Annotated in this window: 47 protein-coding genes, 1 tRNA gene and 2 pseudogenes; 16 read left to right on the plus strand and 34 right to left on the minus strand. The window is 69.2% G+C overall.

The genetic code is table 11. The features are described 5' to 3' along the window. The 5 genes from VJN29_RS18530 to VJN29_RS18550 all read left to right on the plus strand — a co-directional run. Window positions 1-293, plus strand: a 293-nt coding sequence (locus VJN29_RS18530) for a hypothetical protein (protein WP_324145120.1), incomplete at its 5' end; no start/stop codon positions are given. 150 nt (window positions 294-443) lie between these two features. Further along, window positions 444-1,775 carry an FAD-binding oxidoreductase gene (locus tag VJN29_RS18535; protein WP_324145121.1) on the plus strand — a complete coding sequence of 444 codons (1,332 nt, stop codon included), beginning with the start codon at window positions 444-446 and terminating at the stop codon, window positions 1,773-1,775. Window positions 1,776-2,127: 352 nt separating this feature from the next. After that, window positions 2,128-2,793 (plus strand): O-methyltransferase, encoded by a 666-nt coding sequence (locus VJN29_RS18540; RefSeq protein WP_324145122.1) that lies wholly within the window; start codon window positions 2,128-2,130, stop codon window positions 2,791-2,793. 33 nt (window positions 2,794-2,826) lie between these two features. Then, window positions 2,827-3,270, plus strand: coding sequence for an alternative ribosome rescue aminoacyl-tRNA hydrolase ArfB (arfB, locus tag VJN29_RS18545; RefSeq protein WP_324145123.1), 444 nt, complete (start codon window positions 2,827-2,829; stop codon window positions 3,268-3,270). A 100-nt stretch (window positions 3,271-3,370) separates the two neighbouring features. Beyond that, window positions 3,371-4,072, plus strand: a complete 702-nt coding sequence (locus VJN29_RS18550) for a sirohydrochlorin chelatase (protein WP_324145124.1) — start codon at window positions 3,371-3,373, stop codon at window positions 4,070-4,072. Window positions 4,073-4,147: 75 nt separating this feature from the next. On the opposite strand, the gene VJN29_RS18555 is transcribed toward VJN29_RS18550, so the two are convergent. After that, window positions 4,148-6,316, minus strand: coding sequence for a hypothetical protein (locus VJN29_RS18555; RefSeq protein ID WP_324145125.1), 2,169 nt, complete (start codon window positions 6,314-6,316; stop codon window positions 4,148-4,150). A 357-nt stretch (window positions 6,317-6,673) separates the two neighbouring features. Here VJN29_RS18555 and VJN29_RS18560 point away from each other — a divergent pair, with 357 nt between their 5' ends. Continuing rightward, on the plus strand, window positions 6,674-7,444 hold the full coding sequence (locus VJN29_RS18560) for a cyclase family protein (RefSeq protein WP_324145126.1): 771 nt from the start codon (window positions 6,674-6,676) through the stop codon (window positions 7,442-7,444). Window positions 7,445-7,447: 3 nt separating this feature from the next. Beyond that, on the plus strand, window positions 7,448-9,115 hold the full coding sequence (locus VJN29_RS18565) for a thiamine pyrophosphate-binding protein (RefSeq protein WP_324145127.1): 1,668 nt from the start codon (window positions 7,448-7,450) through the stop codon (window positions 9,113-9,115). Between the two features lie 18 nt (window positions 9,116-9,133). Here the strand turns inward: VJN29_RS18565 and crcB (VJN29_RS18570) are convergent, their stop codons facing one another. Both crcB (VJN29_RS18570) and crcB (VJN29_RS18575) read right to left on the minus strand, forming a co-directional pair. After that, window positions 9,134-9,505 carry a fluoride efflux transporter CrcB gene (gene crcB / locus VJN29_RS18570; protein WP_324145128.1) on the minus strand — a complete coding sequence of 124 codons (372 nt, stop codon included), beginning with the start codon at window positions 9,503-9,505 and terminating at the stop codon, window positions 9,134-9,136. Beyond that, the gene (crcB, locus tag VJN29_RS18575; protein ID WP_324145129.1) at window positions 9,502-10,005 is read right to left on the minus strand and encodes a fluoride efflux transporter CrcB; all 504 of its coding nucleotides are present in this window, start codon (window positions 10,003-10,005) and stop codon (window positions 9,502-9,504) included. The genes crcB (VJN29_RS18570) and crcB (VJN29_RS18575) overlap by 4 nt, the downstream gene beginning before the upstream one ends. A gap of 63 nt (window positions 10,006-10,068) precedes the next feature. Between crcB (VJN29_RS18575) and VJN29_RS18580 the strand changes: the two genes are divergently transcribed. Next, window positions 10,069-10,734 carry an IMPACT family protein gene (locus VJN29_RS18580; protein ID WP_324145130.1) on the plus strand — a complete coding sequence of 222 codons (666 nt, stop codon included), beginning with the start codon at window positions 10,069-10,071 and terminating at the stop codon, window positions 10,732-10,734. A gap of 120 nt (window positions 10,735-10,854) precedes the next feature. Beyond that, a complete protein-coding gene (locus tag VJN29_RS18585; protein WP_324145131.1) occupies window positions 10,855-11,421 on the plus strand; it encodes an HhH-GPD-type base excision DNA repair protein in 567 nt (188 codons plus the stop codon). Between the two features lie 13 nt (window positions 11,422-11,434). Here VJN29_RS18585 and VJN29_RS18590 read toward each other — a convergent pair whose 3' ends face one another. The 4 genes from VJN29_RS18590 to VJN29_RS18605 form a co-directional block, all read right to left on the minus strand. Continuing rightward, the gene (locus VJN29_RS18590; RefSeq protein WP_324145132.1) at window positions 11,435-11,782 is read right to left on the minus strand and encodes a DoxX family protein; all 348 of its coding nucleotides are present in this window, start codon (window positions 11,780-11,782) and stop codon (window positions 11,435-11,437) included. An 89-nt stretch (window positions 11,783-11,871) separates the two neighbouring features. Further along, the gene (locus VJN29_RS18595; RefSeq protein ID WP_324145133.1) at window positions 11,872-12,663 is read right to left on the minus strand and encodes a 2-oxo acid dehydrogenase subunit E2; all 792 of its coding nucleotides are present in this window, start codon (window positions 12,661-12,663) and stop codon (window positions 11,872-11,874) included. Continuing rightward, window positions 12,660-14,213 (minus strand): carboxylesterase/lipase family protein, encoded by a 1,554-nt coding sequence (locus tag VJN29_RS18600; RefSeq protein ID WP_324145134.1) that lies wholly within the window; start codon window positions 14,211-14,213, stop codon window positions 12,660-12,662. Before VJN29_RS18600 ends, VJN29_RS18595 begins: the two co-directional genes overlap by 4 nt. A 118-nt stretch (window positions 14,214-14,331) precedes the next feature. Beyond that, window positions 14,332-15,702, minus strand: a complete 1,371-nt coding sequence (locus VJN29_RS18605; protein ID WP_324145135.1) for a cystathionine beta-synthase — start codon at window positions 15,700-15,702, stop codon at window positions 14,332-14,334. 179 nt (window positions 15,703-15,881) lie between these two features. Between VJN29_RS18605 and VJN29_RS18610 the strand changes: the two genes are divergently transcribed. Next, window positions 15,882-16,961 carry an SGNH/GDSL hydrolase family protein gene (locus tag VJN29_RS18610; protein WP_324145136.1) on the plus strand — a complete coding sequence of 360 codons (1,080 nt, stop codon included), beginning with the start codon at window positions 15,882-15,884 and terminating at the stop codon, window positions 16,959-16,961. A gap of 389 nt (window positions 16,962-17,350) precedes the next feature. Here the strand turns inward: VJN29_RS18610 and VJN29_RS18615 are convergent, their stop codons facing one another. Next, the gene (locus VJN29_RS18615) at window positions 17,351-18,094 is read right to left on the minus strand and encodes a hypothetical protein (RefSeq protein ID WP_324145137.1); all 744 of its coding nucleotides are present in this window, start codon (window positions 18,092-18,094) and stop codon (window positions 17,351-17,353) included. 225 nt (window positions 18,095-18,319) lie between these two features. On the opposite strand from VJN29_RS18615, the gene VJN29_RS18620 reads away from it, so the two are divergent. Next, window positions 18,320-19,543 (plus strand): acetyl-CoA C-acetyltransferase, encoded by a 1,224-nt coding sequence (locus tag VJN29_RS18620; RefSeq protein ID WP_324145138.1) that lies wholly within the window; start codon window positions 18,320-18,322, stop codon window positions 19,541-19,543. An 81-nt stretch (window positions 19,544-19,624) separates the two neighbouring features. Here VJN29_RS18620 and VJN29_RS18625 read toward each other — a convergent pair whose 3' ends face one another. Continuing rightward, on the minus strand, window positions 19,625-19,924 hold the full coding sequence (locus tag VJN29_RS18625; RefSeq protein ID WP_324145139.1) for a hypothetical protein: 300 nt from the start codon (window positions 19,922-19,924) through the stop codon (window positions 19,625-19,627). A 13-nt stretch (window positions 19,925-19,937) separates the two neighbouring features. After that, window positions 19,938-20,819, minus strand: coding sequence for a Bax inhibitor-1/YccA family protein (locus tag VJN29_RS18630; RefSeq protein WP_324145140.1), 882 nt, complete (start codon window positions 20,817-20,819; stop codon window positions 19,938-19,940). A gap of 161 nt (window positions 20,820-20,980) precedes the next feature. Here VJN29_RS18630 and VJN29_RS18635 point away from each other — a divergent pair. Continuing rightward, window positions 20,981-21,054, plus strand: a tRNA-Leu gene (locus tag VJN29_RS18635). Window positions 21,055-21,137: 83 nt separating this feature from the next. On the opposite strand, the gene VJN29_RS18640 is transcribed toward VJN29_RS18635, so the two are convergent. The 4 genes from VJN29_RS18640 to eno form a co-directional block, all read right to left on the minus strand. Next, window positions 21,138-22,103 carry a Ppx/GppA phosphatase family protein gene (locus VJN29_RS18640; RefSeq protein WP_324145141.1) on the minus strand — a complete coding sequence of 322 codons (966 nt, stop codon included), beginning with the start codon at window positions 22,101-22,103 and terminating at the stop codon, window positions 21,138-21,140. Continuing rightward, window positions 22,096-22,668: a DUF501 domain-containing protein gene (locus VJN29_RS18645; RefSeq protein WP_324145142.1), complete on the minus strand. Its 573-nt coding sequence runs from the start codon at window positions 22,666-22,668 to the stop codon at window positions 22,096-22,098. Before VJN29_RS18645 ends, VJN29_RS18640 begins: the two co-directional genes overlap by 8 nt. Beyond that, complete coding sequence (locus tag VJN29_RS18650; RefSeq protein ID WP_324145143.1) at window positions 22,665-23,057, minus strand: FtsB family cell division protein; 393 nt, start codon at window positions 23,055-23,057, stop codon at window positions 22,665-22,667. Before VJN29_RS18650 ends, VJN29_RS18645 begins: the two co-directional genes overlap by 4 nt. 244 nt (window positions 23,058-23,301) lie before the next feature. Further along, on the minus strand, window positions 23,302-24,597 hold the full coding sequence (gene eno, locus VJN29_RS18655; protein ID WP_324145144.1) for a phosphopyruvate hydratase: 1,296 nt from the start codon (window positions 24,595-24,597) through the stop codon (window positions 23,302-23,304). Window positions 24,598-24,807: 210 nt separating this feature from the next. Here eno and VJN29_RS18660 point away from each other — a divergent pair, with 210 nt between their 5' ends. Then, window positions 24,808-26,301 (plus strand): sugar transferase, encoded by a 1,494-nt coding sequence (locus tag VJN29_RS18660; protein ID WP_324145145.1) that lies wholly within the window; start codon window positions 24,808-24,810, stop codon window positions 26,299-26,301. 83 nt (window positions 26,302-26,384) lie between these two features. On the opposite strand, the gene VJN29_RS18665 is transcribed toward VJN29_RS18660, so the two are convergent. Genes VJN29_RS18665 through mfd form a run of 3 tightly spaced genes read right to left on the minus strand, consistent with a single transcriptional unit; the run spans window position 26,385 to window position 31,581 of the window. After that, on the minus strand, window positions 26,385-27,398 hold the full coding sequence (locus VJN29_RS18665) for a MazG family protein (protein WP_324145146.1): 1,014 nt from the start codon (window positions 27,396-27,398) through the stop codon (window positions 26,385-26,387). Then, complete coding sequence (locus VJN29_RS18670; RefSeq protein ID WP_324145147.1) at window positions 27,391-27,930, minus strand: hypothetical protein; 540 nt, start codon at window positions 27,928-27,930, stop codon at window positions 27,391-27,393. The genes VJN29_RS18665 and VJN29_RS18670 overlap by 8 nt, the downstream gene beginning before the upstream one ends. Window positions 27,931-27,963: 33 nt before the next feature. Further along, window positions 27,964-31,581, minus strand: coding sequence for a transcription-repair coupling factor (gene mfd / locus VJN29_RS18675; protein WP_324145148.1), 3,618 nt, complete (start codon window positions 31,579-31,581; stop codon window positions 27,964-27,966). Between the two features lie 456 nt (window positions 31,582-32,037). Between mfd and VJN29_RS20390 the strand changes: the two are divergent. Beyond that, window positions 32,038-32,412, plus strand: a pseudogene (locus VJN29_RS20390) (phosphatase PAP2 family protein); the annotation flags it as partial. Between the two features lie 120 nt (window positions 32,413-32,532). Here VJN29_RS20390 and VJN29_RS18680 read toward each other — a convergent pair. From VJN29_RS18680 to VJN29_RS18695, 5 genes and pseudogenes are all read right to left on the minus strand, one after another. Beyond that, on the minus strand, window positions 32,533-33,528 hold the full coding sequence (locus VJN29_RS18680; RefSeq protein ID WP_324145149.1) for a methyltransferase C-terminal domain-containing protein: 996 nt from the start codon (window positions 33,526-33,528) through the stop codon (window positions 32,533-32,535). Between the two features lie 3 nt (window positions 33,529-33,531). Then, window positions 33,532-33,717 (minus strand): annotated as a pseudogene (locus VJN29_RS20395) (hypothetical protein); the annotation flags it as partial. 46 nt (window positions 33,718-33,763) lie between these two features. Then, complete coding sequence (locus VJN29_RS18685; RefSeq protein ID WP_324145150.1) at window positions 33,764-34,594, minus strand: sugar phosphate nucleotidyltransferase; 831 nt, start codon at window positions 34,592-34,594, stop codon at window positions 33,764-33,766. Window positions 34,595-34,620: 26 nt separating this feature from the next. After that, window positions 34,621-35,850 (minus strand): class I SAM-dependent methyltransferase, encoded by a 1,230-nt coding sequence (locus tag VJN29_RS18690; protein ID WP_324145151.1) that lies wholly within the window; start codon window positions 35,848-35,850, stop codon window positions 34,621-34,623. Next, window positions 35,847-36,884, minus strand: coding sequence for an SDR family oxidoreductase (locus VJN29_RS18695; RefSeq protein ID WP_324145152.1), 1,038 nt, complete (start codon window positions 36,882-36,884; stop codon window positions 35,847-35,849). The genes VJN29_RS18690 and VJN29_RS18695 overlap by 4 nt, the downstream gene beginning before the upstream one ends. A gap of 307 nt (window positions 36,885-37,191) precedes the next feature. Here VJN29_RS18695 and VJN29_RS18700 point away from each other — a divergent pair, with 307 nt between their 5' ends. Beyond that, window positions 37,192-38,439 (plus strand): hypothetical protein, encoded by a 1,248-nt coding sequence (locus VJN29_RS18700; RefSeq protein ID WP_324145153.1) that lies wholly within the window; start codon window positions 37,192-37,194, stop codon window positions 38,437-38,439. 13 nt (window positions 38,440-38,452) lie between these two features. On the opposite strand, the gene VJN29_RS18705 is transcribed toward VJN29_RS18700, so the two are convergent. From VJN29_RS18705 to VJN29_RS18745, 9 genes are all read right to left on the minus strand, one after another. Next, window positions 38,453-40,408: a right-handed parallel beta-helix repeat-containing protein gene (locus tag VJN29_RS18705; RefSeq protein ID WP_324145154.1), complete on the minus strand. Its 1,956-nt coding sequence runs from the start codon at window positions 40,406-40,408 to the stop codon at window positions 38,453-38,455. Between the two features lie 55 nt (window positions 40,409-40,463). After that, window positions 40,464-41,582 (minus strand): glycosyltransferase, encoded by a 1,119-nt coding sequence (locus VJN29_RS18710; protein ID WP_324145155.1) that lies wholly within the window; start codon window positions 41,580-41,582, stop codon window positions 40,464-40,466. Window positions 41,583-41,587: 5 nt separating this feature from the next. Continuing rightward, on the minus strand, window positions 41,588-42,577 hold the full coding sequence (locus VJN29_RS18715) for a hypothetical protein (RefSeq protein ID WP_324145156.1): 990 nt from the start codon (window positions 42,575-42,577) through the stop codon (window positions 41,588-41,590). Beyond that, window positions 42,574-43,278, minus strand: coding sequence for a nucleotidyltransferase family protein (locus VJN29_RS18720; protein ID WP_324145157.1), 705 nt, complete (start codon window positions 43,276-43,278; stop codon window positions 42,574-42,576). Before VJN29_RS18720 ends, VJN29_RS18715 begins: the two co-directional genes overlap by 4 nt. Then, complete coding sequence (locus tag VJN29_RS18725; protein WP_324145158.1) at window positions 43,275-44,375, minus strand: NAD-dependent epimerase/dehydratase family protein; 1,101 nt, start codon at window positions 44,373-44,375, stop codon at window positions 43,275-43,277. Before VJN29_RS18725 ends, VJN29_RS18720 begins: the two co-directional genes overlap by 4 nt. A gap of 8 nt (window positions 44,376-44,383) precedes the next feature. Further along, complete coding sequence (locus VJN29_RS18730) at window positions 44,384-45,532, minus strand: glycosyltransferase family 1 protein (RefSeq protein ID WP_324145159.1); 1,149 nt, start codon at window positions 45,530-45,532, stop codon at window positions 44,384-44,386. A gap of 4 nt (window positions 45,533-45,536) precedes the next feature. Further along, window positions 45,537-46,730: an HAD-IIIA family hydrolase gene (locus tag VJN29_RS18735; RefSeq protein ID WP_324145160.1), complete on the minus strand. Its 1,194-nt coding sequence runs from the start codon at window positions 46,728-46,730 to the stop codon at window positions 45,537-45,539. Window positions 46,731-46,990: 260 nt separating this feature from the next. Continuing rightward, complete coding sequence (locus tag VJN29_RS18740) at window positions 46,991-48,253, minus strand: polysaccharide pyruvyl transferase family protein (protein WP_324145161.1); 1,263 nt, start codon at window positions 48,251-48,253, stop codon at window positions 46,991-46,993. Then, a complete protein-coding gene (locus VJN29_RS18745; RefSeq protein WP_324145162.1) occupies window positions 48,250-49,227 on the minus strand; it encodes a glycosyltransferase family 2 protein in 978 nt (325 codons plus the stop codon). Before VJN29_RS18745 ends, VJN29_RS18740 begins: the two co-directional genes overlap by 4 nt. A 331-nt stretch (window positions 49,228-49,558) precedes the next feature. On the opposite strand from VJN29_RS18745, the gene VJN29_RS18750 reads away from it, so the two are divergent. Beyond that, window positions 49,559-52,138 (plus strand): PKD domain-containing protein, encoded by a 2,580-nt coding sequence (locus VJN29_RS18750; RefSeq protein ID WP_324145163.1) that lies wholly within the window; start codon window positions 49,559-49,561, stop codon window positions 52,136-52,138. 392 nt (window positions 52,139-52,530) lie between these two features. On the opposite strand, the gene VJN29_RS18755 is transcribed toward VJN29_RS18750, so the two are convergent. The 3 genes from VJN29_RS18755 to VJN29_RS18765 form a co-directional block, all read right to left on the minus strand. Then, window positions 52,531-53,553 carry a hypothetical protein gene (locus tag VJN29_RS18755; RefSeq protein ID WP_324145164.1) on the minus strand — a complete coding sequence of 341 codons (1,023 nt, stop codon included), beginning with the start codon at window positions 53,551-53,553 and terminating at the stop codon, window positions 52,531-52,533. A 206-nt stretch (window positions 53,554-53,759) separates the two neighbouring features. After that, window positions 53,760-55,481 (minus strand): hypothetical protein, encoded by a 1,722-nt coding sequence (locus tag VJN29_RS18760; RefSeq protein ID WP_324145165.1) that lies wholly within the window; start codon window positions 55,479-55,481, stop codon window positions 53,760-53,762. After that, window positions 55,478-56,228: hypothetical protein (locus VJN29_RS18765; protein ID WP_324145166.1), on the minus strand; the 751-nt coding region annotated here is incomplete at its 5' end. The genes VJN29_RS18760 and VJN29_RS18765, both read right to left, overlap by 4 nt.

The raw sequence follows: 56,228 nt of genomic DNA on the forward strand, positions 1-56,228 counted from the left end.
ACGCGAGCGACCTGGTCCGAAGGCTCGCAGAGGAGATGGTCCCCGAGCGATGGGCGACGGGCCGAGAAGGGCACGGCATCACTCATGTGCTGGTGACCGTCATCTGCCGTGAAGGCCGGGTCACCTTCACCCGACGCGAGGGCTCGTGGTTCCGAGCGTGGCGCTATGCCAACCATTTCCGCGCCGCATTCGACGGAGATGTCTACGTCGTCACCCCACACGGCTGGGGAGGCATGCTGGACGACCGCGCTGGCCTCGAGCCGCGTCTGAACGTTCCGACAGTGGCGTTTTGATGAGGCAGGTGTGAGCCCAGCGGCATGCGGCACCAGTCACGAAGCCAACCTCGAGCGCGGCGAAAAAGCCTTGGTCCCGCCGGGCCCACCGTGGCAGCGTTTACGAACGACGCGCATCGACGACCACCCACACAGCGGATTGGAGCAGCGATGGGCACAGCTGCGACGCAACGTGACGTCCCGCAAGTGCTTGGGCCGGCCGACGCCGGTTACGACGAAGCCCGAGCGGTCTGGAACGCGATGTTCGACCGGCGTCCGCGCGAGATCTGGCGCTGTCGAGACGTGAGCGACGTGGCGGCTGCCATCCACAGGGCGAGAGCCCAGGAACTCGAGGTCGCCGTGCGGTGTGGCGGGCACAGCATGGCGGGCCACAGCGTCCCGGCCGACGGCCTCATGATCGACCTGACGCCGATGGGCGACGTCCGCGTCGACCCGCAGCGGCGTCGGGCGTGGGTCCAGGGTGGGGCGCTCCTCGGGGCCCTTGACGTCGCATCCCAGGCGCACGGCCTCGCCACCACCGCCGGCAACGTGTCGCACACCGGTGTCGGTGGCCTCACGCTCGGAGGAGGCATGGGCTGGCTGGCTCGGCAGCACGGGCTGTCCTGCGACAACGTCGTCTCCTTCGAGGTCATGACCGCGGACGGTGAGTGTGTGCGCGCCTCGAGCGACGAGAATGCCGAGCTGTACTGGGGCCTGCGCGGTGGTGGCGGGAACTTCGGCGTCGTCACCGAGTTCGAGTTTGTACTTCACCCAACCGGCACTCGCGCCCTCAGCGTCGAACTCGACTTCCCTGTCCCCGACGCCGCTCCCGCGATGTCGGCGTGGCGGGACCTTGCGGTCACTGCGCCTCGCGCGGCCACCTACGCAGCGACGGTCACGGGCGGGGTCGCGACCCTCGGCTTCGTCTGGGTTGGCGACCCGGCGGCCGGACGCGAGCACGCCGTGGCCATCTCCGCACTGGGCAGACCAGCGACCGAGCGAATCCTTGAGCTCTCCTACCTCGACCTCCAGAGCCGCGAGGACACCACCCGCGGCCACTCCTTCCGGACCTACGTCAAGGGCCACTACCTGGGCCAGTTGTCCGATGCCGCGATCGAGGCGTTCCTTGCTCACGACTCGCGGGTGAGCGCCAGCCTCCAGGCCTACGGGGGCGCCATCGCGGACGTCCCCGACGAGGCGACGGCCTTCTCCCACCGGACAACGGCGTTCGAGTACGTCGACGCCACCCGCTGGACCGACCCGGCCGAGGACGAAGAGTGCAAGGCGCTCGTTCGCGAGGGCGCGGCCAGGGTCGGGGCCTTCGCCAGCGGTGTCTACGTCAACACCCTCAGCGACGACGGTGTCAATGGCGTCCACCGTGCCTACCCACCGGCGAAGCTTGCCCGCCTCCGAGCCCTCAAGGACCAGTACGACCCGGACAACATCTTCCACCTCAACCAGAACGTCCCGCCCCATCGGGCCACCAGCGCGGCAGCCCGATGAGGGCACCGACGACCCGCAAGGTCAGGGGACCATGCCCGCGCTGTCGCCCCTCACTCCCGCGGGGCGAAGCATGGTGGACCTCGCGGCTGCCCTCAGGGGTGACCTCGTCGAGTTCGCCCTGAATCCAGGCTGTTCGACGGGCAGTCCGAGCGAGCGGGCGGCCTCGGTGAGTCGATCGTCGTAGGCGACGAGGTGGGCGAGGTCGACACCCTAGCTGGCCGCGCTCGGGTTCACCATCCGCCTGACGACCCCGGCCCGGGCCAAGGGCCACCTGGCTCGGGAAGCGAGCCGAGCGGCATACGGCATCGAGTTCGTCGGCGTTCTGGAACGCTCCAGTGGCACAGTGGAGGGCATGAGCGATCCAACGTGGGAAGCCGTCGACGCCTACATCGGCGACCTGCTCGTCAACGAGGACGACGATCTGCGAGCGGTCCACGAGGCCAATGCCGCCGGAGGTCTCCCTGCCATCGACGTGGCGCCCAACCAGGGCAAGTTCCTCCATCTGCTCGCGCGTATCGCCGGCGCCCGGACCGTCCTCGAGATCGGCACGCTCGGCGGCTACAGCACGATCTGGCTCGCTCGGGCCGTGGGACCGCAGGGCCGCGTCGTGACGCTGGAGTTCGCGCCGCACCACGCGGAGGTTGCCCGCGCCAACCTCGAGCGGGCCGGTGTCGGCGACCGCGTCGAGGTCCGGGTCGGGAGAGCGATCGACACGCTCCCGACGGTCGAGGCGGACGGGGTCGGCCCCTTCGACCTCGTCTTCATCGACGCGGACAAGAAGGGCACCGCCGAGTACGTGCGATGGGCTGTCCGGCTCGGGCGGCCCGGCACCGTGGTCGTCCTCGACAACGCCATCTGGGACGGCGCGGTCGCCGACCGCGACTCGACGGACCCGGATGCGCTGGGTGTGCGCGCCGGCCTCGAGGTGATGGCCCAGGATCCGCGGTTGGACGCCACCGCGATCCAGACCGTCGGCGTCAAGGGATGGGACGGCTTCGCCCTGGCCGTCGTCACCTGAGCCGATTCGGCTCAACCGTGGTGTCATTGGGGTGTGGTCAAGGCTCCGCACGGCTTCGTCGAACTCGTCGTCAGCGGTCGGGTTGTCGTGCCCGAGGCCGAGCTGGAGGAGCGGTTCTCGCGCAGCTCCGGTCCCGGTGGCCAGGGCGTCAACACCGCGGACTCCCGCGTGGAGCTGACCTTCGATCTGGCCGCGTCAAGCAGCATCCCGGAGCCGATGCGAGCGCGGATGCTCCAGCGACTGGACGGCCGCCTCGTCGACGGGCGGATCACCGTCTCCGCCAGCGAGCATCGCACCCAGCTGGCGAATCGCCGGGCTGCCCGGGACCGGCTCACCGAGATCCTCCGAGAGGCGGCGACCCCACCGCCCGCCCCGCGGCGCCCGACCAGACCCACGCGTGGGTCAAAGGAACGGCGTTTGCAGGCGAAGCGCTCCCGTTCGGAGGTCAAGCGCGGGCGCGGTCGCTTCACCGAGTAGGGCACGTCACGGCGTGCGGGGACCGGACCCTTGCGGCCCAAGGACCCCGATTCCTGTTCACTCGATCGGGCGTGAGTGGGTCGCGTGCCAGAGTTGGGGCGTGCGCCCCGTCCTTGTCGCCTGCTCCCACGGGACAGGCTCGCCCGATGGGCAGGCCGCCGTTGCGGGCCTCGTGTCGGCGGTCGCGGCGAGTCGCCCGGACCTCGACGTGCGCGCGGCGTTCGTCGACGTCGAGGAGCCGCGGGTCAGCGACGTACTCGACAGCCTCGACGGCCTCGACGGTCTCGACAGTGAGCCGACCCGCGTCGTGCCCCTGCTGCTGTCTGCCGGCTATCACGTCTATGTCGACCTGGCGGAGGCAGTGGGCGCCCATGCCGACACGTCGCTCGCCGGGGCGCTCGGCCCTGACCCTCGCCTCGCGCGGCTCCTCGCAAGCCGGCTGCACGATGCCGGCCTGCGAGACGACGACACCGTCATTCTCGCCGCAGCAGGCAGCTCCGACACCCGAGCAGTCGCGGACTGTCGAGACGTGGCCGAAGGGCTCGGCCACCTGATCGGCAGACCGAGCTCAGCGGCATACCTCTCGGCGGCGGAGCCGCGACTCGACGAGGCGGTCCGGCGGGCGCGGAGTGAGCGGGAGCGCTCGCGCGTCGTCGTCGCGACCTACCTGCTGGCCCCGGGCCATTTCGCAGATGTGGCGGCCCGTTGCGGCGCCGACCTCGTGACGCCACCGCTCCTCGTCACCGGTGAACCGCCGCCCCCAGAGCTCGTCGACATCGTTCTGGACCGCTACGCGGGTTGAGCCAGGCGCGAGCCGCGCATCGAACGAGGGCCGGACCACTGTGGCCCGGCCCCCGTTCATCCCCCCGCTACCCGGTCAGCGTCGTCCGCGGACGACGTTGACCGTGTAGTCGTAGTCGGCGTCCAAGGTGGACAGGTCGCTCGGGTCGCTCGCGACCGGCATGTTGGAGACCACCAGCGTGAAGTCCGCCGTGTTGCCGTTGGCACACTTCGTGTTGAGTACGTCGGTCGTTCCCGAGTCCTCGTTGTACCGGTAGACGAAGTTGCCTGCGTTGTCGATGAGCTCGTTGTCGGAGTCAGCTCCCGGGGTCAGGTCACAGCTCGAGATGATCTGCCACGACCAGTCGTTGTCCTGGACGCCGTCGGTCTCGATCCAGGGCTTGTCACCCTCGCCCGAGACGATGGCCGCGTCGCCGTTGACCGTGACGTCGTCGATGAACCAGCCGGTGTCGAGGTAGGCCGCATCGGTCGAGTAGCGGAACCGGACGTCGGTCGTACCATCTGGCAGCACCGCGTTGTAGTGGACGTACACCGGCTCGTCGACGAAGTACTCGCCGCCAGAGGTGCCGGTGATGCCGTTGCCCTCGGTGTTGTTGCCGTGCGGGTCGTCCTCGGTCGAGACGACGGTCCCGTCGTCGAGGGTGACCGGGACGGTCACCCACTCACCGCCCACGAGCGCCTCGACGAAGCCGTAGTCCCAGCCCTCCTCGATGAAGTGCCAGTTCCAGAAGCCCAGCGTGTCGCCACCCTCGACGGCGGTGTCAACGCCGAGCAGGTAGTCCGACTGGCTCTCCGCGCCGCCCCACCAGTGGGTCTCGCCGGTGTGCGGCGGGACCTCTGAGGTGGCCTCCCCCTCGAAGGAGAGCGTCACGAGAGGCCCGGGGTTGCGGAACGTCTCGTACGAGACACCGAACGGCAGAGCACTCGTCGGCGGCCGGTTGGCGGCACGGTCGAACTTCGGGTCCGGCTGGGCGCCCTTGTAGTAGCCGCGGTCGTCCCAGAAGGCGTCGTTGGCGATGTCGATCGTCCACCCGCCCGAGGCCGGGCCGAGGTCGAAGTTGACGAGGTTCCAGCGATCCGAGTCCTCGTCGTCGAGCTTCATCGTGATCGCCCAGTCCTGGAAGAGCTCCTTGGCCGAACGGAGGTCGCTGCCGGTCTGCGCGTTGTAGGCGTCGATCGCGGCCTGGACGCCGGCCATGTCATTGGCCTCCTCCTCGAAGATCAGCTTGATCAGGAGGTCGCCCGCCGTGCCGTCGTAGTCGAGGTCGGGTGTGAGGCTACCGCCGCCGTTCCCGCCCGCCTGCTCCCACAGGTAGAGGAAGTAGCTGAACGAGGCGCCGTAGTTCTCGAGCCCGCCGCCCCAACGCGTGAGCGAGGTCTCCCGGTGGAATACCTGCTGGTAGGTCAGGTGGCTACCGGTCATGTCGTACCCGTTGAGGAAAGCGGCCATGTCGGCGAGGCCCTCGTCGACCCAGGACAGCTCGCCCGGGTCGGAGTAGTTCATGAGCAGGTGCTCCAGCTCGTGGGCGATGACACCCTCATAGAGCTCGGGCCGGTCGTTGGCCGAGTTGCCGTCACTCCAGGGTGCGCTGTTCGGGTCCTCACCCACGCGGTTCGCCCAGTCGAAGGCGTCGAGCGTGATGACGTTCATGCCGAGGCTCGTCATGAAGTCCGGCGCGAAGTAGCCCGCGGTGTAGGTCGTGACCGCGCAGTCGTAGTAGCTCTCGTCCTGGACGTTGTAGACCAAGGTGACGAGCGAGTCGCTCGCCGGGTCGTCCGGGTCGGCGGCGTCCATGGGGCCGAAGTGGTCCTCGTTGACGGCGACAATCTGGTCCGTCAGCTGGTCACCGAGGTAGGTGATCTGTTCCTGCGTGAGTGTGAACTCCGATGCGAGGTTGTCCGCGCAGGGATCAAACTCGTCGTCCGGGTTGTGGTCGAAGCTCGGGTCGAGGCTGTGCACCCCGGTCGGCGCCGAGCCGTCCAACGGCGTGCCCTGGGGCACGTAGATGTAGACGGGCGTGCCCTCGTCCGTCGTGCCGCTGTAGACGCGAGTGAACGGCTGGTAGTACGTGCCGCCCGCTGCACTGTCGTTGATCGGCACCCAGATGGTCGTGTCCCCGGCACTGCCGAGGTCGGTCGGTGGGTCGTAGACGTGGTCTGCCGAGGCCGGCGCCGCGAGTCCCAGTCCGAACAGGGTGGCGACAGCCGTGCAGGCCGCGAGTCTCTTGAATCTCTTTGCTCGCAAGGGAATTCCCTTCCGGCCCCGCGACACTGCGGGGTCGACTTCGGCGGGTGTCCCGGCGCGCCGACTGCTTCAGCACCATCCGGGGCGAGATCGCACGTCACCTGAAAGGGACGGGAATCTCTACGTGACGATAATCCGAGATTCCCGAAACTTCCATAACGAAATGGTCACGGCCTCCTTCCAGCACTCCGTCGATGCCTTCCATACCGTATGCCGCTGAGCTCGCTCCCGTGGTCACGTGGACGTGCGCTGGACGACCCAGGTCGACGTCACGAGGGCTTGGCAGTGCCTCCGGTTGGCCCTACGGTCAGGAACGAGCGCCGCTGCGGCGCAGAACCGCTCAACGAGGAGCCGCACATGCCCGTCCTGTCAGATCTCACCGCCGCTCTGGCCTCGGGCGCCGTCCGGGTCGTCGACCTGACGGCGCCGCTGTCGAGCGACACGCCGCTGCTCGAGCTGCCGCCGGAGCTGGGCCAGACGGCCCGTTTCGAGCTCGAGGAGATCAGCCGCTACGACGACCGCGGCCCGGCCTGGTACTGGAACAACTTCCGCACCGGCGAGCACACCGGGACCCACTTCGACGCGCCGATCCACTGGGTCAGCGGCAAGGACCGGGACGACGTCGCCACGGTGCCGGTCTCGGTGTTCGTGGCACCTGCCGTCGTGCTCGACGTGACGTCGCGGGTCGAGGCGGACCCGAACTTCCTCATCGAGGTCGCCGACATCGAGGCCTTCGCTGCCGAGCACGGGCCGCTACCGCAGGGCGGTTGGCTGCTCTGCCGCACGGGATGGTCTGGCCGGGTCACGCAGGAGGAGATGATCAACCGGACGGACACCGGGCCGACGAGCCCCGGGATGTCGGTCGACTGCGCCCGGTGGGTCGCTGAGGAGTCGCCGTTGCAGGGCATCGGCGTGGAGACCGTCGGGACCGATGCCGGGGCTGCGCACTCGTTCGAGCCGGCGTTCCCGTGCCATTCGTTCCTGTTGGGCGCCGGGAAGTACGGCCTCACGCAGCTGCAGAACCTCGACCAGCTGCCTCCTGTCGGCGCGGTCGTCGTGGCGTCGCCGCTCAAGATCGTCGGTGGCTCGGGGTCACCGGTGCGGGTGCTCGCGCTCATCGAGGACTGAGTCGTGCTCGTCGCCGAGGCGGTGGGGCGAGCACTGGTCGCCGCCGGGGTCGATCACGTCTTCGGGGTCGTGGGGTCGGGGAACTTCCACGTGACCAACGCGATGGTGGCCGCCGGGGCCCGGTTCGTGGCGAGCCGGCACGAGGGCGGCGGCGCGACGATGGCGGATGCCTTTGCGCGCACGAGCGGTCGCCCCGCTGCACTGACCCTGCACCAGGGGTGCGGGCTCACCAACGCGATGACGGGCATCGCGGAGGCGGCCAAGTCGCGGACGCCGCTCGTCGTGGTCACCGCCGAGGCGACGCAGCCGCGGTCGAACTTCTACGTCGACCAAGCCGGGCTGGCGGAGGCGGTCGGCGCGGTGTCGCGGCGGGTGACGTCTGCCGGGACCGCGTTGGCGGACACGGTCGGGGCAGTCGCCACAGCCGTGCACCAGCGTGCCACCGTGCTGCTCAACCTCCCGCTGGAGATCCAGGCTCATGAGCTGCCGGACGGGCAGTCGACCGAGAGTGTCGAGCTACCGCCCGCACCAGCGCCGCCCACGCCGTCACCGAGTGAGGTCGAGCGACTCGCAGCTGCGCTGTCGGCTGCGTCGAGGCCGGTCTTCGTGGCCGGCCGGGGTGCGCGGTCCCATGCGGCCCGGGATGCGCTCATCGCGCTTGCCGAGCGCTCGGGTGCCCTGCTGGCCACCTCCGCGGTCGCCAAGGGCCTGTTCGTCGGCGAACCGTTCTCGCTCGATGTGTCGGGCGGGTTCGCCTCACCGCTGGCGGCCGAGCTGATCCGCGGCGCCGACCTCATCGTCGGGTGGGGATGTGCCCTGAACATGTGGACGATGCGGCACGGCGCGTTGATCGCTCCCGGCGCCACGGTGGTGCAGGTGGACGACACGACGGACGCGCTGGGAGCGCATCGTGAGCTGACCTTCGGTGTGCACGGCGATGTCGCGCTGACTGCCGCGGGCGTGGACGAGTCCCTGCTCGAAGGAGACCTGGGGGCCGGGGCCGCCGGGCGTGCTGGATATCGCTCGCCGGAGCTCGCAACACGGCTCGCCCGCGAGCTGGCTTGGCGCGACGTGCCGTTCGAGGACACCAGCACCGACGGCCAGATCGACCCGCGGGCCCTCACGATCGCCCTGGACGACCTCCTGCCTACGGAGCGCGTCGTCGGCGTGGACTCAGGCAACTTCATGGGTTACCCGAGCATGTTCCTTCACGTTCCCGACGAGCGCGGCTTCTGCTTCACCCAGGCGTTCCAGTCGATTGGGCTCGGCCTTGCGACAACGATCGGTGCGGCGCTCGCGCAGCCGGACCGGCTCCCCGTGGCTGCGGTCGGCGACGGAGGACTCATGATGAGCGCCGCCGAGCTCGACACGGTGCGCCGTCTGGGTCTGCCGATGGTCGTCGTGGTCTACAACGACGATGCCTATGGGGCCGAGGTCCACCACTTCGCCTCGGGCGGACATCCGATGGACACGGTCACGTTCCCGGAGACGGACATCGCGGCGATCGCGCGCGGCTACGGCTTCACCGGGGTGACGGTGCGGACCGTCCGCGATCTCGACGCTGTCCGGTCGTGGATCGCGGGCCCACGCGACACTCCCCTGCTCATCGATGCCAAGGTCCGCGGAGACCAGCCGTCCTGGTGGCTCGAGGAGGCGTTCCGCGGCCACTGAGAGGCTGGCGCGGCAGGCTCAGATCACCGCCAGCGCGAGCACCCAGCCGAGGATGCCCGCCCCGAGCCCGCACCCGAGGCTCAGCAGCACGTTGCCGAGGGCCGCGGCGAAGGCGCCGTCCTCGATGAGCCGAACGGTTTCGAAGCTGAACGTGGAGTAGGTGGTCAGCGCTCCGCAGAATCCCGTCCCGACAAGGGTGAGGACCTCGGCGGACGCCGCCCCGGACGCTGCCAGACCCAGAACCACCCCGAGCAGCAGCGACCCCAGCACGTTGACCGCGAGCGTCCCCCACGGGAACCGGCCGCCGTGCCACCGCTGCACCGCCAGGTCGGTCACGTACCGCAACGGCGCTCCCACGGCCCCGCCGACCAGCACGAGCACGAGGGTCACGACCCAGACCTTCCCGTCCGGGCAACCGCGCGTCCGACGAGTGCACCCGCCACCACGGCAGCGACGGCCAGCACCAGCGTCCCGACGAGATAGGCAAGAGCGATGCCGACCTGCCCATGGGCCAACAGCGCACGGGTCTCGAGCGCATGGGTCGAGAACGTCGTGAACCCCCCGAGCACGCCGACGCCGAGGAACGGCCGGACATACCGCCGCGGCGGCCACACGTCGGTCACGTAGAACATGAGCAACCCGAGCAGGAAGGAGCCGATCACGTTGACTGCCAACGTTGCCCACGGAACGCCATCGGCTGCATGTGGCCAGAGCTCCCCGGCCACGTACCGTGCGGCCGCACCGACTGCGCCGCCTGCCGCGATGACCCCGAGCACGTCAAGTCGGTCGCGCACGAGCGCATGGTCGAGCTCGCTCGTCCGCACGTCATCGGGCGTGACGTCGGGGTCGACCGGGCCGTGCACGGGACCGTGCGCCGGGTGCGAGCCCATTCGTGTCCTTTCGTGCCGACGGGCATACTCGTGACGTCCCGCTGTCCACGTCGATGAAAGGGTATGCCGCTGAGCTCGCTCCGCTCCTACCTGACCATCGCGGGTCGGTCCAGTGCCGAAGTCGAGGTGCGGCGGTCGCGTTTCATCTGCGAGCTCGAGCGAGTGGAGTCAGAACAGGGGGCCCGCGGGTTCATCGAGGGGATTCGGTCGGGCAGCCGCGAGGCCCGGCACCATTGCACCGCCTTCATCCTCGGGCCGGACGGTGCGATCCAGCGGAGCAACGACGACGGAGAACCGTCCGGAACTGCCGGCGCGCCGATGCTCGAGGTCCTGCGAGGGCGTGGGGTCAGTGATGTCGTCGCGGTCGTGACGCGGTGGTTCGGCGGTGTCCTGCTCGGCACCGGCGGCCTCATCCGGGCCTACGGCGATGCGGTGGGCGCCGGACTCGACGCCGCGACGCTCGTGGCGCGCGAGCTGCGGCTCGAGGCACTCGTCGACGTGAGCCACGCCGACGGCCCGCGCGTCGAGAACGCCCTCCGCAGCCACCCCGGCACGGCGGTGGTCACGGTCGACTACCTCGGGACCGGAGTGCGCATCAGCGCCGGAGTCGAGCCGGACGGCTTCGGCGAGCTCGCCGGCTTCGTCGCGTCCCTCACCTCGGGTGCCGGCACCGTCAGCCAAGGCGCGACCACCTGGGTCGACGCCGGCACTCCCCCACCCATCGAATGAACAGCTTTCGGGCCTGATTCTTGTCCTCTCGATCGGACGGGGACCCGGCTGGGGGCGGGAGGGCTGGGAGCGAGCGGGCGTGCGGGAGCGAGCACAGCGGCATACGACAAGATGGTGCTCATGGCACTACACCTCGCGACGACCGCCGAAGGCAACGCCCTCCTCGAGCGCGACCCGCTCGCCCTCCTGTTGGGTATGCAGCTCGACCAGCAGATCCCGATGGAGAAGGCGTTCACGTCGCCCAGCGTCCTCGCGGAGCGGATGGGCGCCGACCACCTCGACGCGGCCGCCATCGCGGCGCTCCCGCCGGTGACGTTGCTCGAGCACTTCCGGACTCCCCCGGCACTGCACCGCTTCCCGGGGTCGATGGCGCAGCGCACCCAACAGCTGTGTCAGGCCATCGTCGACGAGTGGGACGGCGACGCCGCCACCATCTGGAAGGGTGCCGAGTCCGGAACCGAGCTGGTCAGGCGCATCGGCAGCCTGCCCGGCTTCGGCGACCAGAAGGCGAGGATCTTCGCGGCGCTGCTCGCCAAGCAGTTCGGCGTGACTCCACCGGGCTGGCAGGAGGCGACCGGCGACTACGGGCAGCCGGGTCACCGCTCGATCGCGGACGTCGTCGACGACGATTCGCGCGTCAAGGTGCGGGAGTACAAGAAGGCCAAGAAGGCCGCCCTCAAGGCCTGAGTCACGCCGTGGCTCACGCCTGCGCGATGAGCAGGCCCGCCGCTGCGGCCGGGGCCAGGTAGAGCAGCGGGAACGGCACGTGGGCCCACGCCTTGGCCCGGAGCACGGTGACGACAGCGCCGACGAAGTAGAGGACGAGGGCCACGGCGGCGGCGATCCCGACAGCAGGAACCCGGAGCCCGACCAGCAGCCCGATCGCGCCGAGCAGCTTGGCCGTACCCAGCCATGGCCAGGCAGCACGTGGCACGCCGTAGTCCACGAGGTTGTCGACGACCCACGACTTGTGCGTGAAGACCGAGAGGGCCGAGAACCCGATCCAGAGAGCGGCGAACAGGGTGACGATCGTTGCGGTGGTGCTCATGGGGCACTCCTTTCGGGGAAGGGCGCCTGGGTTTGCGGCGCCACCCCATCGACCCCGCAGAAGCCACCCATGTGACAACCAGCAGGAGATCAGCCACCCGAGACCGGACGGGGAGCCCCGATGTCGCCCAGCGCCGCGGCGGTCTCGGTCAGCTCGCGCAGCGTGTCGATGAACCGTGCGGCTGGTGCTCCGTCGACCACCGCGTGGTCGAAGGTCACGGTCAGGGGCAGCATGGCCCGGGCCATGATGACGCCTTCGTGCACCGCCGCCCGGTCGACCACGCCACCGACCGTGACGATCAGGGTCAGCGGGGCGAGCGGCACCGCCCAGCCCCATCCGCGGCTGAACATGCCGAGCGAGGTCACGCCCACGGCAGGGCCGAAGGAGGCGGACACCCGCGGCCGCGTCGCGACCATGCGGATGCCGACTCGACGGATCGGCCCGGGCAGGCGCAGCAGCTGCGCGGTCACCCCGCTCGGGCGACGGTCCTGCGGCGGGCTGTGCTTGGCCCTCGCCAGGAGCGCGGTGATCTCGGCCGCGGACAGCCGATCGGCATCGCGCACCACCACGATGTCCAGGACGGCACGGCCCTCCCATTGCCGCTCCACGGTCGCACCGATGTCGACGTGGTCGAAGTAGAGGACGCTGTCACCGGCGCGCCGCGCATTGACCTCCGGGTGGCGTGCGACCGCGCGGCCAAGGGTGCTGGTGACGAACCCGGTCCAGGACACGTGGGGCTCCGCCAGCCCGATCAGCTCCCGAGCCCGGGTCACGTCGAGCTCAACCAGCGCATGGACCTGAGCCTTGCGGCTCGCGCTCCAGAGTCGGTCGAGGACAGGTCGCCGCTCCCTCGGGATGGGGCGGACGGAGTATCCGCTCAACGTCGGCCCTCCCAGAAGTCCCGCTCCCAGTGCCGGGGGTCCTCGACCACCGTGGAGCTGAGGTCGAACCGCATCGTGGCGCGGCGGTCCAGCTCGTACGCCGGCCATCCCGGGTCCCCGTTCGTGGCGAAGGCGACCCATGCGGTGTGCATCGTGCGGGCCAGCTCCTGCGGCGGCTCCGGCCCAACCAGGCCACCGAAGAGCGGGACATCGGGGCGGGCGATGTCGAAGACGAACGGCACCTCGAGAGCATGGACCGCCCCGAGCCCGGGTGAGGGCCAAGCGAACTCATACATGTAGGTGCGTCCGCTCGCACCGGCCCGCACTCGACCGTCGGCGAGCAGCTGGGCCGGCAGACGCATCCACCAGTCCGTCTGGACGGTGGCGAGCAGGTCGCCCGGTGTGAGGTCCGGGTACCGGGACCGGTACGCCGCCAGCGCGTCCTTCCCATCGAGCCCGTAGGCCCCAAGCGACTGGTAGCCGACGTCGGCGACCGGGCCCGTGAGGATCTCGTCGGTGATCTGCCCGATCGCCCCGCTGGCGACGAGCCAGAGCCGCCAGTCATCGGTGTTCGTCCCCACGATGACGTCGACGTGTCCACTCGCTCCGGCCCCGATCCGCTCGATCGGTGGACCGGGCACGACCATGCCGTCGACGGTCGGTGCCCAGGGCAGGGTGCTCGCGACAACGTCCGATCCCCAGCGGTCGGGGTCCGGATTCATCATCAGGTCCTGCTTGAGCTCGGCCTGCGCCGCGATGAACCGGTCCACTCCGACCGCCGCCATGGCCTGACGGTCCGGCGGCACGCCCAGCCGCTCGGCGAGGTGGGCACCGATCCGGAGCGCATCACGAGCTGGCGTCACGTGATGCGCCGCACCGCTCTGCAGGATGGCCCGCCGGAACAGCCCCTCGGCCCGCGGCATGGCGAGGAGGACGCCGATGCTCATCGCCCCGGCCGACTCGCCGAACACCGTCACGTTGTCGGGGTCACCGCCGAACGACGCGATGTTCTCGCGCACCCACTCGAGGGCCGCGACCTGGTCGAGCAGACCGACGTTGGCGATGCCGTCGCCCAGGTGCAGGAACCCCTCGGCACCCGGTCGCCAGTTGATCACGACGCAGACGACGCCGTCACGCGCGAAGTTGCGGCCGTCGTAGGCGGCGGTGGAGCTGATCTCGAACATGCCACCCTGGATCCACACCATGACCGGCAGCCGGGCCGCGCCCGGATCCGGGGTCCAGAGGTTGAGGTTGAGGCAGTCCTCCGACGGGGCGGCCCGCTGCACCGCCTCGAAGGCGGCGGTGAGGTCCTCCCAGTCCTCCGAAGCGCCCGCCTCCGACCCGCCGACCGTCGGCGGTGCGACCTGTGGCGGCTCCGGGCCCAGTGCGGCGGCGTCCCGGACGCCGGACCACGGCTCGAGGGCCTGGGGTGGCCTGAGGCGGTTGGTGCCGAACGGCGGGGCAGCGTAGGGAACGCCGAGAAAGACGTGGATCCCGTCAACGAGGCGTCCGCGGAGCTCCCCCTGGAGGGTCTTGACCGTCGTGTCCATCCGTCCACGGTCCGCCTCAGGTCACCACGACGGCAGAGGCAAAGGTCCCGACGGCTGACCGCACACGCACGCCGGAGCGAGCCCAGCGGCATACGGCATGGGCTTGTTGCTGGTGCGGTCAGTCCGCGAGGAAGCCCAGCAGGTCGGCCCGGGTCAGCACGCCAACCGGCTTGCCGTCCTCGACGACGAGGATCGCGTCCGACTTCTCGAGCTCGTCCCGGGCAACGCCCACCGGCTCGCCGGAGCCGACGAGGGGCAGGCCGGGCTCCATGTGCTTCTCGACCGAGTCGAACAGGTGCGCCTTCCCGGTGAACAGCGCCTCCATCAGCGCGCGCTCGCTCACGGACCCGGCCACCTCGCCGGACATGACGGGCGGCTCTGCCTTGACGACCGGCATCTGTGAGACCCCGAACTCGCGCAGGATGTGGACGGCGTCGCGGATCGTCTCGTTGGGGTGCGTGTGCACGAGCGCCGGCATCTCGCCCGACTTCGTGCGCAGCACCTCGCCGACGGTCTGCTCGTCGTGGTCGTGGAGGAAGCCGTAGGACGACATCCACTCGTCGTTGAAGATCTTGGACATGTAGCCGCGGCCCGAGTCAGGCAGGAGCACGACGACCACGGCGTCCTCCGGAAGGTCCTTCGCGGCCTGGAGCGCCGCGACGACGGCCATGCCGCACGAGCCGCCCACGAGCAGGCCCTCCTCTCGAGCGAGGCGCCGCGTCATGTCGAACGAGTCGGCGTCGGACACGGCGATGACCTGGTCGACGACCGAGGGGTCGTAGGCGCCCGGCCAGAAGTCCTCACCGACTCCCTCGACGAGGTAGGGCCGCCCGCTGCCGCCGCTGTAGACCGAGCCCTCCGGGTCCGCGGCGATGATCCGCACCGCACCGTCGCTGACCTCCTTGAGGTACCGGCCGGTGCCGCTGATCGTGCCGCCGGTCCCTGCGCCGGCGATGAAGTGGGACACGCGCCCGTCGGTGTCGCGCCAGATCTCCGGGCCGGTCGTCGCGTAGTGGCTGTTGGGGCCCTCGGGGTTGTAGTACTGGTTCGGCTTCCAGGCCCCGTCGATCTCCTTCACGAGCCGGTCCGAGACGCTGTAGTAGGAGTCGGGGTGGTCCGGGGCGACCGAGGTCGGGCAGACGACGACCTCGGCGCCATATGCCTTGAGCACGTCCTGCTTGTCCTGGCTGACCTTGTCGGGGCAGACGAAGATGCACGTGTAGCCCCTGCGCTGGGCGATGAGCGCGAGCCCGACCCCCGTGTTGCCGCTCGTCGGCTCGACGATCGTGCCGCCCGGCTTGAGCAGCCCCTCCTCCTCGGCCGTCTCGATCATGCGCAGCGCGATGCGGTCCTTGACCGAGCCGCCCGGGTTGAAGTACTCGATCTTGGCCAGCACGGTGCACGTGACGCCGGCGTCCTCGACGACCGAGCTGAGCTTGACGAGGGGCGTGTTGCCGACGAGGTCGGAGATGTGCTCTGCGTACTTCACCGGATCATCCTAGGTGGCGCTGTGGTCGGCACGGCGAGGAGGTATGCCGCTGAGCTCGCTCCCGCTAGCCCCTGCCTTCTCCTCGTGGCCGGGGGGCCGGGTGGGCGTTCCCCGTCAGCCCCACGCGTTACGGTGATACCGGGTTCTACTGGGATTAACTGCACGCAAAGGGGGTTCTCATGAGTCGCGCCCGCCGCGCTCGGAAGATCGCCCAGACCGCGGCGTTCGGCGGCGGTGTGGGCGCCGCGGGGCTGGGCGCCCTCGGGCTCGCCGGCTATGGCCTGCTCCGGATCGAGGCACTGATGGCCCGCCGGATCGTGGGCCAGCACTTCGACGGAGCACCGGACGACGAAGGGACCTATGGCTTCGGCCACGGAGCGGCGATCCGGCTCGTCGTGCTGGGCGACTCGACCGGTGCCGGCATGGGCGCGGAGCACGCCAGACAGACGATCGGGGCGACCGTGGCGAACGGTGTGGCCGCCTTCAGCGGTCGCCCGGTCGAGCTGACGAACGTCGCGGTCATCGGCGCGGAGTCGCCCCATCTCGACGGCCAGGTCGACCGGGCGCTCGAACGCGTCGCCAGCCCCGACATCGCCGTGATCCTCATCGGCGCCAACGACGTGACGCACCGGATCGAGCGCTCCTTGGCCGTCCGGCACCTCGAGATGGCGGTCCGGCGGCTGCGCGACGCCGGTGCAGAGGTGGTCGTGGGCACCTGCCCCGACCTCGGTGCGATCGAGCCGCTGCCGCAGCCGCTGCGCTACCTCGCGCGCCGTTGGTCCCGGGACCTGGCGGCCGCCCAGACCGTGGCCGTCGTCGAGGCCGGCGGGCGCGCCGTCTCGGTCGGCGACCTGTTGAGCGAGGCCTTCTCCGCCGAGCCGCACGTGATGTTCAGCCAGGACCGCTTCCACCCGAGTCCCGCGGGCTACGCCCGGGTGGCCGCGGCTCTGCTGCCCTCGGTGAGCGCAGCGCTCGACCTCTTCGGGGAGCGCACCGCCCCGACCCAACCGAGCCCGTGGCGCGGCGAGGGCGTCGGGCCGGTTGCCGTTGCGGCGAGCCGCGCGGTGGCCAACCCAGGCACCGAGGTCGCTCCCGCCGAGGTGGGTGGACAGGCCCGCGGTGTCCACGGCCGCTGGGCGATGATCCGTCGCCGGCTCCGGCCGACCATCGCGGTCCCGCAAGCCGACCCGGTGCGCGAGGACGAGCCGGTCACCGCACGTGTGGCCGAGGTGGACCCGGAGACCGCGCCGCAACGGTGATCGTTGCCGCACCTCTCCGTCGAGTGTGCACTTCACGCCGCATCTCTCCGTCGAGTGTGCACATCGCGCCGCACTTCTCCGTCGAGTGTGCACATCGCGCCGCATCTCTCCGTCGAGTGTGTGCTCCATGCAGCGAGGGGGAGAAGTGACGGGACGTCTGGCGCGGTCCGTGCGTGAAGCGCCGGGCTTGACGGCTCCGGTCCCGTCAATCGTCCCCATCCCCAGGGAGTCTGCCGCTGGGATCCACCCGCGCCCGCGCCGTCCCAGCACTCCCGCCCTTCCGGTCGAGTGTGCAGTTCGCGCCGCCGCCCCCCAGCGCGAAGTGCACACTCGAAGAAGAGGGGCGGCGCGAAGTCATCACTCCGCCCCCTCAACTCGGCCGAAGCCGGTCAACCCAGCGGCGCGACCTGGTCCGCCGAGGGCGGCTTGATACCCAGGTCCTCGTTCCACTTCGAGAAGTCGAGCTGGCCGGGACTCGTCGACGACCCCGTGAAGCGGACGATCTCGAACTCTGACTTCGACACGTAGAGGGCTCCCTCGGCCTGGCCCTCGGCATCGGTGATCACCCAGGCGTCGACCCCGCCGACCGACTCGGAGCCCACGGTGTCGGACAGCTGAGACGGGGTCACGGCGTTGAACGCCTCGTCGAGGAACGCGTTGAGGCTCAGCTGCTGCGTGAGCTCTGCTGCTGCGACGGGTGCCTTGACGAACTTGTCGGCTGCGGGCGGGGAGGGCAGGCCCTGGGACTTCCAGAACTGCGCGTCGCCCTGCAGGTACACCTCGTCGGCCACCGAGATGACACGCACCTTGCCCTGGGCCTCGATCTGCAGGGTGACGTCGGCGCTCGCGCCGTCGCTCGTGCCCTTGAAGTCGATGACCATCTCAGTGCCGTCCTGGTCGATCTGGCCGGTGAACGCTGCCGACTTTGCACCGACGGCGTTCGCCCTGGCCTTCTCGAGGATCTCGGCAGCACTCGGCGCGGGCGCGTTCGTCGTGGTCGTCGCCGATGGGGCCGACAGCGAGCTGGCCGGAGGTGCACTGGGCGTCGTGCAGGCCCCGAGAAATGCCAGCGCGCCGGCGCCGAGAAGTGCCGCGACGCGGCTGCCAAGCGGGTGTCGGGTCGTCGCGCTCATCGCTGATCACCCTAACCCGCAGCCCCGAAAGCTGTTCACTCGATCGAGCCAAGGGGCGCCCCGGACGCCCCGATCGAGTGAACACCTTCGGGGGCCGGCCGTGACGAGACGCACGCCATAGGGGTGCGGGTGTCGCGAACCCGACCCAGCGGCATACGATCGAGGGAACTGAGCGCCCGCTTACCTCCGGGTGCCCGCAGACACAGCCGTCCGCAGGAGGACACCGTGACCGAAGCCGTCATCGTCTCGACCGCCCGCTCGCCGTTCGGGCGCGCCTTCAAGGGCTCGCTCAAGGACATCCGCCCCGACGACCTCGCCGCCACGGTCATCCAGGCGGCGCTCGACAAGATCCCCGCCCTCGACAAGTCCCTCATCGAGGACATCTACCTCGGGTGTGCCGAGCCGTCGCACCGCCACGGCGCCAACATGGCCAAGGTCGTGGCGACGCTCCTCGACCTGGACGGCACTCCCGGCGCCACCATCAACCGCTTCTGCGCGAGCTCCGCGCAGACCACCCGGATGGCCTTCCACGCCATCAAGGCCGGCGAGGGCGACATCTTCGTCTCGGCTGGAGTCGAGTGCGTCTCGCAGTACGTGGGCTTCGCCGGCGCGGGCGGCGCGAGCGATGACGACATGAACCCGAGGTTCGCGGCGGCCCGCGAGCGCACCAAGCGCACTGCCGAGACCAACGAGACGTGGCACGACCCGCGCGAGGACGGCGAGCTGCCCGACATCTACATCGCCATGGGCCAGACGGCCGAGAACGTCGCCACCGCCTACGGCGTCAGCCGCGAGCGCCAGGACGAGTGGGGGGTCACCTCGCAGAACCGCGCCGAGGCCGCCATCAAGCGCGGCTTCTTCGACTGGGAGATCGCGCCCGTCACCACGCCGGACGGCACCGTGGTGACCAGGGACGACGGCCCGCGCCCGGGCGTCACCCTCGAGGCGGTCCAGGCGCTCAACCCGGTGTTCCGTGAGAACGGCACCGTCACCGCCGGCAACTGCTGCCCGCTCAACGACGGCGCCGCGGCCCTGGTCGTCATGAGCGACACGAAGGCCAAGGAGCTCGGCCTCGAGCCGCTCGCTCGCGTCGTCTCGACCGCGGCGACCGCCCTCTCGCCCGAGATCATGGGCCTCGGGCCGGTCGATGCGGTGGGCCTCGCCCTCAAGCGCGCCGGCATGTCGATCGGCGACATGGACCTCTACGAGATCAACGAGGCGTTCGCGGCGCAGGTCATCGGGTCCGCCGACCAGATCGGCATGGACTACGACAAGCTCAACGTCAACGGCGGCGCCATCGCCATCGGCCACCCCTTCGGGGCCACCGGCGCGCGGATCACCGGGACGATCATCAACGCCCTGCGCGACCGGGACGAGCAGTTCGGCCTCGAGACCATGTGCGTCGGCGGCGGGCAGGGCATGGCGGTCATCTTCGAGCGCCTCTCCTGACACCCGGACCGAGGGTGCACCTTCTGGCCACGCGCGGTGCGCAAGCGTCTCGCGGAACAGGGCAGAAGGTGCACCCTCGACTCACAGGCGATGCCGTATGCCGCTGAGCTCGCCCACCACGTCGCCGACCTCTGCGTCCTGCTGGGTGGCGAACAGGTCGTAGACCATCACCGTCAGCTGGTCCATCACCGTCGCGGGCCCGAGGTAGGGCACCGGCTGAGCCGGTCTGCCACGCAACCCGGCGACGCGATCAGCGAGCCGCTGGACGAGAGCCGACGTCAGAGGCATACGGGAAAGCGCGTGGTCGAGCGGCAGCTGACGCCACCGCTCGACCACGCGCCGTAGCTCGTCGGAGACCTCCTGCGGAACAGGCGACCTCACGGCCGGTCGATCGTCACCCGTCGCGCAGTCGCGCGAGGAGGCGAGCGATCTCGATGTAGAGCCAGACGAGGGTCACGATCAGGCCGTGCGCGAGCAGCCACGAGTACTTCTGCGGCGCGCCCATGCGGACGGCGTTGTCGATCGAGTCGAAGTCGACGGCGAGGGAGTAGGACGCGAGGCCGACGCCGAGGAGGCTGAGGCCGATGCCGAGCGCGCCGCTGCCACCGAAGCCCCAGCCGTCGATGACGCCCATCATCAGGAGCACGACCTGGATGATCGAGAAGAGCGCGTAGCCGGCGATCATGAAGATGAAGATGCGCCGGGACTTCTCGGTCACCTTGATCAGGCCGGTCGCGTAACCGGCGTACATGGCCACGAACACGCAGAGCGTGGCGACGACGGCAGTGAGCACCAGGTCGGCGCCGTAGGCCGAGGCGAGGAAGTAGCTGAACGCGCCGACGAACACGCCCTGGACCACGGCGTAGACGAAGTAGAGGGGCGTCGGGATGTTCTTCATGAACATCATCGCGAAGCCGAGGATGAGCGTGCCGAACATGCCACCGAGCCACAGCGGCGAAACGAGGCTCTGGTTGCCGTCGACCATGAACCACGCTCCGCCGGCGCCCGCCAGCGTGATGACGAAGAGCACGAGGCTCTTGACGATGACGTCGTCGAGCGTCACGCGGCCGGTGTCGACGGGACCGGCGGACTGGCGCGCGTAGAGGTCGTTGAGCTGCTCGGCCGTGACTGCATCCTGCACGGCGTAGCCGGAGGTTGCCGCCTGGGCCCCGCCCGTCGGGCCCTGCTGGCCGCGCTGCGGCTCACCGAAGCCGGCGTACCGCTCCTGCTGCAGCTGCTTGTCAATCCGGTCGAAGACCGGGTTTCCACCTGCCATGTGTTCGTGCCTCCCCAGCACCTGGGGCCACAGCCCCTCGATGGGCGTGGCGACTGTTACCACCCTAAGCGTTCGAGGTGTCGGTCGGAGTTCCCGGGACCCCGGTTCGGACCGGGACGAGACGCAACCGTGACTCTGCGGCGCGGCATACTGAGGGCTCCGCCCCCGTAGCCCAACCGGCAGAGGCAGGCGACTTAAAATCGCCCAAGTCAGGGTTCGAATCCCTGCGGGGGTACTCGCGTTCCCGGTCGACTGGGATCCTGCTCCGCCTCGCGGAGCAGGGTGCGAATGCGCAACGGCAGTTTCGACCCCGGCGGGTCAGGCGATGGACAGGGCGATCCCGTCGAGGATGTCGTGCTCGGACGTGATGGCCTCGGCCACCCCCGCTGCCTCGGAGACGCGCTGGATGACGCGCCGCCAGACGAGGGCTCCGGCGCCGATGACGTCGACCCGGCCCGGGTGCAGGTACGGCAGCGCCGCTCGCTCGGCCCGAGTCATGCCGAGCAGCTCCCCGCACGCCTGGGTCAGCCGCTCGACAGGCAGCTGCGACAGGTGGATCGCCGCCGGATCGTATCGGGGCAGGCGAAGTGCGTGGGCCGTGATCGTCGTGACGCTGCCGGCCAGGCCGACCAGCCCGCGCACGCCGGACAGCGGGACGGTGGCTGCGGCCTCGTCGATGGCCCGATCCACGTCACCGGTGGCGGCGGCGACCTCGTCGGGTGTCGGAGGGTCCGTGTGGAGATGGCGCTCGGTCATCCGCACACAGCCGACGTCGACCGACCTGGCCGCCTCGAGGTGGCTGGTGCCTCTGACGAACTCGGTCGACCCTCCTCCGATGTCGACCACGAGGTAGGGGCCGGCAACGCCATGCGCGGCCAGGCCGCCGGTGGCTCCGCTGAACGACAGGCTCGCCTCCTCGTCCCCGCTGACGACCTCCGGGACCACCTCGGCGCCCCACAGCTCCTGGAAGGCGGACCGGACGCCCTCGACGAAGGTTGCCGCGTTGCGCGCGTCGCGCGAGGCGGAGGTGGCCACGAAACGCACCCGGGACGCTCTGAGCTGACGGCACTCGGCGGCATACGTCCTCGTCATGTCCAGCGTGCGCTTCATCGACTCGTCCGAGATCACGCCGGTGCGATCGACGCCGTGGCCCAGGCGCACGATCTCCATCCGGCGCCGTACGTCGACCAGGCTCCTGGTCGCCGGGTCGATGTCGGCGACGAGCAGGCGGATGGAGTTCGTGCCGCAGTCGACGGCGCCGACCCGCACGTGGTGATCACTCATGGCCGCTGCCGCCACGCTCGGCCTCGACGTCCTCCGTTGCGTGGATCGCGGCGCACGACGTCGGCACCCACCAGTCGGGGAGCATGGCGAGCGCCTCGTCGCCGAGCGCGTTGACGCCTCGGCCGGCGGCAAGAGAGTGCGCCACGAGGACGTGGAGGCACTTGACCCTGGTCGGCATCCCGCCCGCCGACACGCCCGCGATCTCGGGGACCTCGCCGAGCTCGGCCCGCTTGGCGAGGTAGTGCTCATGGGCCTGCTGGTAGGCCGTGCGGAGCTTCCCGTCCTCGGCGAGCCGGGCGGTCATCTCCTTCATGACCCCCTCGGTCTCCAGGGTGCTGATCGCTCCGGTGAGGCGTGGACAGGTGGCGTAGTACGTGGTGGGGAAGGGCGTGCCGTCCGGCAGGCGCGGCTCGGTCCGCACGACGTCCGGCTCCCCGCAGAAGCACCGATGAGCGACCCCGGCAACGCCGCGAGGCGGTCGGCCGAGCTGCCTCTCGACGGCGACGAGGTCCGCCGGGTCGACGACGCGGGGGCTGGCCTCATGCCCGGATCCGGTCCCCGTCATCGGGACAGCCCGGCGGTCGGTCGGTCGGCGATCTGGATGGACTGCCACACCTTGCCGTACCACGGTGCCGAGTCGTTGGCCATCGGCGCCGCTACGACCGGCTCCTGCTCGGTCTGCTCCTGCGAACGGTCGCTCTCGAGACCGGTGACCGAGTAGGCCCGGTCACCGACCCGGACGAACCGCAACCGCTCGCGCGCCTGCTCCTCGATGTAGCGCGGGTCCTCCCAGAGGGCAGCCTGCTTCTTCAGCTGCTCCACGGTGACCCGCTGGCGCTCCACCCGCTCCTGGAGGGCGACCGTGTCGTTGCTCTGCTGGATGACCGACCGCAGCGTTGGCACGAGGGTCACGGCCAGCATGACGACGATGCCGAGCAGGATCGCGCCGCGCACCCACGACGTCGACTGGGACGGGGGCTCGGGAGGGCTTGTGCGAGCGCGGGCTGCGTGGGCAGGCCGCTCGCTGCCCTGCTTGGGCCGACCTGTGGTGCGCGTGGACCCCTGCCGCGGGCGCCCGCCGGCCGCGGGACTGCGACGGACCCGTTGGCCCCGCTGGCGGTCGTGGCCGCCCGAGCGGGACGGGGTGCGGGGTGTGCGGTCTGGCATCAGGTCTCCACGTCGGAGGGCCGGCCCCGGCTCAGCCCGCGTACCTCGAGGGGTCGAAACGCGGGAAGGCGCCGGCCCCCGCGTAGACCCCGGCGTCGTCCAGCTCCTCCTCGATGCGCAGCAGCTGGTTGTACTTGGCCACCCGCTCGGAGCGCGCCGGCGCACCCGTCTTGATCTGGCCGCAGTTCGTCGCAACGGCTAGGTCGGCGATCGTGACGTCCTCGGTCTCTCCGGACCGGTGGCTCATCATGCAGCGGTAGCCGCTGTTGTGGGCCAGGGCGACGGCGTCGAGCGTCTCGGTGAGCGTGCCGATCTGGTTGACCTTGACGAGCAACGCGTTGGCCGTGCGGGTCGAGATGCCCCGTGCGAGACGCTCCGGGTTGGTGACGAACAGGTCGTCACCGACGAGCTGGACCCGGTCGCCGAGCCGGTCGGTGATGGCCTTCCAGCCGTCCCAGTCCTCCTCGTTGAGCGGGTCCTCGATGGAGACGAGCGGGTAGGAGTCGACGAGGTCGGCGTAGTAGTCGATCATCTCGTCTGCCGACTTGCCCGCCCCTTCGAACTGGTAGGTGCCGTCCTGGTGGAACTCGGACGCGGCGACGTCGAGGGCCAGCGCGATGTCCTTGCCCGGGACGTAGCCGGCTGCGGTGATCGCCTCGACGATGATGTCGAGGGCCGCACGGTTGGAGTCGAGGTTCGGGGCGAAGCCCCCCTCGTCGCCGAGGCCGGTGGCCAGGCCCCGGTCGTGCAGCACCTTCTTGAGCGAGTGGTAGACCTCGGTCCCCCAGCGCAGGGCCTCCCGGAAGGTCGGCGCCCCGATCGGCGCGACCATGAACTCCTGGATGTCGACGTTGGTGTCGGCGTGCGAGCCACCGTTGAGGATGTTCATCATCGGCACCGGCAGGACGTGGGCGTTCGGGCCCCCGACGTAGCGGAAGAGCGGGAGACCAGCCGACTCGGCCGCCGCGTGGGCCACGGCGAGGGAGACGCCGAGGATCGCGTTGGCCCCGAAGTTCTCCTTGTTGGCGGACCCGTCGAGAGCCTTCATCTCCGCGTCGACGAGCCGCTGCTCGCTCGCGTCGAACCCGACAAGGCCGGGGTTGATCTGCTCGATGACGGCATCCACCGCCTGCTCGACGCCCTTGCCGAGGTAGCGCGCCTTGTCCCCGTCGCGACGCTCGGAGGCCTCGAAGGCCCCGGTCGAGGCCCCGGACGGCACGGCCGCCCGCGCGAACGTCCCGTCGTCGAGACGGATCTCGACCTCGACGGTCGGGTTGCCGCGCGAGTCGAGGATCTCGCGGGCGCCAATCTCCTCAATGGTGGCCACTGTTGCTCCTGTGGTCGGTCGAGCCGGTCGGGCGCGTACGTGCCGAGCGTAGCCCGTTCGCCTGCGCCGCTCGATGACCGACCCGGACGTCCATTTGGCGGTTCTGCCGCGCGACGTCAGCGGCTCGGGTCATACTCTTAACGTCGTCGCGGGGGACGTGTCCAGTCAGGGCAGGCGCGAAGCGCTCGGGGTTGGGGAGATTTCTGGAACATGGTCCAGTCCGTACACGAGGCTGACGTGCGGGTGCTTGCTGTCGCCGCGCGACCGGTCGTCCAGCCGCGCACCGAGCGGACCAAGAGCATTCGGCTCTTCCTGCTGGCCATCGCGGGCGGTGACCTCGCCGTCATTGCCCTCGCCACGGCCCTCGCCGCCATCGGCAGGTACCGGCTCGACGTCTTCCGGGAGTCCGCGGACGTCACCGAGGTGGCCCAGTCGGTCGGCCCCTGGGTCGTTCTCGGCTGGATGCTCGTGAACCTCGCCGTGGGCACGTACCGGTCCGGACACCTGGGCGTCGGGACGACGGAGTACGCCAAGGTCCTCGCAGCCGCCGGCTTCGCGGGCGGGGCCATCGGGATCATCAGCTACCTGACGAAGTTCAACCTCTCGCGCGGGTTCTTCGTCCTGCTGTTCGTCTTCGGTGTCCCGCTGCTGCTCCTGTGGCGCTGGACGGCTCGTCGGCTCGTCCATCGCCTCCACCTGCGCGGTTACCTCGTCACGAAGGTCCTCATCGCCGGCTCCGCCCCCCACGTGGACGAGGTCGCGGCGGTCCTGGACCGCGAGTCGTGGCTCGGCTACCGGATCATCGGCGCCCTGCTGCCACCCTCCGACGAGCTCAGGGCGACCCCGCGCGGGGTGCCGGTGGTGGGCATCAGCACCGAGACCGCTCTGGCCACGCGCGAGAACGAGGCTGACCTCATCGTCTTCACCGAGGGCGCCCTGCAGTCGTCGACCGACTTCCGGCGCATCGCCTGGGACCTCGAGGGCCATCACGTGCAGATGGCCGTCGTGCCGAGCCTCAGCGACATCTCGTCCGGCCGCGTGATGATGCGTCCCGTCGGTGGCCTCCCCCTCGTCCACGTCGAGCAGCCGCAGAGCCTCGGCGCCAGCCGCGGCCTGAAGCGCGCCTTCGACATCATCGGCGCGGCCCTGGGCCTGGTCATCCTCGGACCTCTCATGCTGGCCGTTGCCGCCGCCATCTGGCTGCAGGACCGCGGCCCGATCCTGTTCCGGCAGACCCGGGTCGGCAGGGACGGCGAGTTCTTCGAGTGCCTGAAGTTCCGCAGCATGGTGGTGGACGCCGAGGCGCGGCTGTCCGCCGTCACGCACCTGAACCAGAACGCCGACGGCGTGCTCTTCAAGGCCCAGCAGGATCCCCGGATCACGCGCGTCGGCCGGTTCATCCGCCGGTACTCCATCGACGAGCTGCCCCAGCTGGTCAACGTGATCGCCGGCGAGATGAGCCTGGTCGGGCCGCGACCGGCCCTGCCCGCGGAGGTCAGGCGCTACTCGACCGACGTCCAACGGCGCCTGCATGTCCGTCCCGGCATGACCGGCCTGTGGCAGGTGTCGGGCCGAAGTGACCTCTCGTGGGAGGACACGGTGCGCCTCGACCTCTACTACGTCGACAACTGGTCGCTCGTCCAGGACCTGTCCATTGTCATCAAGACGGTGCGGGCCGTGTTCAGCTCAACCGGCGCGTACTGAGCAGTGCCCGCCGAGCCAGCCCAGCGGCATACGGCATCAAGAGAATTGGTGGTATGCCGCTGAGCTCGCTTCCGTGCGCACGCTCAGTCACGTCTCGCCTGGCCCTCGCTCGCCTCCGCGAGCTGGCGCAACGTCTCCCGCAGGGACCCCTCCGCGTCGACGCCTGACGCCCTGGCCCGGCGCACGAGGGCGAGCAGCTCCGAGCCGAGGCCACCAGCAGACTCGGCGAGGTCGAGCAGGTCGGCGCGGTCGCTCCTCTCGAGCCGGCTGACGTACTTCTCCGCTCGGGCGAGTGCGGGGAGGCTGACGGGCACGCCCTCGAGCGGGTGCCGGCGGTGCTCCTTCTCGGCCGCCTTGATCGTCTCCCAGTTGGCCTCGACCGCGTCGGGGGTCCGTGCATCGACGTCGGCGAAGACGTGGGGGTGCCGACGGACGAGCTTCTCGACGAGGCCTCCCGCGACGTCGTCGATGTCGAACGGTGCGCTCGGGTGCTCCTCGGCCACGCGGGCGTGAAAGGCGATCTGCAGGAGCAGGTCGCCCAGCTCCTCACGCATGTGGTCGGTGTCGCCGGACTCGAGGGCCTCGATCGCCTCGTGGGCCTCCTCGAGCAGGTAGGGAACGAGGCTCTCGTGGGTCTGCCGGGCATCCCAGGGGCACCCGCCCGGTGAACGGAGCCGGTCCATGACGGCGACCACGTCGAGCAGGCGGGCGCCGGGCAGGTCGTAGGAGCCGACGAGTACCTCGACGTCCGGGGGCTCGGGCAGCCTGCTGACCTCGGTGGCGATGGCCTCGTTGAGACCGGGGTCGCCGTCGGCGGACCCGATCCACACGGCGGTGCCGGTCGCTGCGGCGGTGACGAGATCACGGGCGAGCGACGGGACGTCCGATCGATCGCGCGTCACGACCTCGAGGCCCGCCTCCGCGACCGCCTCTGCCTGCGGCTCGTCCGGCGCGGCCCACACGTGCCGGGCGCCCGACAACGCGGTCCACGCGTCGCGGGTCAGCACGCCCGGGGCGACCCGAGGCGTCGACAGGAGCAGGACGATGCGTCGTTCGTCGCGGACGGTCTCGTCCATCGAGCGGCTCGAGTCACTCACCGTCCGGTGCGAGGATCCAGTTGGGCCGCTGCTGGCCGATGGTGAAGAAGACCGGGGGCTGCTCGGAGGGGACGACCTCGCCGTAGCGGGGGTTCACCGTGATGTTCGCCTCGTCGATGTTCTCGCGGTAGCGGGCGACGTCCTGGTCGGTCATCTGGCCCGACTGGAGCATGGCGACGGTGTTGATGAACTCCTTCGTCGTGTCGGTCGCATCCGGAATCGCGGCGATGGCGTTGGCGGCGGTCGCGTCGGGCTGCCAGCCGCCCGACTCGCTGACGGCGTCCTGGAGCAGGGGCGAGGCCACCAGAGCGGTGACGACGATGTTCTCCGGGAAGTCGAACTGGGCCTCGCGGAGCTGCCGCGCTGTCTCCTCGACCGCGTCCGAGTGGATCACCTCGCCGTTGACGACGGCGGCGCCCTGCTGCCTCGTCTCGAAGCCGCAGCCCGTGAGCAGGGTGACGGCACTCAGCCCCACCAGAGCGGTCGCTGCGACGCGCTGTGCGGACCAGGCGCGGACTGACGTTGCCTTCACTGAACTCCTCCTCAGGCGGACCCGGGTGTCATCCTACGGTGCGCTCGAAGCGGCCGCGGCCACCCCGGCCACCTTGGTCACATCGGCCCCAGCGGCGATGTCGTCGAGCAGCACCGCCGTGATGAGCTGCCGCGCCCACGCGACGACCTCGAGGTCGCGCAGCGGCCTGCCACCGACCCGGGCCGTCGTCGGCACCGGCACGAGGATCGTCCCCAGCGCGTCCTTGACGACGGTCCCGGGGTAGAGCCGCATGAGACGCAGCTGCTGGCTCTCGCGGAGGTCCTTCACCGGGCCGAAGCGGACGTACTTGCCCTGGACCCCGACGTCGCCGATCTTCGCCTTGCGGGCGACCACCCGGAGGCGGGCGACCTCGAGGAGGTTCTGGACCGGTTGGGGCGGCGTGCCGTAGCGGTCACGCAGCTCGGCCTCGATCTCGTCGACCGCCTCCTGGCTCTCGACGGTCGCGAGCTTCTTGTAGGCCTCGAGGCGCAGCCGCTCGCCGGGCACGTAGTCGTGCGGCAGGTGGGCGTCGACGGGCAGCTCGATCTTGATCTCGGCGGGTGCCGCGTCGGCCTCGCCCTTGAAGTCAGCGACGGCCTCTCCGATGAGTCGCACGTAGAGGTCGAAGCCGACGCCCGCGATGTGCCCGGACTGCTCGCCGCCGAGCAGGTTGCCGGCGCCTCGGATCTCGAGGTCCTTCATCGCGACCTGGATCCCGGCGCCGAGGTCGGTGTGGCTGGCGATGGTCCGCAGCCGGTCATGGGCCGTCTCCGTGAGCGGCTTCTCCGGTGGGTAGAGGAAGTACGCGTACGCCCGCTCCCGGCCGCGTCCGACGCGTCCCCGCAGCTGGTGCAGCTGGGACAGGCCCAGCATGTCGGCGCGTTCGACGATGAGGGTGTTGGCGTTCGAGATGTCGAGCCCCGTCTCCACGATCGTCGTGCAGACCAGGACGTCCGAGCGCTTCTGCCAGAAGTCCTCGACCACCTGCTCCAGGCGGTGCTCGCCCAGCTTGCCGTGCGCCGTGGTGATCCTCGCCTCGGGGACGAGCTCGCGGAGGCGGGATGCCGCCTTCTCGATGCTGCTCACCTTGTTGTGGATGAAGAAGACCTGGCCCTCGCGGAGCAGCTCGCGACGGATGGCCGCGGTGATCTGCTTCTCGTCGTAGGCGCCGACGAACGTGAGAATGGGGTGGCGCTCCTCCGGCGGCGTTGCCAGCGTGGACATCTCGCGGATGCCCGTGACGGCCATCTCGAGGGTGCGCGGGATCGGTGTGGCCGACATCGACAGCACGTCGACCGCGGTCCGCATCGTCTTGAGCAGCTCCTTGTGCTCGACGCCGAAACGCTGCTCCTCGTCGACGACGACGAGGCCGAGATCCTTGAAGCGGATGTCCTTGCCGAGGAGCCGGTGGGTCCCGATGACGATGTCGACCGTCCCGTCGGCGAGGCCGTCGACGACGTCCTTGGCCTCCTTGTCCGACTGGAACCGGGACAGCGCCTTGACCTTGACGGGGAACTGGGCGTATCGCTCCGAGAACGTCTGGTGGTGCTGGCTGACGAGCAGCGTCGTCGGCACGAGGATGGCGACCTGCTTGCCGTCCTGGATCGCCTTGAACGCTGCGCGGACGGCGATCTCCGTCTTGCCGTAGCCGACGTCGCCGGAGATGAGCCGGTCCATCGGGACCTGCTTCTCCATGTCGGCCTTGACCTCGTCGATGCTCGAGAGCTGGTCCGGCGTCTCGACGTAGGCGAACGCCTCCTCGAGCTCGCGCTGCCACGGGGTGTCCGGGGAGAAGGCGTGACCCTTCGTCGCCTGACGGGCGCTGTAGAGGCGGATGAGGTCGGCGGCAATCTGCTTGACGTAGCGCTTCGCTCGCGACTTCGTCTTGGTCCAGTCGGAGCCGCCCATCTTGTTGAGCGTCGGCTCCTCCCCACCGACGTACTTGGTCACCTGGTCGAGCTGGTCCGTCGGCACGTAGAGACGGTCGCCCGGTTGTCCTCTCTTGCTGGGCGCGTACTCGATGACGAGGTACTCACGAGTGGCGCCCTGGACCGTGCGCTGCATCATCTCGACGAAGCGGCCGACGCCATGCTGCTCGTGGACGACGAAGTCTCCGGGTCGCAGCTGCAACGGGTCGACCTGGTTCCGACGGCGAGAGGGCATGCGACGCATGTCCTTGGTGGAGGTGCCCGCGCCGGGCTGCCCGGTGAGGTCCGTCTCGGTCAGCAGCTCGAAGCGCTCGGGCTCATGGACGAAGCCGCGCCCGAGGGAACCGGTGGTCACGCCCACCGTCCCGGGGGTGACGGAGTTGGCGAGCGGTTCGACCGGGACCTCGTGGTCGCGCAGCACCTCCTCGATGCGCTTGGCGAGGCCGGGGCCCTCGGTGACGACGGCGACGCGCCAGCCTGCTGCGGTCCGGGCGCGGAGGTGCTCAACCGCGCGCTCGGTGTCGCCACGGAACGCATCCGGCTCGGACGTGGCCACGGTGATCCGCGCGTCGACGTCGTCGTCCTCGATGACCAGGTCGGTGTCCGCCGCGAAGGGGGTCAGGGTCCACCACGGGCGGCCGGTGGCGGCGGCGTGGGCGCGCAGCTGCGCGATGGTCCAGTAGGACGCCGTCCCCAGCACCGACTCAAGGTCGACGGGCACCTGGTTGCCTGCCGCCGCGTTTGACCAGCTCGCCTCGAGGAACTCCTGGCTCGTCGCGACGAGGTCGTGGGCGCGGGTGCGGATCCGCTCGGGGTCGCTGAGCAGCACGATCGACTCCGCGGGCAGGACGTCGAGCAGCGGCTCCATGCCGTCGACGAGCGCCGGGGCCAGCGACTCCATGCCTTCCACGGCGATGCCCTCGGAGACCTTGGTCAGCATCTCGGCGACGCCCGGGAGCTGACCGGCCAGCTCTCTTGCCCGTTGGCGCACGTCGTCGGTGAGCAGCACCTCCCGGCACGGCGGGGCCCACAGGCCGTGGGCGGCGACCTCGAGGCTGCGCTGGTCGGCCACCTTGAACCAGCGGATCTCCTCGACCGTGTCTCCCCAGAACTCGACCCTGACCGGGTGCTCTTCGGTCGGTGGGAAGACGTCGAGGATGCCGCCGCGGACCGCGAACTCGCCGCGGCGCTCGACGAGGTCGGTCCTGGTGTAGGCGGCGGCCGACAGCGCGTCCACGACGTCCTCGAGCGGGCGTTCGTCCCCGGCACGGAGGCTGACCGGCTCCAGGTCGCCGAGCCCCTTGGTGAGCGGCTGGAGCGCCGCGCGGACCGGCGCGATGACCACCGACAGCGGGCCGTAGGCCGTGTCGTCCGGGTCGGGATGGGCGATCCTGCGGAGCACGGCGAGGCGCCGGCCGACCGTGTCGCTGCGCGGCGACAGGCGCTCGTGGGGCAGCGTCTCCCAGCTGGGGAAGACGGCGACCTCGATGCTCGGGAGCAGCCCGCTCAGGGAGGCCTGGAGGTCCTCCGCCTCGCGGGTCGTCGCGGTGACGACGACGAGCGGGCCGGTATCGCGCGAGGCGCGGGCGATGGCCGTGATGAGGAAGGGGCGGGCGCCGTCACTCGACGAGATGTCGACGAGCCGACTGTGCCCGGCCTCGGCAATGACGCGACGGACGTCCGGGGCCTGCGTCCAGGCCTCGAAGACGGCGGTGAGACTCATGGGTGGGCCACTCCCTGGGCAACGCTGAAATACCCCACGCCGGCCGACGTGGGGGGCCCTCCAGACTAACCAACGTCGGGGCTCTCCTGTTCATGTGGGGCGTTGCCCCGGCAAGCACTCCCCGCGAACCGGTCCTTTCGCCAAAGCTCCACGCCCCTTGAGCGTCTGTAGAAGCATGGGCGCGTGAGGCTTGCACCCGGGCGCACGGGCGCCAAGACCGACGTCGTCACCAGAGGCTCTCGGCTGCAACGCGTCTGGACGGTGACGGGTGATGTCTGGACCGTGCGGCTCGCAATCGGTGGTGCCCTCCTCTTCGTCGCTCTGACGGTCCTGGTGATGACAGACCTTCTGGCGCCACTCGACTCCAAGGCGATTCACCGGCTCCGGCCCGGGGACGAGTGGGGTGAGGCACAGGTCCTCTACAGCCCGTGGATGGGCCGGCTGCCACCAAGTCGCATGTACGTCCTTCTCGGGATCACCTGCGTCGCCACGGCGCTCTGGCGGCATTCGTGGTGGCCGCTCGTCTTTGGGCTGGCCCTCGCCGGTGGCTCCGCGGTGCTCACCCTGCTCGTCAAGTTCACCCTCCACCGTCCGGACCCCCACGGGTACGTTCCATCCTCGGGCGGGAGCTATCCCTCAGGCCACATGGTCGCCGTGGTGGTGTGCCTGGCAGGCTGTCTCCTGCTGGTCTGGCCGCGGGTGCCGTGGTGGCTGTGGACGCCGCTCGTGATCGGCGCTGCACTCATGGCCTCGGCGTTGCTGGTCGCCGCAGCGCACTGGCCGACGGACGTCGTGGGCGGGGGTCTGCTGGCACTCGGCCTGGTCATCTTGTTCAGCAGACTTGGGTTGCGTCGGCTCGCCATTGCAGCGCTGAGTTGGCGCAACGAGAACGCCTGCCGGAGCCGGCTGCGGTCGGCCCCCAGTCCCCGGGTTGCGGATGACAGCGCCGCCTCAGGTGTTGCCCACTCGGTCGGCGAAGGAGAGCTCACGCGACACCGGAAGGGGCACGTGGAGCTGTGGTGCCCAGCCGGTGTCCATACTCATCCTTCGCAGTTGGGCCACGACCTCGTCGGCGATGTCCCAGGTGAGAATGACGACGTCGTCGGGGCGGTCCGCGAGGAGGTGCTCCACGGAGTGGATCGGGACGCCGGCACCAGGCACGCGGCACCCGTGCTTCACCGGCGACAGGTCGACCGTGTAGGGCAGCAGGGTCCGGTCGACCCGGGAGAGCGCGAGGAGGACCGCCGCCTTGGACGGTGCACCGTATCCCGCCACTCGCCGCCCCTGTCGCGCCAGCCGCTCGAGATGGGTGCGGAAGTCCATCGCGACCCGTGACCCGCGAGCGCCGAGCGCCGCGAGGCTGTCCAGCCGGTCAAGACCCGCCGCCCGCTCCTCGGAGCGGATGTTGTCGACGCTGTTGTCAACGACGGGGCCTTCCGTCGTCCGCGCCGCAGTCACTCGGAGGCTGCCTCCGTAGACGTCGACCATGGCCGCTCGCGTGATCGTCAGGCCGTTGCGCTCGAAGAGCGGACCTGCTGCGAGGAGCGAGAGGTAGACGAAGTGGCCGTGCCGGATCGTGTCGACGAGCGTGTCCCTGACGAGCGGCAGGAGATGGAAGAACTCGCAGACAAGGCGCCCGCCGTCCGCGAGCCGAGCGGCGTGTGCGGCGACGACGGCGTCGATGTCCTCCTCGTGCATGAGGTGATGGACGTCGACGACGAGATCGGCTTGTTCGTCGCGGCCGACCTCGACGAGCCCGGCGCCCATGAACCGCGGCAACCACGACGCTCCATGGGCGCTGTCGAGCTCGATGACCGTCTGGCCCGGCGCGAGACGTTCGTCGCGGACGACCGCTGCGACCGAGGCGGCGGCGTGTTCGATGGCGGTGGCGGAGTCGACGGCCGCCTGGGGCTCGGGATGGGCACCGCGCCCGGGGCCGAGCTGCACCAGGCCGCACTCGTCGCACGCATGGAGTGTGAGCGGCCAGGTAGGATCCGGCCCCGGCGCGTCCACCGGTGGAAACTGGTCTGACGCCGGGACCTCCCCGAGGTCGAGGACAAGCGGAGGGCACGGCTCGCCGCACGAGCGACATACCGCCGTGCTGGCGCGTTCAGCCGGGGCCACCGACACGATCACTCGCCTCCCGCGCGGTAGCGCCGTCCCATGACTGAACCTGTCCCCGTCAGGCGGGGAAGACGGCGTCGATCGGGTGCATGGCCTTGTGCGGAATGGTTCGATCGCCGCGCCACAGCGCCCACGGGCTGTCGCCGTGACGGTACATGTCCTCCAAAGCCGTCCGCTCTTTCAGCGTGTCCATGGGCGCCCAGAAGCCGTCGTACGGAACGGCCCGCATCTTTCCGGCCTGCGCTGCGGCGACGCACGCATCCATGACGAGGTCCTCGTTCGGCCCGAGGTAGTCGAATATCTCCTGCCGCAGGACGAAGTAGCCGCCGTTGATGCGGAAGGCCATCTCGGCGGCCGGCCGGAAGCCGCGAATCTCGGTGTCTCCCTCCATCTCGAGGACATGGAACGAGTCCTGTGGCTTGACCGCGAGGAGCGTCCCGACCGCGTCGGTCCTGAGGAAGTCGGCGATGATGTCGTTCAGAGGCGCGTCGGTGAGGACGTCGCCGTAGTTCGCCAGAAACGCCTCGTCCTCGTCGAGATAGGGGCGCACGCGGCGGAGTCGCTCGCCGATCGGCGTGTCGATGCCCGTGTCGATGAAGGTGATCTTCCAGTCGCTGATGTCGCTGCCCAGGAGTTCGACGTGCTCGCACCCCTTGGTGAGCACGAAGTCGTTCGAGGCCGTCTCGTCGTAGTGGAGGAAGTAGTCCTTCACTGAGTGGGCGCCGAAACCCAGGCAGAGAATGAACTCGGTATGGCCGAAGTGGGCGTAGTACCTCATGACGTGCCACAGGACGGGGCGGCTGCCGATGGGCATCATCGGCTTCGGCAGCGATTCGGAGCCGGACCGCATCCGCATCCCGAGCCCCCCGCAGAACAACACAACTTTCATCATCAGATCCCTTTGCTGGGTCCTCCCTAGAAAACCTCGAGCCGCGGGAGCGCGACCACGAGGCGTCCCCCCCAGACCCGAATCCCGGCCAGCTGTGCCGAGATCTCCTCGCGGAGGTTCCACGGCATGATGAGCACGTAGTCGGGCTGGGCCGCCTCGAGCTCCTCGACTGGTCGGATCGGGATGTGCGTGCCAGGCAGGAACTTGCCGTGTTTGAACGGGTTCCTGTCCACAGAGAAGCGGATGAGGTCTGAACGGATGCCGCAGTGGTTGAGCAGGGTGTTGCCCTTCCCCGGCGCGCCGTAGGCCACAACCGTCTCGCCACGTCGAGCGCACCCAATGAGGAACTCGACGAGATCGTTGCGCACCGTGGCGACCTGCGCGGCGAATCCGGCGTGGCCGTCCACGGTGTCCAGTCCTGCCGCAGCCTCGGCCGCGAGGACTCGCATGACGGCGGCAGAGGGCTGCGGAGCATGCTCCGACGGGGCGGACCAGGTGCGCAGCGACCCGCCGTGCGTGGACAGCTCCTCGACGTCGACGACCGTGAGGCCCGCAGCCGCGAGGGCCCGCTGCGTCGTCAGGAGCGAGAGATAGGAGTAGTGCTCGTGGTAGATGGTGTCGTACTCGTTGCCCTCGATGAGTCGCAGCAGGTGTGGGATCTCGATCGAGACGCGTCCCGTGTCCGCCACGAGGGCTCGCAGCCCCTTGGCGAAGTCGACGATGTCCGGCACGTGGGCGAAGACGTTGTTCGCCACGACGAGGTCGGCCGGGCCGTGGACGGACGCGACCTTCGACCCCGACTCCTCCCCCAGGAAGACGACCTCGGTCGGGATCCCCTTGTCCACTGCCGCCTCGGCGACGTTCTCCGCCGGCTCGATGCCAAGGCAGCGGACCCCTCGGGCGACGACGTGCTGGAGCAGGTAGCCGTCGTTGCTCGCCACCTCGACGACGAACGAGCTCGGGCCCAGCCCCAGGCGGTCGACTGCCTCGTCGACAAACCGCTTCGCATGGGCCACCCATGAGTCGCTGTACGAGGAGAAGTAGGCGTAGTGGCTGAAGATCTCCTCACCGGAGATGTAGGCCGGGAGCTGGACGAGGAGACAGGATGAGCAGATGCGCACGTGCAGCGGGTAGAACGTCTCTCCCGAGTCGAGCTGGGACGCGTCGAGGTAGCTCTCGCAGGGCGGGGACATCCCCAGGTCGACGAACGTGCGGGTGAGCTCCGCGCCGCAGAGCCGACACCGTGGCTTGCTCATCGCACCGGCTCACTCGTGCGCAGGCGCAGGCCATCGTCGAGGGCACCCGCTGCGACGAGCTCACGGACGCGTGCGAGCCGGACATAGCGCGGGCCCTCGAAGTCCTCCGAGCTCAGGCCGTAGCGCCGCATGTCAGACGCCAGCTCCTCGATCCCCTTGGCCACCGTCCATTGGGGCTGGAACTCGGGAAGAAGTTCGGTGATCTTGGCGAAGCTCACCCGGTAGTCACGCGTGTCGGGTCCGGCCCCAGCTGCGAACGTCACGGGAGCGTCCATGTGTTCGGCGACCTGCATGGCGATGTCGCGGATCTGGACCACGTCCTCGTCCCGCCCCACGTTGAACGCTTGGTCGTGGATCACCTCACGGGGAGCATGCAGGGCGGCGAGGAAGGCGCCAGCGATGTCGGCGGCGTGCACGAGCGGGCGCCAAGGAGTGCCGTCCGACTGCAGCCTCACCTCTCCGCGCGTGAACGCCGTGCCGGTGAGGTTGTTGACGACGATGTCGGCTCGTAAGCGCGGCGACGATCCGTACGCCGTCGCATTGCGCAAGTAAGTGGGGCTGAAGGAGTCGTCGGCCAGTGCCGAGATGGCGTGCTCCGCCCGGACCTTGCTCTCCCCGTAAGGAGTCACCGGGTGGAACGGCGAGCTCTCCTCAACCGGAGCATCCCCAGCGGCACCGTAGAGCGAGCAGGAGGAGGAGAACAGGAACCGAGGCACCCCTGCCAGCTTGGCCGCGCGGGCCATGAGCTCGGCACCGTGAGCATTGACTGAGTAGGTGGCGTCAGGGTTCAGGTGGCCCACGGGATCGTTCGAGATCGCGGCCAGATGCACAATCGCGTCGAAGCCCTCCAAGGTTGCAGGGTCGACGTCGCGGACGTCCCCGTCGCGCTGCTCGTAACCGGAAGCCTGGGGCCCGAAGTCGCAGCCGGCGTACCAGTTGGCGTCGAGTCCGACGACCTCATGGCCTGCAGCCACGAACACCGGTACGAGGACCTGGCCGATGTAGCCGCGATCGCCGGTGACGAGTACTCGCATCTCTTCCTCCCTCAAGCCCATGCGCACCCTCATGGTGCATCGAGGATGCCTAGGCGCGTAGCGTTTTCCAGAAAGTTGGCGAGTCGCACCGCCCAGCTCTCGCTTGTCCCTACGACGCTGTCCCACCCCCCAGAGCGAGGTGGGTCAAAACGCTCCCTGGCCTTCGATCGCTCCTTATGCTGGCAAGGCAGGAGGACCCGGGCCATCCCCGGTGGCGAGGGCGCGTGGAGGTGCTGTGACTACTGGCGACCGCTTGCTCTCGTCGATGAGCGGGCTGTTTCACTCCGTGCGTTCCGTCGGTGGTCGGATGAGTTGGGGCCTGATCGACCAGGGACTCTCCAGCCTCAGCAACTTCGCCGTCGGAATCGTGGTTGCGCACAGCGTCGGGCTCGAGGAGTTCGGCGCGTTCACCCTGGCGTGGTTCACGTACGGCCTCATTCTCAACGTCTCCCGTGGACTGGGGACGGACCCCTTGGTCGTCCGGTTCAGTGGGGTCCCGATGGCGGATTGGCGCACTGCGGTATCGCGCACCTCCGCCACCGCCATCGTGGTCGGCGTTGTCATGGGGGTGGCCTGCCTGCTCCTCGGGATCGCCGTGCCCGGCCCGGTTGGAGACGCTCTGGTGGGGCTTGGCCTGGTGCTTCCCCTGCTCGTGCTTCAGGACAGCTGGCGGTTCGCCTTCTTCGCCGCCGGACAGGGCCACAAGGCGTGCATCAACGACCTCGTATGGGCCCTCGCGCTCGTGCCGACGATGGCCGTGGCGGTGCAGCGCGAGAGCCTGTTGGGCATCGTGCTCGCCTGGGGCTTGGCGGGCGGTGTGGCGGCGCTGTTCGGGCTTCGGCAGGCCCGGGTGTTGCCCTCCTTCGGGGGCGCCGTGACCTGGTTCCGAGAGCAGAGGGACCTGGGAGTGCGCTACATGGTCGAGAACATCACGCAGAGCGGCGGAACACAGCTGCGCATGTATGCGCTCGGTGTCATCGCTGGTCTTGCCGAGGTGGCTGCCTTGCGCGGTGCGCAGCTCCTCCTCGGCCCATTGCTCACCGTGCTCATGGGCATCGGTACGGTCGCCGTCCCGGAGGCGGTGCGGTGGTTGCGCCGCTCACGGGGGCACCTCCTCCGCTTCTGCCTCGCGCTCGGGTCGGTAGAGGCAGTTGCGGCGCTGCTCTGGGCTCTGGCCCTGTGGATCTTACTTCCAACGGGTGTCGGCGAAGTCGTCCTCGGCCAGGTCTGGCAGCCTGCGTCAGTCCTTGTCCTCCCGCTGTGCCTCAGTGTCATAGTCAGCACCTTTTGCACCGGCGCCACGACCGGCCTTCGGGCTCTCGGAACCGCGCGCCGCAGTCTTCGGTCCCAGGTCGTCGAGAGCACCTTGTTCGTGCTCGCCACCGTCATCGGGGCGACCGTCGCGGGAGCGCTCGGTGCGACGTGGGCGGGTCTGGCCGCAGCCGTTGTCTCCGGGATCTTCTGGTGGACTCAGTTCCGCCGTGCAATGCACCGGGGCGAAGGGAACGGCCCGGTCCTCGGTATGGAGGACGTGGGGTCGATCACGGCACGGTGAGCTGCGGTGTCCATCACTGACTGGGTGACGGCGACGGAGCCGCATCGGGGCGGAAGATGCTGCCGGCATCCTGCCCGAACGGTCCGAGGCAGCTCCCGGAACTGCGTTGGGCCCCCGAGGTGCACGGGATGTGGTCGGTAAGCGGGGCTGTCCACTGCGCCCAGCTCACCGGGTTCTCCGGGTTGCCCTGGTTCCAAACGTAAAACGTCGATGGTCCGTTGTAGACGTTGCGTGTCCACCGGTTGTTCTGGAAGAAGGTGATCTGGGTGGGCACGTCTGCGCCTTCGGCGTTTTCGTTGGGCCCGCCGTACTGGCTGAAGATCCCGTTCGCGCCACACGCGGGCCAGGCCTCCTCGGTGCACCCGGGGATGTTCGCCGGGTTGAAGTCGATCCGGTTACCGGAGACAGTCACGTTCTGAGTCGCCCACATGCACCCGTCCCAGTAGTTCTGTGGCGGGGAGCCCGTCACCTCACCGACATACGTGCTGCGGTTGAGGGTGGCATCGGGAAGGTTCGCCGCGCAGCCGGCCATGCTGAACGGACCCTTTTCCCCACCTCGCGGGAGGGTGCAGACGCTATCGAACCCGTCGTTGCAGTAGCGGTCGGAGTTCTGCCACAGGAAGATGCCGCCGCCGTTGTCCACCAGCGTGTTCCCATCGATGACCGACACGCCCGGGTAGCCAGGCATGCCGGACGCGATGCAGGACGGCATCGCGCACGGCGGGACGCCGCCGTTCTTCGTATCGCTCCCCGACTCGGAGACGTAGATGGCCGGCATGGGGAACTCCGGGTTGTCAGGTCCGTCGGTGAGGTTGTTGCGCGCGAGATAGTTGTTGGTGATCGAGAAGTTGTAGGAGACCTCCTCCCAAATTCCGCCGTTCTCGTTGTCCGTGATGGTGTTCCCGGTCCACGTGGTGTTGGCGTTGTTGGTGTCGGCCCAGCCTCCAACCCCCCAGTTGTGGTGGATCCAGTTGCCACGGATCATGACGCCGTTGGTGGCCCAGAGCTTGAAGCCGCCCTGGTTGCCGTTGCCCTCAACGACCCCGCAGTGAGGGTTCCGGTACTGCTCTGGAACTGGGTTGTAGTCGCGCCAGCCCAGCGACTCGTTCTGGAGGAGGCCGGACAGCCCGCAGGTGTCGTTGTAGCTGATCTCGTTGTTCTCGATCCACACGTTGTAGGGCCCGCCGGTGAGCGAGTCCCCACGGATGGTCTCTGATGCCTGGAAGCCGTATTGGCCGTTCATGGTCAGGCAGTTGTCGCGCAGGATCGCATCGGTCGCCGCGAACATCCCCCCACCGGGGACGTTGAGCGTCACCGTGCTGTTCAGGAGTTGCCACCCGCCGGCTCCGGTCTGGTTGATGGCTGTCTGGTCGACGTAGGGCGTGAACTTCTGGATGGTGAGGTACTGGATGGTGACGTTCGTCTGTTCACCGATGGTGATGTTGCTGTCGATGGCCGTGAACCGGCGGTACTGACCATCGAGGACGCTGCCCCGCCCATCTGCATACCCCCCGACGAACACGTCACCAGAGTTCGCGCTGAAACTCCCGTAGTGCACGCCCGGGGCGAGGTAGTAGACGGTGTCCGGCTCCAGCTGCCAGTTCTCGTAGTCAGCGGTTTCGGGCGGCAGCACCCGGCCTGCCTTGGCGTGAGGGAAGTCGGTGCCGGGCTCGCCGAAGGTTGGGAGGCCGGCGGTGCCGGAGCGGTAGGGACCCGCGGGTCCCGTGTAGTCGTAGGGCGAGCGGAGAACAGCGGTCCCGCATACCGACCGGCCCACCGGGCCCGCCGTGGTGGCACCGGCTCGGGACGCTACCTCGCCATCGAGGGGAGTGGCCGTCAGGCTGCCAGTGGACGGCGCGACACGGGGTGTCGGAGGCGCGAGTCCGTCTTCGGACCGCACGACGTTGACGATCAGGGCCGCCAGCAGGAGTGCGCCCAAGGAGAGGAGAAGGGCGACGCGACGGGTCATCGTGGCGAGCACCCCTGCACCGGGGCGCCGAGCGCGCGAGGCCAGCGTCGGGTGGTCACCCGTGGAACCCGAATCGCCGTGCGAGGTAGTCGGTCAGAGCCCGGGCGCTGGCGACCGGGGAGATCATGTCGGCCCGCTGCGCCCCCAGCGCGGAGAACCGTGCATGCACCTCGCCATCGAGCATGGTGCGCATCGCTTCCGCAAGCCCGTCCACGTCCCCCCGGGGGACGAGGGCACCGTAGGTGCCATTGTCCGTCACGAAGCGAGGGCCACCCCCCTGGGAGTCGGCGGCGATGACGGGACACCCGACGCTCATCGCCTCGGTGAGCACCTGTGCAAAACCGTCCTCGTCCGAGGGATGCACGAGAGCCCAAGAGCGGGCGACGTACTGGAGCGGGTCGTCGATCCATCCCAGGGTTGCCGCGTCGTCGCTGAGCCCGAGCCGGCGGATCTGTTCGTCCGCGGGTTGCCGGCCCGGCCCCTCGCCCAGGATGAGCAGCCGCACGTCATGGCTCGCGCGGACGCGAGAGAAGGCGTCTATCAACAGGTCCACCCGTTTGAAGGGGAGCAAGTTCGTCACATTGACGAAGACGGGAGGTTCGCCATCGCGCAGCCACGGATGCGGAGGGGGACCGAGAGGTGCCACGTGCTTCGGGATCGGATTGGGCACCAGCGCACCGGAGGAAGGGTCCAGCCCGCACCATTCGATGGTGTTCGCCAGCACGGTCGGGGAGGGAGCGATGAGTCCGTCGGCGAACCGGTAGGTGGCCTTCGCGACCCACTTGTTGTCACGGCGGTTGCTCGCATGCGTGAGCTCTGGCAGGTGGTCCTGCACGAGCAGCAGCTTCCCCTGCCACCGGGCTCCTGGGAGGCGGGCGATCCACGCGGCCGCCAGGCCCACGAAGTTCGCGTGCACCTGACGGGTGATCAGCACATCTGGGCGCTCCGTGCGCAGGTAGCGGACGAGCGCTGGCACCGACCGCGAGACCCGGTCGACCCTCAGGCGGTGGATGCGCGCTTCCGCCGGAAACCATGACGGTGGTGGGTCGTCGCTGTAGCAGACGAGGTCGACCTGCGCCTCGCCCCCCTCGACCAGGCCGAGCGCCAGCCGGCTCGCTGCGTTGCCGTGGGCGCGCTTGCTCGGACTGTCGACGAGGAGGCTGACCCGAGTCATCGCGCTCAGCTCCAGATGTTGCGGTGCACGTTGAGGATCACGCGTGATCCGTACGGGTCGACCGAGATCGGAAGGTCCTTCATCGGCGCGAGGGCCCTGCGCACGGACTCCTGATGCTCCACCGGGCACATGACCAGGATGAAGCCACCGCCCCCCGCACCCGTGACCTTGGCACCGGTCGCTCCGGCGTTCATCGCGGACTCCACGGCTTCGTCGAGGGCGCCGTTCGAAACGCCCTGTGCCAGTTGTCGCTTGGCTTCCCAGCTCTTGCCGAGAGCCATGCCGACCACCTCCGGCCGACCGGAGCGCACCCCCGCGACGGCCTCCGCGGCGAGGTCCTTGAGCTGCTGCAGCTGGGCGAGCCGGTCCGGAATGTTCGCCTTCTGCTCCCCGAGGATGGTGTCGGCGGTGCGCGTGATCCCCGTGTAGAAGAGCATGAGCTGGTCCTGGAACGAGCGGTGCGCAGCCGGGGGCAGCCGAATCTGCTCAGCGTGGACGGCATCACCGGGGCCGAAGCTGAGGTCGCAGATCCCGCCATAGGCCGCGACGTACTGGTCCTGTTTGCCGATCGGCTTGCCGCACCTGTCGATCTCGATGGTGCAAGCCCGCTCGGCGAGCTCATGGGCCGACAGTTGACATCCCTGGTAGGCGAACAGGGCCTGCAGCAGTCCAACGGTGACCGAGGAGGACGATCCGAGACCCGACCCTGCCGACGGGATGTCTGCGAGCGTTGTGATCTCTACACCACCCCGGACGCCGGCCATGTGCATGGCCTCACGCACGAGGTCGTGTTCGACATCCTCCACCTGCGACACGATCTCCTTGCGGGAGTAGTTGAGGTAGATGTCGTCGTCGAAGCGCTGCTTCACGACGACGTAGACGTACTTGTCGATGGCGGCGTTCAGGACGCGGCCACCGTGCTGTCGGTAGTAGGACGGAAGGTCGGTTCCTCCGCCGACGAGCCCGACGCGCAACGGTGTCTGGGTGATGATCACGCGATGCCTCGGAGGGGCCACTCGGCCTCGGCGCGTGCCAGCGCCTCGGGCGTGCCGATGTCGATCAGGAAGGCGTCTCCCACTGGCACGGCCACCGAGCGCCCCACGAGCCGGGGAAGCAAATGCGTGCCGATGTCGACCGGGCCGCCGGGCGGCACGAGGTCAAGCACCGACCGACGGAAGGCATACATGCCGGCATTCGCCAAGTCGCTGCGCGGCGAGGCGGGCTTCTCCTCGAACGACGTCACCAGGCCCCCTTGGACCTCGAGGATGCCGCAGGCCTCCGGTCTGGGGGCGTGGAACACCGCGACGGCGGCCTGTGCCGAGGGTGCTGCCTCCAGCGCGGCCACGAGCAGGCGCACGTCGAAGTCCGTGAGGTTGTCCCCGTTGACCGCGAGGAACATGCCGTCGGAGCCGATGAACCGTCGGCTCGCGAGGATCGTGCCGGCACTTCCGAGGAGGATGGGTTCGTAGGTCGTGCGCACCCGAGGCAGGCCCTGGTGAGCTGCAAGGTGCGACCGAACCTGCTCGGGCATGTGGTGCAGGTTGACGAGGACGTCGTCGACTCCTGCGACGCGGAAGTTGTCGAGCCAGAGCTCGAGGAGCGGGCGGCCCCCCACCCGGACGAGGCACTTCGGCACGCTGTCGGTGAGGGGACGCAGCCGCGTGCCGAGTCCCGCCGCGAGGAGGAGGGCCTTCATCCGTCCGACTCCCGTACCACCCCGAGGGACTTCATCGTCGCGTCAGCGTCGGCGAGGACGGCGTCGAGCCCCGGCATGCCCGCCAGCCAGCGGGCGTATTCGGCCACCGAGTCCGCGGGGGTGCGTTGCGGTGCCCACCCCAGGCCCTCGAGCGAAGACACGTCTGAGCAGATGTGGCGGGTGTCCCCGAAGCGGTACTGGCCAGTTACCTGGGCCGGCTGGTCGGACCCGTACTGGGTCCGGACGATCTCCGCGAACTCCCTTGTGGTGTAGGCAGTCCCGCCTCCGACGTTGAAGGCCGAGCCGACGGCTCGCTTGTCCTCGAGGACGAGCAGGTTGGCGTCTACGACGTCGTGGATGTTGACGTAGTCGCGCACCATCTCGCCGTCCTCGTAGAGAATGGGCGTGCTACCGAGCAGGTAGTGCAGCGAGAAGATTCGGCAGGCGCCGGAGTAGGCGTTGTAGACGGACTGCCGAGGGCCTTGGACGATGCTGTACCGCAGAGCCACCGTCGGGATACCGTACCGGCGACCGAGGTTGAGCGCGACCATCTCTTCGCCGTACTTCGACATCCCATAGGCATTCTGCGGGTTCGACACCGTCTCCGGCGTGCGCAGCATCTCGAGCGGGCCGCCGCAGACCGGACAAGGGATCTCCCAGACCCCGGCGCGCAGCGCCTCCTCCGGGCGCATGCCGGGCGACTGATCCCCGTCGCGAAGGCACCGGTAAAGGCCCTCCCCCATCGCGCTCTGGGACGAGGCGACGACCACGCGCTGAAGATCCAGTCCCTCGGCCACTGCGATCTCATAGATGAGCGAGGTGCTCACGACGTTGACGTCGGTGAAGCGCGAAAAATCGGGAAGGTAGTCCTGGTACGCCGCGAAGTGGTAGACCGCATCCGTGCGGCGGAGCAGGTTGGCGAGCAGGTCGCGGTTGCGGACGTCGCCGACGAACAGGTCGACGCCGGGGGTCAGGTAGTTGGGAACGCCGTTACGGTGCACCGGCGCGGTCAGCGCGTCGAGCACCGTCACCTGGTGCCCCTCATGCACAAGGCGGTCCGTCGTGTGCGAGCCGATGAACCCGGCTCCACCGGTCACGAGCACCCTCATCGCCGATCTCCCTGTGTGGCGTGGACTTCGCGGTAGACCTCGAGGGTCGATTTGGCGGTGGCGGCCCAGGTGAACTGCGCTGCGCGAGGGGGGCCGAGCTCACGCAGTTTCGAGCCATGGTGACCGCAAGCAGACACGATTGCTGCGGCGATGGAGGCCGGGTCCTCGGGGTCCGCCAGCAGGGCGGCGCCGCCGGCCGTTTCCGGCATGGCGCTGCGGTCGGACGTGACGACGGGGCAGCCGCACGCCATCGCCTCCAGGATCGGCAGGCCGAAGGTCTCGTTGTGCGAGGGATACACGAACGCGGCCGCGGCCCGGTAGAACGGCAGCGTTTCATGGTGCGGGATACCGCCCACCCACACGACGTGCTCCTCGATGCCCAGCTCGGCCGCAAGGGCGTGCAGCTCCGCCGAGTACCCCGCATCCGCGGCGCTGCCCACGACGACGAGCCGGTGCTCCGGGAGGTCGCGTCGCGCGATGGCGAACGCACGCAGCAGCCCATCGCAGTTCTTGTAGGCCCACAACGAGGAGACGAAGAGGACGAACGGGCCCTCGATGCCCCGCTCGCCGCGGAGGCGCACCGAAGCCTCCTCTGGGTCACCCGGGCGGAAGACCTGGTGGTCGACCGCCTCGGGGATGAGCCGGAGCTTGGCCGGGTCCACGTCGAGGTACGTCTCGACCTCTTGGCGCAAGCTCTCGGAGTTGATGATGATGGCGTCCGCCACCTTCGCGGTGTGCGGGTACCCGGTGCGCCGGTAGAGCCGGACCATGGGGTTGAGGGCCCCGGGATTCGTGAAAGCATGCAGCGTCTTGAAGTGGGCGACAAGACCCGGGGTGGGCTTGACCATCGGCGCGATGAGCGTGTTGAAGACGTCGATTCCGGATCGGGGCAAGCGCAATGGCGCGTACGCCTGCTCGGTCAGGGTCCGCAGCGCACGCCGCTCGTTGGACCACGGGAAGGTGATGTAGCGAATGTCGGGGCCGTAACCAGAGTGCTCCCTGCGGATTCGTGGGCTGACGACCAGGTGCAGTTCCTCACCCTCCGCCAGCAAGGGCACCATCTCGCTGATGGTCTGCTTCCAGAACCAGTGCGCACCCGACGGCTGGTCGGGATGGTCGGTGAGCAGGTTGATCGCGACGCGCATGGAGTCAGAAGACCTGCGTCGAGACATCGTCGTCGGACATCATGGCCTGACGGACGTACTGGGCCAAGAGGTGCATGCACGCCTGGTGCGCGTCCTCGATCACTCCATAGTTGCCCGAGTCCACGTGGATCGAGACAGTCGCGAGCTCACGGGCCGGACCCCCCGTGAAGCCTGTGAGGGCCACGGTCTCGACGTCGTTCTCGCGGCACCACTCCAGCGCCCGGACGATGTTGGGTGAGCGCCCGGACGACGAGACGGCGACGAGCACGTCGCCTGGTCGGGCGTGCGACTGGAGCTGGTAGTCGAAGACGTTCTCATAGCCGTTGTCGTTGGCGATCGCGCTGAGGATCTCCACGTTGGTGCTGAGACTCTGCACGCGGGTGAGCAGGCCGGTACCGTTCCGCACCCCCTTGACGTGGTCGCACTGGAAGTGGTTGGCGATCGATGCCGACCCGCCGTTCCCACACGAGAACACGGTCGACCCCCGCTTGTAGGCGCGATCGAGGAGCCCCGCCGCGGACTCGAAACGACCAGGTGGGACGGTGCCCATCGCCCGGGCCAGCTCCGACGAGTACTCGGCGGCGAAGCATCCCGCGTCGCGGTACTTGTGGGCCGGGAAGGCGGCGGGGACAGCCGCCGATGCGATTTGGCCAGCGGCGTGTTCAGCGAGAATGAGATCCACAGCAGCCGCCAGGTCTGCGACGGCGTTGGCGTCCTGTTCGCGGTCGGCGCGGTCGGCGCCGACCCGAATGGGACGCGCTCCCACGGCCCGGGCGAGGTCTACGTCGCAGTCGCTGTCGCCCACGACCCAGCAAGCGGTGAGGTCCAGGTCCAGAACACCCGCGGCGGCGATGGCCATGCCGGGTGCCGGCTTGCGGTCGGCGCTGGTTCGGGCGAACGCCGAGACGACACCATCCGGGTGGTATGGGCAGAAGAACCAGGCGTCGACGCGCGCGCCCATCCGGGCCAGCTCGGCCACCATGTGCTTCTGGACGAGCTCAACGTCCGCCAGCTCGTACATGCCGCGCGCGACTCCGGCCTGGTTGGTCACGACGGCCACCGGGAGGCCGGCGGCGTTGAGTCGTGCGATGGCTTCGATCGCCCCGTCGATGAAGACGACGTCCTCGACGGCGCCGACGTAGCCGCTGTCGACGATGATCGTGCCGTCCCGGTCGAGCAGGACGCCGCGGCGGGTCATCGCCCTCGGCCCTTCGCGCGTGTCACGGCATATCCGACGCGGCCCGGCCCCTGGTGCGCCGGCCCGCGGGCCGGCGAGGGCCACCCGATATCGCTCATTTCTCGCACCACGACACGCCCTCCCTGATCGCGGTTCCCCCGGGTGACACGGACCTCCGCCCCACCCGCAGGATGTCACCGCCATGCTAGATAGTCACGGCTGCTCGAGTGGTCGGTTCCGCCAAACTGCCTTGTATGTGCGGGAACCGGCCAGGCCCTGCCTCAGGTGGCCACCGGTCTCATAGTGCGGCTGCGGGCGGAGGAGATCAGGTCGTCCACAGTGGAGAGCCGATCGACGAGGGCTTGCCGCTGTTCGGCAGCGAGGTCGAGCAGCTGGGGGGAGAGCCTGTCCCCCTCGGCGAGGAGCCCGTCTAGAGACCGCTCCAGGTCATCAACGTCCAGCGAGCGGATCTCATGGCTGAAGCGGCTGACTCCGAAGCGCTTCATCAGCATCCGATGCTTGTCCCCGTAGCCGACGGCGATCGTCGGCACTCCGCACATCAATGCGCACAGGACGTTGTGGAATCGCGACGCGACGACGGCGTCGAGATCCACCACCTGTGACATGTACTCGCCGAGGGTGGACACCGGGTCGAACACGATGGCGTCCGCGGCGAGCCAGGGGCGCTCGGCCAGCACGGCGTCGCGCATGTCCATGGCGACAGGTACGTCGATGTCGTCGCCCACCAGTAGTCGGACGCTTCGCCCGGAGTCGACGACCCGGCCGAGAAAGTCCTGTAGCGCAGCGCGATAGCGAACGTTGATCGCTCCGGCGCCGGCCCGTTCAGACTCGGCGCCGTACCACGCGATGACGCCCACACCGACGATGCCTGAGGCCCGGCCCGAACGCGGTGGAGTCGAAAGGGCGAACGCCAGGTCGGGAAGCACGACGTCGTGCGAGGTGTCGACGCCCATCTCTGATGCTGCTGCACGCGATTGCTCGTCACGGAAGGAGCGGTGGCTCGCCAGCCGGAGTGCGCGGCCGAGCAGGATGCGGGTGAGCGGGTCGGGGGGGTTGCTGGCGCCAACGCTGACGACAGCGAGGCTGGTGCCGAAAGCCCGCGCCGACATCGCCAGGGCGAACAGCGACCAGGGCGTCTGCCACGGGCGGACCTGCATCGTGGACTCGAAGGTACCCATCCCCGGGACGATGGCCACGGAATGCTGACGCGTCCAGCAGGCGATCCGCCATGCGTCGATGGCGAGGCCCATCCCGACCCGCAGCGCTGTCAGACCCCGATCGAGGAGCCGAAAGCCGGACCTCGGGCCCCCTCGGTCCCAGCTCAGGTCGACAGCCGGGATGCCGTAGCGCTCCTCCACGACTGTTGGTCCTGCCGCCATGCAGTCGACGGGAACGGAAGGGTGATGACTCCGGAGGTGAGCGAGCAGCGCCTCGAGGGAACCGTCATTGCCGTAGTTCCCCGCACCGAGCTTGCCGAACAAGCCCACCCGCTTCGTGCGCACGGGCTCTTGGCCAGCACTCACAGGCCGCCGCGCTGACCGGCGACCACCTCGCGCACGTCGACGACGGGGTTCTCGAGCACCGCCTCCGGACTGCCGAACTCGTCACGGTGGGCGCCACGGAGCCGGCGGGCGACCCGGGAACCCACCCAGCGCGCGGTCACTGCGTAGCACGCTCGTCGGTCGGCGGCGCTGATCGGGCTGCGATGGATGAGCGCGAATCTCTCCCAGCCGTACTCTGCAACCAGACGAGCCGTGGGGTGTCGCAGCCGATTGGAGCGCCGGGGGTCGAGGTTGGCACACCATGAGCTCGCCGAGGGATTGGCCTTGAATGCCCTGCCCGAGTGGTGTCGCCGGAAGTAGAGCCAGTCGGGGACGATCGCGAACTGCCCCATCAGCGCCAGCTCCGACATGAAGGTCTGGTCGGCGTGGTAAAAGCTGTCGTGAGGACGCACTCGCCGCAGCACGTCGGAGCGGATGATGCCGTAGAAGTCGTCGGCCGCCACCGCCCCGGGCATCGCATCACCCCCGAAGAGCAAGCTCTCCAGCCGCCGTGCGGGCCGGGGATCGTCCGTGGCCAGCGGGTACTGGAGCGCTTGGATCAGGTTGTCGTCCTCGTCGATCGCCGCAGTCAGCGAGTGTGCGAGCACGACCTCCGGCCGGTCTTCGAGCACTTCCAGGCAGCGCTCGAGTAGATCACGCGCGTAGAGGTCGTCACCAGAGGCCCACTTGAACAGCGGCGCTCGCGCTCGGTGGAAGACCTCGGTGTGGTTGGGGGCGGCGCCGACATTGACGGGTTGGCGGATGAACCTCACGCGCTCGTCCTCGCGCTCGTAGCGCCTGCAGATGTCGTCGGTTGCATCGGTCGACGCGTTACTGAGCAGAATCAGCTCGAAGTCGCCGAAGGTCTGGCCCAGGAGAGCATCGACCGACTGCTCCAGGTAGTCCTCACCGTTGTACACCGGCAGCCCGATGCTCAGCGGGGGTGTGGCACTCATGGTCCCTCCTACGCCTGGCGCTTGTGCGTGGATCCTCGGACCCAGACTAGGTGCGCGCCGTGGCAGTAGCAGGGGAATCGGACTTCCCGCGAAAGACGCCGACAACACCGATGGGGATGACATGGCCCGGCTCCGAAGATGCTCATCGTGGCGACCTCGTCACGGCCATTTCTGGGACAACGGGCTCATCGAGGTGTTTCATTGGAGTGCCGGGGCAGGGCCCCAGTGGACGGTACGACTGCGCACCGTCGACGCTTCGACTCCGGGGGACGGGGCTGCCGAGGGGAGACGACCGAGCACGCTCGGTCATCGACGTTAGAGCGGGGAAGCCATGACGGAGATGCTCGTTGCGGGTCGGTACAGGTCGCTGAGGCGACCTCTGGCGGCACTTGCGGCCGCGGTGATGCTCGTCGGTCTGGGCATCGGGTTCGCCGCCTCTCCGTCCGAGGCGGCCGACGAGAAGGTGATCGTCACGTTCACGTTCGACGACGCCAGGGTCAGCCAGTACCCGATGCTCCCCGTCTTCGCCGCCCACGGTGCCAAGGCCACCTTGTACGTCAACACCGGGCTGATGGGCACGAACGGGGTCATGACGTGGGCCCAGCTGCGGGACATCTATGGTGCCGGGCACGAGATCGCGGGCCACACTGCCCACCACACTGCTCTGACCGACGTGGACGAGGCAACCGCGCGCGCCGAGATCGAGGCTGACATCACGACGCTTCAGGCGCAGGGGTTCCCGCGCCCGGTGTCCTTCGCGTATCCCGTTGGCTATTACGGTCCGGCGGAAGAAGACATGGTCGAGCAGGCGGGCTACGCCTCCGCTCGCACCATCGACACCGACAGGCGCGAGACGGCGCCGCCCGCCGACCCGTACGCCCTGCGCATTGAACGGGACAGCCTCGACGGCTCCGAGGGCCTGCAGGCGCTCAAGAACGACGTGCTGGCCGCTGAAGCCGCCCCAGGCAAGACGTGGATCGTCTACCTCATGCACGAGTTCTATTCACCGATCGACGAGGAGATCGACGATTTCCTCACCTGGCTTGGGCCCCGTGCGACGTCAGGCACGGTGGTGAAGACGGTCCGGGACGTCATGCTCCCCGCCGGCAACCAGCCTCCCGTGGCGGATGCCGGTCCGGCGCAGACGGTGGCCTTGGGCTCGAGCGTGACCCTGGACGGCTCGGGCAGCCGTGACCCCAATGGGGACTCGCTGACGTACCAGTGGACCCAGACGGGTGGTACGCCAGCGAGCCTGTCGAGCGCGACGACGGCAAGGCCGACGTTCACCGCGCCGTCCGCAGCCTCAACTCTGACTTTCCAGCTCACTGTCGGCGACGGCGAGTTCACGGCGAGTGACACCGTCACCATCACCGCGGCCGCGGAGCCCCAAGGCGGTGCACCCACCTACCGTTCCAGCTCGACGACAGGGAATGATGCCTGGTCCACGGCGGCGACGCTGCCGGTCCCTGCCGGGGCGACAACCGGCGACGTCGTCGTCGCCACCGTGGCGACGTGGGGCAATCCGGCTCCCGCGGTCACCGCCCCAGCCGGATTCAGCCTCAAGGCGAGCTATACCGCCGGTGATGACACCGTCCGCGTCTACTGGAAGCGACTGACGGCTCCCGACACCGGCACTTACCAGTTCTCCTGGAGCGGCGGCCGGTGGTCCTCGGCCCACGCCCTGGCGGTCTCCGGGGCGGCCACCATCGGTGACCCCGTTGAGGCCATCAACCACGCTGGTAGCGGATCGGGCACCACATACGCCACCACGACGGTCTCAACGCTCAGCACTCCGCTGGTGGCGTGGATCGGGCGCAACGACGAACCCTCGTCTGCGCACACCCCACCGGCTGGCTTCACCGAGGTGCAAGACCGAGACTGCAGCACCGTGGCGTACCGCCAGCCGGCGTCGGGTGGCACCCACGTTGCGAGCGGAGGCACCTACTCCGGTTCCGCGGGACCCCTCCACTCCGTCCTCGTCGCCATCAAGGGCGGCACCTCAGCGCCGCCGACGAACCGGGCACCGGTGGCCGAGGCGGGTCCGGCGCAGAGCGTGTCGACCGGGGCGACCGTGACACTGGACGGGTCGGGCAGCAGCGACCCGGATGGTGACGCGCTGACCTACGCCTGGGCGCAGACCGCCGGCCCGGCGGTGACCCTGTCGAACGCCTCGGCCGTGAAGCCGACGTTCACCGCGCCGGCCACGGCGTCCACGTTGACCTTCGCGTTGACGGTCGGTGACGGACAGGCCACGGCCACCGACTCGGTCACCGTGACCGTCACAGCCCCACCGCCGACGAGCGCACCGACCTACCGCTCGAGTTCTTCCACCGGAAACGACGCCTTCGCCAGCTCTGCGAACGTTCCCGTCCCGGCCGGCGCGACCACCGGCGACATCGTCATCGCCGTCGTGGCGACGTGGGGCGGCAGCGCTCCGGCCCTCGTGGCGCCCGCCGGATTCACCCTCCAGGCGACCTACACCGGCGCCAATGGCGGCGGAGCCGACACCGTGAGGGTCTATTGGAAGCGACTCACGGCGCCCGATACCGGCAACTACGCCTTCACGTGGAGCGGCCGCCGGTGGTCCTCTGGCCACGCGATCGCGGTTTCCGGGGCTGCATCGACCGGCAATCCGATCGAGGCCATCGACCATGCAGGAAGCGCCTCGTCCAATGCCTTCCCGAGCACCACCGTGACCACCACCGGAAACCCCCTGCTGGCGTGGATCGGGCGCAACGACGAACCCACGTCTCAGCACACTCCTCCCGCGGGGTTCACCCAGGTGCAGGACAAGGACTGCACCATACTCGGGGTCCGCACTCCCGGGGCACCCGGCACGCATACAGCGACCGGGGCCAGCTACACCGGCACAGCAAGCCCTCTCCAGGCGGTCCTCATCGCGATCAGGTAGTAGGTCCGCTCCGGCTCGGAGTCTGGCCCCCGAGGGCTCCAGGAACTTGGGGGCCACGACACCCGTTCGAGGGACCAATGCGGCCAACTTGCGCGATGAGGCCAGGCCGAAGAAGGTGCTGGACGAAAACCACCGTCCAGGTCACCGTCGAGGTCTCAAGGTCCCGTCGCAACCAGCCGTCCGCCGTCGCCATGGGCTCGGAACGGAGCCCGCCCGGCCGGTCACATCCGCTGGTGACTGATTCCGGGTGTGGCGACGGTGCCGCCGAGCCGCCTAACCTTCTGTTAACAAGCTTGAGGCCCGCGCAATCCGTCGCGTGGCAGAGGGGTTCTGTCGTCGTCAGTTCCTCGGCGCGATCATCGGCGCGATCATCGGCGCGATCATCGGCGCGATCATCGGCTCGGTTCGGTCGGACGCGAACTGAGGAGGGAGGCTGCTACGACAAGGTCGAGGATGTATGGCGAGGCGTCGCCGATTCCGGTCTCGGTGATGGAGGAGATCACGCCGTACACGACGAGGAAGAGCGCGACTGCGCGGCGGGGACCCCGCACGTGCGTCGCCACCATCGCCAGGAGAAGGAGCAGCATGGCCGCCTGAAGGACGACCCCGAACCAACCCTGGTCCACGTAGCTTGCGACCCAGTTGCTGTCGATCGCAAGGCCGTCGAAGGACTTGTTTGACAGGCCCGATCCGAACAAGGCCTCCATGGTGGGCCGGGGTGTCGCGAACACGTCGGACCAAACCTTGGTCCGTCCGGTCAGCTGCGCCGCATCCTCGACGGTCTGACCGCGCGAGAGCCAAGACACGATCTGGGGGGCGAAGACCGCCGTGGCTGCGATCACGCCCATCACCGTGGAGACGGAAACCCTGCGCACGCGTGCATGTCCGAGGAACAAACTGGCAGACGCGAGCGCGACGCCGATACCCGCGCCCAACAACGCCGTCCGGGTGTGAGTGCCGATCAGCGCGATGAAGCTCACTGCCACGGCGGCGAGAGCGTGGCGACCGCTGATGACTCGGCACATCCAAAGGATTGCGGAGGTCCCGAACAGCACGGCGGCGTAATGGGCCACCTGTGTCGGGGGGACCGGCCAGAGCGTCCCCGATAGTCGACCCTCGAAGGCGAACGCCTTGCCGGGAGCAATCGCCGCCCCAGCCAGGACGAGCCCGAGGATTGCCCACATCGCCACGCGGTGCGCTCGTAACAGGACCAGATCGCGACGCCCCCACCAAGGGGTGAGCAGCCAGAGGCAGGTTACGAAGGCTAGAAGGCGCACACCCCGGTATACCGATCCCACGAAGAACTGACTGTGCAGCGAGATGACGAACGAGCTCAGCGCCAGAGCGGTGAGCAGCATGATGAAGAGGTTCGGGCGCAAGACAAGACGACGGTTGGCGAGCAGGGCGAACGCCAAGGCGAGGACCAGGGACCCTTGGGCGACCGCCTGAAGCATCGGGCGCGGGATCGGTATAACCGTCGGGTTCCCTCCCGGTGCAAGCACGTTGACAAACAGCGCAAGCCAAGCGGCCAACACGAGCCGCGGGATCTTGACGGCGTCGGTACGCAGCGGGCGGCGTCGGACCGGAACCGGAGCCCTCGCGAGTGGTGCCGGAACTGACGTCATGGCGACTGAACCGCCGCCAGCTCGTCGTGAGCCGCGAGGATGGGCGCGGGCTGGCCGAGGGTCTGGTCGCTGCGGTCGGCTCCCTCGAGGAGCGCGAACGGCATCTCCAAACCGGCCTGTGTCACGAGACCGGAGATCGTGGACAGAAGCTCGCCGTTGACTCGTCCGGCAGTGACGAGCGGAACGATCCGGTTGACCCAGGTCTGCACGATCTCGAGGTTTATTCCCGGGTCGACCTCGAGCAGCACGAGGACGACATCCGCCTCAGCCCAGGCAGCGCCCAGCTCGCCGAGATCGTCGCGGGACCGTTCGGGCGCCCGGCGGCTGCGGCGCGGTCCGTAGCTCAGCGCGGGATCGCCCTCCGGACGGTAGATGCGCGGCGTGGCCGAGGCTGCATCGCCGGGGTCCGAGAGACCGGGGCTGTTCGCCAGCACGCCCACCGATGACAGATCGACCAAGAGCACCGCGACGCCTCGCTCGGCCATTCGGTCTCCGGCGACGCGAAGGACGACAGCGGCCGTGTCGGCGCGGTCGACGGCAGCGAGACCCAAAGTCGTCGGTGCGGACCGGTTGCTGGGACGGCGGTTCCCATCCCGGTTGCTCCCTGGCCAGTGTCCGTTCGTAAACCGCGGCGGCAGGGCGAACTCCAGGCCTTGGACGAGCGCCTCGAGGTTTCTGCGTGGCCGACGTTGCCAGCGCACCGACTTTTCAGGAGAGACCATCTCGCGACTGGTCGGTGACGTCACCTGGCGCGATCGAGGGAGAACCCGGGAGAGCACGGGGCCCGCCCTACGACTCAAGAAGCCCGGTGTGGGGATCGGGCCGACACCCACCCGAACAGGGACTCCCAATGCGGTCGCCACCTCGCGGCGCTGGCGCAGCCGGTCCGAGGTCAGGGCACGGAAGAGGATGACTCCGACGCTGAGTGCGCCGCCGAGAAGGGCTCCCGAGACCGCGAAGAGCACCAACTGACGTCGGAGCCCAGGAGACTGTGCTCGCGGCGCGTCGAGGACGTGGGTGGCCGTGATCGCGGCGTCGGTCTGCAGGCTGGCCTCTTCAACGTCATTCTGCATGCCGGTGATCTGGTTCCCCAAGGTTGCACGAGTTGCGAGAATGTCGCTCGCGCGCACGTCGTCCAACTTCGTCGCGCTGGAAAGCCGGTCGTACTCCCGGGTGAGTGCGTCGACCTGAGTCTTGAGGTCGGCGATCCTCTTTTCGTATCCGTCAATCAGCCCGGCCGCGATGGTCCGCATCTGCTGGGCGCGGAACTCGAGGAAGTGGTTTACGAGCGAGGTGGCCCGATCTACCGCTGAGGCCTGGTCGGGGCCGCTCACCGTGAGCAACAGGACCTGGTCGTTCACTGGGGTGACCGATACCGTCGAGAGGAGCGCCTCCGGCGACTCCTGGAGACCGAGGTCGGAGAGGACCCGGGAAGCCACGGCTCGAGTCTGCAGCAGGCTCAGGTCAGTTTTCATCGCCGTCTCACCGGGTTCGGCGTGCACCATGAGCAAGGTGGTCGACGCGGAAGCCGAGCCAGGCAGGCCGAGCACCGCCATGACACCGAGGACCCCACCGATGATGGCCGACCCGACCCAGATGCGCCACGTGCGCGCCAATGCGTCCCGTAGGGCCCGCCCCGTGACCAGGAGAGGTCGTGGGGTACCGGTGATCTCCGGGCTCCCATCCTCGTCGTCGATCCGCCACGTCGGTCCGTTCATCGTGGACTCCTGCCCCGGGTCGGACGACGTGGTTCGTCGCCAGCGGCCGGGGCGCTGGCCTCGCCCTCCGCTCCCGCGCGGCCGTGTCCGGTGATCAGGATCGGGCGTGGGACTGTCGGGCTGGCCCACTCGACCCCCGACAGCCGTCCGGTCGTCCGGTCGAGCGGCTCGGGGTTCGCCACCACGATCCCTTGGACAGCCAGTCCGACCCGGTCCATGGCGACGACGGCATCGGCGAGGTTCCGTCGGGTCGCCGAGCCAGAGCTCACGGCGAGGATCGCGGTTCCGCCGGCGAGGAGATGTGGGTCCGGTTCCGGTGTGTCACGGTCCAGCACGACGAGCCGCACGGTGAGGTCGACTCGGATGCGAGGGTCGGCGACAGTGGTCACCGAGAGGGCGGCAGGCACGTCGTGGCGCTCCGGATGCTGGCTGCAGGCGGCCCACAGCGTTGTGGCGGACTCGTGATGCTGCGCCGCGAACAACTGGGTGGCAATTCCGTTGGATGCGGCGAAGGACGCGATCTGCGGCCCCACCGCCAAGCCGGCGGTATCCCCGGACACCGTGAGGACGATGAGCACAAAACCCTGACTCTTGGGTCGCTCGCTCCCCGCGTCCGGCACCAGACCATGGAGGAGCTGCCGCAACGCCCACGCGTCGGGGCTGTCCGGGGCATAGGCGCGCAGCAGCTCCCTCCAGGCGTGCGTCGAGCGGGGCGGCCGGACTCGCATCGACGTGACGACGGGGATG

This window comes from Intrasporangium sp. (assembly GCF_035280925.1).
In the GTDB taxonomy this organism is placed as follows: domain Bacteria; phylum Actinomycetota; class Actinomycetes; order Actinomycetales; family Dermatophilaceae; genus Intrasporangium.

Excerpts from the sequence above, each read along its gene's own strand:
- VJN29_RS18535 (WP_324145121.1), top strand. The coding sequence starts at position 444 with ATGGGCACAGCTGCGACGCAACGTGACGTCCCGCAAGTGCTTGGGCCG.
- VJN29_RS18540 (WP_324145122.1), top strand. The coding sequence starts at position 2,128 with ATGAGCGATCCAACGTGGGAAGCCGTCGACGCCTACATCGGCGACCTG.
- VJN29_RS18560 (WP_324145126.1), top strand. The coding sequence starts at position 6,674 with ATGCCCGTCCTGTCAGATCTCACCGCCGCTCTGGCCTCGGGCGCCGTC.
- crcB (WP_324145129.1), bottom strand. The coding sequence starts at position 10,005 with ATGGGCTCGCACCCGGCGCACGGTCCCGTGCACGGCCCGGTCGACCCC.
- VJN29_RS18580 (WP_324145130.1), top strand. The coding sequence starts at position 10,069 with ATGCCGCTGAGCTCGCTCCGCTCCTACCTGACCATCGCGGGTCGGTCC.
- VJN29_RS18585 (WP_324145131.1), top strand. The coding sequence starts at position 10,855 with ATGGCACTACACCTCGCGACGACCGCCGAAGGCAACGCCCTCCTCGAG.
- VJN29_RS18590 (WP_324145132.1), bottom strand. The coding sequence starts at position 11,782 with ATGAGCACCACCGCAACGATCGTCACCCTGTTCGCCGCTCTCTGGATC.
- VJN29_RS18600 (WP_324145134.1), bottom strand. The coding sequence starts at position 14,213 with ATGGACACGACGGTCAAGACCCTCCAGGGGGAGCTCCGCGGACGCCTC.
- VJN29_RS18610 (WP_324145136.1), top strand. The coding sequence starts at position 15,882 with ATGAGTCGCGCCCGCCGCGCTCGGAAGATCGCCCAGACCGCGGCGTTC.
- VJN29_RS18615 (WP_324145137.1), bottom strand. The coding sequence starts at position 18,094 with ATGAGCGCGACGACCCGACACCCGCTTGGCAGCCGCGTCGCGGCACTT.
- VJN29_RS18630 (WP_324145140.1), bottom strand. The coding sequence starts at position 20,819 with ATGGCAGGTGGAAACCCGGTCTTCGACCGGATTGACAAGCAGCTGCAG.
- VJN29_RS18640 (WP_324145141.1), bottom strand. The coding sequence starts at position 22,103 with ATGAGTGATCACCACGTGCGGGTCGGCGCCGTCGACTGCGGCACGAAC.
- VJN29_RS18645 (WP_324145142.1), bottom strand. The coding sequence starts at position 22,668 with ATGACGGGGACCGGATCCGGGCATGAGGCCAGCCCCCGCGTCGTCGAC.
- VJN29_RS18660 (WP_324145145.1), top strand. The coding sequence starts at position 24,808 with ATGGTCCAGTCCGTACACGAGGCTGACGTGCGGGTGCTTGCTGTCGCC.
- mfd (WP_324145148.1), bottom strand. The coding sequence starts at position 31,581 with ATGAGTCTCACCGCCGTCTTCGAGGCCTGGACGCAGGCCCCGGACGTC.
- VJN29_RS18685 (WP_324145150.1), bottom strand. The coding sequence starts at position 34,594 with ATGAAAGTTGTGTTGTTCTGCGGGGGGCTCGGGATGCGGATGCGGTCC.
- VJN29_RS18690 (WP_324145151.1), bottom strand. The coding sequence starts at position 35,850 with ATGAGCAAGCCACGGTGTCGGCTCTGCGGCGCGGAGCTCACCCGCACG.
- VJN29_RS18695 (WP_324145152.1), bottom strand. The coding sequence starts at position 36,884 with ATGCGAGTACTCGTCACCGGCGATCGCGGCTACATCGGCCAGGTCCTC.
- VJN29_RS18700 (WP_324145153.1), top strand. The coding sequence starts at position 37,192 with ATGAGTTGGGGCCTGATCGACCAGGGACTCTCCAGCCTCAGCAACTTC.
- VJN29_RS18705 (WP_324145154.1), bottom strand. The coding sequence starts at position 40,408 with ATGACCCGTCGCGTCGCCCTTCTCCTCTCCTTGGGCGCACTCCTGCTG.
- VJN29_RS18710 (WP_324145155.1), bottom strand. The coding sequence starts at position 41,582 with ATGACTCGGGTCAGCCTCCTCGTCGACAGTCCGAGCAAGCGCGCCCAC.
- VJN29_RS18720 (WP_324145157.1), bottom strand. The coding sequence starts at position 43,278 with ATGAAGGCCCTCCTCCTCGCGGCGGGACTCGGCACGCGGCTGCGTCCC.
- VJN29_RS18730 (WP_324145159.1), bottom strand. The coding sequence starts at position 45,532 with ATGCGCGTCGCGATCAACCTGCTCACCGACCATCCCGACCAGCCGTCG.
- VJN29_RS18735 (WP_324145160.1), bottom strand. The coding sequence starts at position 46,730 with ATGACCCGCCGCGGCGTCCTGCTCGACCGGGACGGCACGATCATCGTC.
- VJN29_RS18745 (WP_324145162.1), bottom strand. The coding sequence starts at position 49,227 with ATGAGTGCCACACCCCCGCTGAGCATCGGGCTGCCGGTGTACAACGGT.
- VJN29_RS18750 (WP_324145163.1), top strand. The coding sequence starts at position 49,559 with ATGACGGAGATGCTCGTTGCGGGTCGGTACAGGTCGCTGAGGCGACCT.
- VJN29_RS18760 (WP_324145165.1), bottom strand. The coding sequence starts at position 55,481 with ATGAACGGACCGACGTGGCGGATCGACGACGAGGATGGGAGCCCGGAG.